General features: G+C 54.7%; 58 protein-coding genes, 1 riboswitch and 1 other annotated feature (2 of these 60 only partly in view). Of the genes, 40 read left to right on the plus strand and 18 right to left on the minus strand.

Annotation, left to right across the window (positions count from 1 at the left end; all coding sequences use genetic code 11):
• On the minus strand, positions 1–385 hold the 5' portion of the coding sequence (locus GSF01_RS17030) for a DoxX family membrane protein (protein WP_159886101.1). The gene continues 182 nt to the left of window position 1, outside the view; the window shows 385 of its 567 coding nt (coding positions 1–385); it begins with the start codon at positions 383–385; its stop codon lies off the left edge, out of view.
• A 316-nt stretch (positions 386–701) separates the two neighbouring features.
• Positions 702–846, plus strand: a riboswitch (FMN riboswitch).
• A 156-nt stretch (positions 847–1,002) separates the two neighbouring features.
• On the opposite strand from GSF01_RS17030, the gene GSF01_RS17035 reads away from it, so the two are divergent.
• The 6 genes from GSF01_RS17035 to thrC all read left to right on the plus strand — a co-directional run bounded on the left by GSF01_RS17035 (position 1,003) and on the right by thrC (position 6,629).
• Positions 1,003–1,947 carry a DMT family transporter gene (locus GSF01_RS17035; RefSeq protein ID WP_159886247.1) on the plus strand — a complete coding sequence of 315 codons (945 nt, stop codon included), beginning with the start codon at positions 1,003–1,005 and terminating at the stop codon, positions 1,945–1,947.
• Positions 1,948–2,060: 113 nt separating this feature from the next.
• The gene (locus GSF01_RS17040) at positions 2,061–2,438 is read left to right on the plus strand and encodes a GNAT family N-acetyltransferase (RefSeq protein WP_159886103.1); all 378 of its coding nucleotides are present in this window, start codon (positions 2,061–2,063) and stop codon (positions 2,436–2,438) included.
• A 360-nt stretch (positions 2,439–2,798) separates the two neighbouring features.
• Positions 2,799–3,029, plus strand: coding sequence for a cold-shock protein (locus GSF01_RS17045; RefSeq protein ID WP_159886105.1), 231 nt, complete (start codon positions 2,799–2,801; stop codon positions 3,027–3,029).
• A 166-nt stretch (positions 3,030–3,195) separates the two neighbouring features.
• Complete coding sequence (locus GSF01_RS17050; RefSeq protein WP_159886107.1) at positions 3,196–4,413, plus strand: hypothetical protein; 1,218 nt, start codon at positions 3,196–3,198, stop codon at positions 4,411–4,413.
• Positions 4,414–4,645: 232 nt separating this feature from the next.
• The gene (locus GSF01_RS17055) at positions 4,646–5,182 is read left to right on the plus strand and encodes an HPP family protein (protein ID WP_159886109.1); all 537 of its coding nucleotides are present in this window, start codon (positions 4,646–4,648) and stop codon (positions 5,180–5,182) included.
• Between the two features lie 58 nt (positions 5,183–5,240).
• Complete coding sequence (gene thrC / locus GSF01_RS17060) at positions 5,241–6,629, plus strand: threonine synthase (protein ID WP_159886111.1); 1,389 nt, start codon at positions 5,241–5,243, stop codon at positions 6,627–6,629.
• 271 nt (positions 6,630–6,900) lie between these two features.
• Here thrC and GSF01_RS17065 read toward each other — a convergent pair whose 3' ends face one another.
• Together GSF01_RS17065 and GSF01_RS30200 are read right to left on the minus strand one after the other, a co-directional pair.
• Positions 6,901–7,917 carry a DUF1835 domain-containing protein gene (locus GSF01_RS17065; RefSeq protein WP_159886113.1) on the minus strand — a complete coding sequence of 339 codons (1,017 nt, stop codon included), beginning with the start codon at positions 7,915–7,917 and terminating at the stop codon, positions 6,901–6,903.
• 56 nt (positions 7,918–7,973) lie between these two features.
• Positions 7,974–9,242 (minus strand): NUDIX hydrolase N-terminal domain-containing protein, encoded by a 1,269-nt coding sequence (locus GSF01_RS30200; protein WP_328803692.1) that lies wholly within the window; start codon positions 9,240–9,242, stop codon positions 7,974–7,976.
• 140 nt (positions 9,243–9,382) lie between these two features.
• Here GSF01_RS30200 and GSF01_RS17075 point away from each other — a divergent pair, with 140 nt between their 5' ends.
• Positions 9,383–9,865 carry a hypothetical protein gene (locus GSF01_RS17075; RefSeq protein ID WP_159886117.1) on the plus strand — a complete coding sequence of 161 codons (483 nt, stop codon included), beginning with the start codon at positions 9,383–9,385 and terminating at the stop codon, positions 9,863–9,865.
• A gap of 65 nt (positions 9,866–9,930) precedes the next feature.
• Positions 9,931–10,190 (plus strand) — a binding site (T-box leader).
• Between the two features lie 58 nt (positions 10,191–10,248).
• Entirely contained in the window at positions 10,249–13,329 is a 3,081-nt protein-coding gene (gene ileS / locus GSF01_RS17080; protein ID WP_159886119.1) for an isoleucine--tRNA ligase, read from the plus strand.
• Positions 13,330–13,414: 85 nt separating this feature from the next.
• On the opposite strand, the gene GSF01_RS17085 is transcribed toward ileS, so the two are convergent.
• Positions 13,415–14,221: a helix-turn-helix domain-containing protein gene (locus tag GSF01_RS17085; protein WP_159886121.1), complete on the minus strand. Its 807-nt coding sequence runs from the start codon at positions 14,219–14,221 to the stop codon at positions 13,415–13,417.
• Positions 14,222–14,340: 119 nt separating this feature from the next.
• Here GSF01_RS17085 and GSF01_RS17090 point away from each other — a divergent pair, with 119 nt between their 5' ends.
• From GSF01_RS17090 to GSF01_RS17110, 5 genes are all read left to right on the plus strand, one after another.
• Complete coding sequence (locus tag GSF01_RS17090; protein WP_159886123.1) at positions 14,341–14,790, plus strand: SRPBCC family protein; 450 nt, start codon at positions 14,341–14,343, stop codon at positions 14,788–14,790.
• A 55-nt stretch (positions 14,791–14,845) separates the two neighbouring features.
• The gene (locus tag GSF01_RS17095) at positions 14,846–15,154 is read left to right on the plus strand and encodes an ABC transporter substrate-binding protein (protein ID WP_159886125.1); all 309 of its coding nucleotides are present in this window, start codon (positions 14,846–14,848) and stop codon (positions 15,152–15,154) included.
• Positions 15,155–15,358: 204 nt separating this feature from the next.
• A complete protein-coding gene (locus tag GSF01_RS17100) occupies positions 15,359–16,540 on the plus strand; it encodes an SPFH domain-containing protein (RefSeq protein ID WP_159886127.1) in 1,182 nt (393 codons plus the stop codon).
• Between the two features lie 17 nt (positions 16,541–16,557).
• Positions 16,558–17,292, plus strand: coding sequence for a hypothetical protein (locus tag GSF01_RS17105; RefSeq protein ID WP_159886129.1), 735 nt, complete (start codon positions 16,558–16,560; stop codon positions 17,290–17,292).
• A gap of 71 nt (positions 17,293–17,363) precedes the next feature.
• Positions 17,364–18,113, plus strand: a complete 750-nt coding sequence (locus tag GSF01_RS17110; RefSeq protein ID WP_159886131.1) for a hypothetical protein — start codon at positions 17,364–17,366, stop codon at positions 18,111–18,113.
• Positions 18,114–18,257: 144 nt separating this feature from the next.
• Here the strand turns inward: GSF01_RS17110 and hflX are convergent, their stop codons facing one another.
• Both hflX and GSF01_RS17120 read right to left on the minus strand, forming a co-directional pair.
• Positions 18,258–19,529: a GTPase HflX gene (gene hflX, locus GSF01_RS17115; RefSeq protein ID WP_159886133.1), complete on the minus strand. Its 1,272-nt coding sequence runs from the start codon at positions 19,527–19,529 to the stop codon at positions 18,258–18,260.
• Between the two features lie 551 nt (positions 19,530–20,080).
• Positions 20,081–20,386, minus strand: coding sequence for a hypothetical protein (locus tag GSF01_RS17120; protein ID WP_159886135.1), 306 nt, complete (start codon positions 20,384–20,386; stop codon positions 20,081–20,083).
• 235 nt (positions 20,387–20,621) lie between these two features.
• Between GSF01_RS17120 and GSF01_RS17125 the strand changes: the two genes are divergently transcribed.
• From GSF01_RS17125 to GSF01_RS17140, 4 genes are all read left to right on the plus strand, one after another.
• A complete protein-coding gene (locus tag GSF01_RS17125; protein ID WP_159886137.1) occupies positions 20,622–21,764 on the plus strand; it encodes a PdaC/SigV domain-containing protein in 1,143 nt (380 codons plus the stop codon).
• Positions 21,765–21,991: 227 nt separating this feature from the next.
• Positions 21,992–22,996 (plus strand): AI-2E family transporter, encoded by a 1,005-nt coding sequence (locus GSF01_RS17130; protein WP_159886139.1) that lies wholly within the window; start codon positions 21,992–21,994, stop codon positions 22,994–22,996.
• Between the two features lie 104 nt (positions 22,997–23,100).
• Entirely contained in the window at positions 23,101–23,850 is a 750-nt protein-coding gene (locus tag GSF01_RS17135) for a GTP pyrophosphokinase (RefSeq protein WP_235941563.1), read from the plus strand.
• A 41-nt stretch (positions 23,851–23,891) separates the two neighbouring features.
• Positions 23,892–24,308 (plus strand): YkvA family protein, encoded by a 417-nt coding sequence (locus tag GSF01_RS17140; protein WP_159886143.1) that lies wholly within the window; start codon positions 23,892–23,894, stop codon positions 24,306–24,308.
• 89 nt (positions 24,309–24,397) lie between these two features.
• Here the strand turns inward: GSF01_RS17140 and GSF01_RS17145 are convergent, their stop codons facing one another.
• Together GSF01_RS17145 and GSF01_RS17150 are read right to left on the minus strand one after the other, a co-directional pair.
• Positions 24,398–24,979, minus strand: a complete 582-nt coding sequence (locus tag GSF01_RS17145) for a beta-class carbonic anhydrase (protein WP_159886145.1) — start codon at positions 24,977–24,979, stop codon at positions 24,398–24,400.
• Between the two features lie 73 nt (positions 24,980–25,052).
• The gene (locus tag GSF01_RS17150) at positions 25,053–25,208 is read right to left on the minus strand and encodes a hypothetical protein (RefSeq protein WP_159886147.1); all 156 of its coding nucleotides are present in this window, start codon (positions 25,206–25,208) and stop codon (positions 25,053–25,055) included.
• 176 nt (positions 25,209–25,384) lie between these two features.
• Between GSF01_RS17150 and GSF01_RS17155 the strand changes: the two genes are divergently transcribed.
• From GSF01_RS17155 to GSF01_RS17165, 3 genes are all read left to right on the plus strand, one after another.
• Positions 25,385–26,026 carry a TVP38/TMEM64 family protein gene (locus GSF01_RS17155; RefSeq protein ID WP_159886149.1) on the plus strand — a complete coding sequence of 214 codons (642 nt, stop codon included), beginning with the start codon at positions 25,385–25,387 and terminating at the stop codon, positions 26,024–26,026.
• Positions 26,023–27,210 (plus strand): DUF418 domain-containing protein, encoded by a 1,188-nt coding sequence (locus tag GSF01_RS17160; protein WP_159886151.1) that lies wholly within the window; start codon positions 26,023–26,025, stop codon positions 27,208–27,210. Before GSF01_RS17155 ends, GSF01_RS17160 begins: the two co-directional genes overlap by 4 nt.
• 74 nt (positions 27,211–27,284) lie before the next feature.
• Positions 27,285–28,421: a GIY-YIG nuclease family protein gene (locus GSF01_RS17165; RefSeq protein WP_159886153.1), complete on the plus strand. Its 1,137-nt coding sequence runs from the start codon at positions 27,285–27,287 to the stop codon at positions 28,419–28,421.
• 122 nt (positions 28,422–28,543) lie between these two features.
• Here the strand turns inward: GSF01_RS17165 and GSF01_RS17170 are convergent, their stop codons facing one another.
• Positions 28,544–29,233, minus strand: a complete 690-nt coding sequence (locus GSF01_RS17170; RefSeq protein WP_159886156.1) for a general stress protein — start codon at positions 29,231–29,233, stop codon at positions 28,544–28,546.
• A gap of 305 nt (positions 29,234–29,538) precedes the next feature.
• On the opposite strand from GSF01_RS17170, the gene GSF01_RS17175 reads away from it, so the two are divergent.
• On the plus strand, positions 29,539–30,504 hold the full coding sequence (locus tag GSF01_RS17175) for a DUF4097 family beta strand repeat-containing protein (RefSeq protein ID WP_159886158.1): 966 nt from the start codon (positions 29,539–29,541) through the stop codon (positions 30,502–30,504).
• Positions 30,505–30,652: 148 nt separating this feature from the next.
• Here the strand turns inward: GSF01_RS17175 and GSF01_RS17180 are convergent, their stop codons facing one another.
• Together GSF01_RS17180 and GSF01_RS17185 are read right to left on the minus strand one after the other, a co-directional pair.
• Positions 30,653–30,841, minus strand: a complete 189-nt coding sequence (locus GSF01_RS17180) for a cold-shock protein (protein ID WP_159886160.1) — start codon at positions 30,839–30,841, stop codon at positions 30,653–30,655.
• A gap of 98 nt (positions 30,842–30,939) precedes the next feature.
• Positions 30,940–31,140, minus strand: a complete 201-nt coding sequence (locus GSF01_RS17185) for a cold-shock protein (protein ID WP_072332883.1) — start codon at positions 31,138–31,140, stop codon at positions 30,940–30,942.
• Between the two features lie 503 nt (positions 31,141–31,643).
• On the opposite strand from GSF01_RS17185, the gene GSF01_RS17190 reads away from it, so the two are divergent.
• On the plus strand, positions 31,644–32,288 hold the full coding sequence (locus GSF01_RS17190) for a phosphatase PAP2 family protein (RefSeq protein WP_159886161.1): 645 nt from the start codon (positions 31,644–31,646) through the stop codon (positions 32,286–32,288).
• Positions 32,289–32,357: 69 nt separating this feature from the next.
• Here GSF01_RS17190 and GSF01_RS17195 read toward each other — a convergent pair whose 3' ends face one another.
• Positions 32,358–34,034 carry a hypothetical protein gene (locus GSF01_RS17195; RefSeq protein WP_159886162.1) on the minus strand — a complete coding sequence of 559 codons (1,677 nt, stop codon included), beginning with the start codon at positions 34,032–34,034 and terminating at the stop codon, positions 32,358–32,360.
• Positions 34,035–34,234: 200 nt separating this feature from the next.
• Here GSF01_RS17195 and GSF01_RS17200 point away from each other — a divergent pair, with 200 nt between their 5' ends.
• From GSF01_RS17200 to speD, 4 genes are all read left to right on the plus strand, one after another.
• A complete protein-coding gene (locus tag GSF01_RS17200) occupies positions 34,235–36,352 on the plus strand; it encodes an EAL domain-containing protein (protein WP_159886163.1) in 2,118 nt (705 codons plus the stop codon).
• Positions 36,353–36,569: 217 nt separating this feature from the next.
• Positions 36,570–38,108, plus strand: a complete 1,539-nt coding sequence (locus GSF01_RS17205) for a bifunctional GNAT family N-acetyltransferase/carbon-nitrogen hydrolase family protein (RefSeq protein ID WP_159886164.1) — start codon at positions 36,570–36,572, stop codon at positions 38,106–38,108.
• A 17-nt stretch (positions 38,109–38,125) separates the two neighbouring features.
• The gene (locus GSF01_RS17210) at positions 38,126–39,010 is read left to right on the plus strand and encodes a carbon-nitrogen hydrolase family protein (RefSeq protein ID WP_159886165.1); all 885 of its coding nucleotides are present in this window, start codon (positions 38,126–38,128) and stop codon (positions 39,008–39,010) included.
• Between the two features lie 2 nt (positions 39,011–39,012).
• A complete protein-coding gene (speD, locus tag GSF01_RS17215) occupies positions 39,013–39,417 on the plus strand; it encodes an adenosylmethionine decarboxylase (protein WP_159886166.1) in 405 nt (134 codons plus the stop codon).
• A 75-nt stretch (positions 39,418–39,492) separates the two neighbouring features.
• Here speD and GSF01_RS17220 read toward each other — a convergent pair whose 3' ends face one another.
• Entirely contained in the window at positions 39,493–39,903 is a 411-nt protein-coding gene (locus tag GSF01_RS17220; RefSeq protein WP_159886167.1) for an ImmA/IrrE family metallo-endopeptidase, read from the minus strand.
• A gap of 37 nt (positions 39,904–39,940) precedes the next feature.
• Positions 39,941–40,366, minus strand: a complete 426-nt coding sequence (locus GSF01_RS17225; protein ID WP_159886169.1) for a helix-turn-helix domain-containing protein — start codon at positions 40,364–40,366, stop codon at positions 39,941–39,943.
• A 242-nt stretch (positions 40,367–40,608) separates the two neighbouring features.
• Here GSF01_RS17225 and GSF01_RS17230 point away from each other — a divergent pair, with 242 nt between their 5' ends.
• Positions 40,609–41,271, plus strand: a complete 663-nt coding sequence (locus GSF01_RS17230; protein ID WP_159886171.1) for an ECF-type sigma factor — start codon at positions 40,609–40,611, stop codon at positions 41,269–41,271.
• 74 nt (positions 41,272–41,345) lie between these two features.
• On the opposite strand, the gene GSF01_RS17235 is transcribed toward GSF01_RS17230, so the two are convergent.
• Positions 41,346–43,199: a sensor histidine kinase gene (locus tag GSF01_RS17235; RefSeq protein WP_159886173.1), complete on the minus strand. Its 1,854-nt coding sequence runs from the start codon at positions 43,197–43,199 to the stop codon at positions 41,346–41,348.
• The gene (locus GSF01_RS17240) at positions 43,123–43,863 is read right to left on the minus strand and encodes a response regulator transcription factor (protein WP_159886175.1); all 741 of its coding nucleotides are present in this window, start codon (positions 43,861–43,863) and stop codon (positions 43,123–43,125) included. The genes GSF01_RS17235 and GSF01_RS17240 overlap by 77 nt, the downstream gene beginning before the upstream one ends.
• Before the next feature lie 224 nt (positions 43,864–44,087).
• Between GSF01_RS17240 and GSF01_RS17245 the strand changes: the two genes are divergently transcribed.
• The 4 genes from GSF01_RS17245 (at position 44,088) to GSF01_RS17260 (ending at position 48,826) form a co-directional block, all read left to right on the plus strand.
• Positions 44,088–45,428: an ABC transporter substrate-binding protein gene (locus tag GSF01_RS17245; RefSeq protein WP_159886177.1), complete on the plus strand. Its 1,341-nt coding sequence runs from the start codon at positions 44,088–44,090 to the stop codon at positions 45,426–45,428.
• 93 nt (positions 45,429–45,521) lie between these two features.
• Complete coding sequence (locus GSF01_RS17250; protein ID WP_235941564.1) at positions 45,522–46,415, plus strand: carbohydrate ABC transporter permease; 894 nt, start codon at positions 45,522–45,524, stop codon at positions 46,413–46,415.
• Positions 46,415–47,272, plus strand: a complete 858-nt coding sequence (locus GSF01_RS17255; protein WP_159886181.1) for a carbohydrate ABC transporter permease — start codon at positions 46,415–46,417, stop codon at positions 47,270–47,272. Before GSF01_RS17250 ends, GSF01_RS17255 begins: the two co-directional genes overlap by 1 nt.
• A gap of 183 nt (positions 47,273–47,455) precedes the next feature.
• Positions 47,456–48,826: a sulfatase-like hydrolase/transferase gene (locus GSF01_RS17260; RefSeq protein WP_159886183.1), complete on the plus strand. Its 1,371-nt coding sequence runs from the start codon at positions 47,456–47,458 to the stop codon at positions 48,824–48,826.
• A 304-nt stretch (positions 48,827–49,130) separates the two neighbouring features.
• Here the strand turns inward: GSF01_RS17260 and GSF01_RS17265 are convergent, their stop codons facing one another.
• Positions 49,131–49,367: a helix-turn-helix domain-containing protein gene (locus GSF01_RS17265; RefSeq protein ID WP_235941565.1), complete on the minus strand. Its 237-nt coding sequence runs from the start codon at positions 49,365–49,367 to the stop codon at positions 49,131–49,133.
• 233 nt (positions 49,368–49,600) lie between these two features.
• On the opposite strand from GSF01_RS17265, the gene GSF01_RS17270 reads away from it, so the two are divergent.
• From GSF01_RS17270 to GSF01_RS30395, 3 genes are all read left to right on the plus strand, one after another.
• The gene (locus tag GSF01_RS17270; RefSeq protein WP_159886185.1) at positions 49,601–49,927 is read left to right on the plus strand and encodes a hypothetical protein; all 327 of its coding nucleotides are present in this window, start codon (positions 49,601–49,603) and stop codon (positions 49,925–49,927) included.
• Between the two features lie 124 nt (positions 49,928–50,051).
• The gene (locus GSF01_RS17275) at positions 50,052–50,240 is read left to right on the plus strand and encodes an aspartyl-phosphate phosphatase Spo0E family protein (protein ID WP_159886187.1); all 189 of its coding nucleotides are present in this window, start codon (positions 50,052–50,054) and stop codon (positions 50,238–50,240) included.
• Between the two features lie 52 nt (positions 50,241–50,292).
• A complete protein-coding gene (locus GSF01_RS30395) occupies positions 50,293–50,433 on the plus strand; it encodes a DUF6075 family protein (RefSeq protein WP_407945773.1) in 141 nt (46 codons plus the stop codon).
• Between the two features lie 635 nt (positions 50,434–51,068).
• Here GSF01_RS30395 and GSF01_RS17280 read toward each other — a convergent pair.
• Positions 51,069–51,803: a cupin domain-containing protein gene (locus GSF01_RS17280; RefSeq protein WP_159886189.1), complete on the minus strand. Its 735-nt coding sequence runs from the start codon at positions 51,801–51,803 to the stop codon at positions 51,069–51,071.
• A 393-nt stretch (positions 51,804–52,196) separates the two neighbouring features.
• Here GSF01_RS17280 and GSF01_RS17285 point away from each other — a divergent pair, with 393 nt between their 5' ends.
• The 6 genes from GSF01_RS17285 to GSF01_RS17305 all read left to right on the plus strand — a co-directional run.
• Positions 52,197–52,439, plus strand: a complete 243-nt coding sequence (locus tag GSF01_RS17285) for a hypothetical protein (protein WP_159886191.1) — start codon at positions 52,197–52,199, stop codon at positions 52,437–52,439.
• Entirely contained in the window at positions 52,440–53,756 is a 1,317-nt protein-coding gene (locus GSF01_RS17290; RefSeq protein WP_159886193.1) for a phage tail sheath family protein, read from the plus strand.
• A gap of 1 nt (position 53,757) precedes the next feature.
• Positions 53,758–54,225, plus strand: a complete 468-nt coding sequence (locus GSF01_RS17295) for a phage tail tube protein (RefSeq protein WP_159886195.1) — start codon at positions 53,758–53,760, stop codon at positions 54,223–54,225.
• Positions 54,226–54,287: 62 nt separating this feature from the next.
• Entirely contained in the window at positions 54,288–54,710 is a 423-nt protein-coding gene (locus GSF01_RS17300) for a phage tail assembly chaperone (RefSeq protein ID WP_159886197.1), read from the plus strand.
• Positions 54,711–54,727: 17 nt separating this feature from the next.
• Positions 54,728–54,877, plus strand: a complete 150-nt coding sequence (locus tag GSF01_RS29365) for a hypothetical protein (RefSeq protein ID WP_201305422.1) — start codon at positions 54,728–54,730, stop codon at positions 54,875–54,877.
• 78 nt (positions 54,878–54,955) lie between these two features.
• Positions 54,956–55,753: the start of a hypothetical protein gene (locus GSF01_RS17305; protein ID WP_159886199.1), read on the plus strand. Its footprint extends 1,365 nt past the window's final position; 798 of the gene's 2,163 nt are visible here — the first part of the coding sequence; the start codon lies at positions 54,956–54,958; its stop codon lies off the right edge, out of view.

Consider the following 55,753-nt stretch of genomic DNA (forward strand, 5'->3'; position numbering starts at 1 on the left):
CGTTCATGACGCCCCCGAAGAAGGCAGCTATGCCGGTCAGGAGTCCGAGGATCAAGCCCAGACCTACCAGTACTTCGCCGAAAGCGACGAGGTATCCGAACACCTTCGCATTCGGAAGCACGAAGTTCTCCAGGAAGCCGGCGTACCAGCCGGTGACATCCTTGCCGGCCTCGGCCTTGGCCAAGGCGCCTTTCACGAAGCCTTGCAGGGCAGAGCCTGCTTGATCCCCCGTCCAGGCCGGGCTTGTGACCTTCTTCCAGCCTGCGGTAAGCCAGGCGTAGCCGACATAGAGCCGGATCACGAGCCAGATAAGTCCTGCTTTCGTGCTGCTGAACAGAAAATTCGATACGGGGTTTTCCGGGATAATGATTTCATTTTTTGCCATGCGAGTAACCTCCCTGAAGGAATGTGATAAGCGTTCCTTGCTGTTTTCATTTTATTAAGGTCATTGTAACCTGAGAATCTAATTGTTGTTGTGATACTTATCACAGGGGCCGAGAACTTGCTTCGACTTGTCATGTACGTATCATTACCCCCAATTCGCCGCTCCCGCCGCAGACCGAACGACTGCTTATTTCATAGTATCGGAAAAAGGGGCAGGAAGCTGAATAGGCAGGGGTTTTCAGAAAATTTTCAGAAACTTTCTGAAAATGTATATTGTCACTTTATACGTGGTCGTGATAAAATTCACTTACAAGAATATGAACCTTCGGGGCAGGGTGCAATTCCCTACCGGCGGTGAAGATACGTACGTGTATCGCAGCCCGCGACTCCCGGCCTTTCGGCTGGGACTGACTTGGTGGAACTCCAAGGCCGACGGTATAGTCCGGATGAGAGAAGGTAAAAGAACAGCTGTTAAAAAGTCCTTTTTGACAGGTTTGTTTGACGATGCCCCCGCCTGAGCGATCAGCGGGGGCATTGTCTCTTTCAGGAGGTTCAATTCAAAACATTCCTCAGGAGGTTTTTGAATTGGAGAACGTATTCGATCTTCGCACCAAAACGATGAAGCTTAAGTCGACCATGAGCCGCGAGATTCACGGCATCTGGTATGTCGCCCTCGGCGCGACGCTGTGGGGGCTTGATCCGCTTTTCCGCATTTTGCTGCTGAAAAGCTTCACATCGGCCCAAATCGTGTTTATCGAGCATCTGCTGCTGGCCTGCTATGCGCTGCCTGTATTTCTGATGTACCGGCGCACGCTGCTCGGCAAGCTGACCCTCGGCGTGATCGGGGCACTGCTGTTCATCTCGTGGGGAGGCTCTGCGGTCGCTACGATGCTCTTCACCTCGGCCTTTGCCCATGGCAATGCCAATGCGGTGCTGCTGCTGCAGAAGCTGCAGCCGCTCTTCGCCATTATCCTGGCGCGCGCGCTGCTGAAGGAGGCTCTGCCCTCCCGCTTCTTCACTTATATCGTGCTGGCACTTATGGGGACGTACCTGCTGACCTTCGGCTTCTCCGCTCCGTCGCTCGGCCTTCATGATCTGGCGACGCAAAGCTGCTTGTTCTCGATATTGGCAGCTTTATTGTGGGGCGGCTCAACGGTGATGGGCAAATATTTGCTTCAGAAGGATCTGAGCTTTCATCTGGTCACTTCGCTTCGCTTCCTGTTCGCTATCCCGCTGCTCGCCGTGGTGCTTTTCGCCGGAGGAGATACGTGGCAGGTTCAAGGAAGCGGGGCAGCCTTGACGCTTATGGCGGTCAACCTGCTCTTCCAGGCCTTCTTTCCCGGGCTGCTCAGCATGCTTCTGTACTATAAAGGCTTATCCTCCACCAAGGCGGTATATGCGACGCTGGCGGAGTTATCATTCCCCGCCGTCGGCGTACTGATCAACTGGCTTGCCTTCGATCAGGCGTTGACGCTCGGGCAGCTGGCGGGCTTCCTGCTGATCTGGTCCACGCTGCTCCTTATGAGCCGTCCCGGTCAGGCGAAGACTGCGGCCGCCCAGTAAGCCGCAAAGGCCCTTCGCTTCATCGTCTAGGGCATCGGGTAATGAGGAGGAAGGCAGCTGCTCTCTTAGGAAGCGAAGCAGGCCACCTTTATACCAGGAGGTGTCGGGAGTAAATGAACGATATAAGAGCCACAGCGGCCAAGTCCAATGAGCGGCTTACGGCCGATAAGCAGGGCAACAGCTATGTTTTGCAAGGAATAAACGGCAAGGTCGGGGAAGTGACTTACCGGCTTGTCGATGCAGACACCTGGGTTATCGACCATACGCAAGTCGATCCCGCTTATCAGGGGCGCGGCCTGGGCAGGCAGCTGCTGGATCTGGTCGTCGATGAGGCAAGGGAGAAGGGAAGGAAGATCATCCCTTCCTGCTCGTACGCCCTCTCGGTATTCCAGGAGCATCCGGAGTATGCCGACGTCTGGGAGAAGGAGAGGTCGGGAGCGGAGTACTCCGATCCGTACAGCTCCGGAAGCGCCACCTCCTCCGGCCAGTAGCCGGGGGGAGGCCGTCTATCGGCCTTCCGATGCAAGCGGTCCGGGGCCCGGTCCCGGCGGCGGGTAGCCTGTCTGCCTTGCCTTGCGTTATCCGGTAGGTTATGTTACAGTGAGTCTAACCATTATAGAACACCTAATTCACATACTTGTACGAGGTTATCATTTGTTGGATGGAACCTTGCACGGTATGTGATTTTTTTTCGCCGGAGCTCCGGCCGGGAGCTTGGTTTTAGGAGGCGCATAGTTGAATGCGATCCAGGCCCAAGCCAGCTGCGAGTCTACGAAGGCAAGCTGCCCTGAACCAATGTTTGGGGCAGCTTTCATTTATTTAGAGACGATAAACCTAAGGGGGAATGGATCATGAATTTTAGAAAGCGATCGCTTGAGGATATTCCGGAAGAAACGACGGCAATCTGGGCCTGCAGCCGTGAGGGCTGCAAGGGGTGGATGCGGGATAACTTCGCTTTTGCCGTAGCGCCGACATGTGTGCTTTGCGGAGATTTGCTGGTAGGCCAAATGAAAATGCTGCCCATTATCGTGAACACCAATCGTAATCTCAAGTCACTCAAAAAAGGCGTGCAAATTTCTTAACTACTTGCTTATGTTTGATAAGGGATCGGTAGATCAATCCATAGACATTATTTTGCCGCTCGGCTTGAACGTTAATATCGGGAGTTGATACAGGAAAGAGTACCGGAAGTGATACAAGTAACATTACCAGCGGGTTATACGTTTAAGGAGTAAGGAGTGTGATATAGTGTACAAAAGATTACTTACCCTGCTGTCCGCGGTGCTTCTGCTGCCATCGTTGGCGGTGCAGGCGGAGCCCGCGCCCACATTAAGCGAAGAGGTCAATCAGCCGTTCGTTACCCTGCTCAGTGATTTTACTCTATATCCCAGTGCCGACACCAAACCGACCGAAGCGATCGGCGCTATCAGTTCTATGCAATCGGTGCGACTTGCTTTAAACGAGGAGCAAAGGACATGGCTCGGTATCTCCAGCAGGCAAAAAATTGCCGTAGAAACCTGGCTCGGGCCAGCTTGGATCAACTTAAAGGAGGGCTCCTATAAGTTCGGTAAGCTGACGGTTCTGGAACAACCACTCACCCTGCTTCAGGAACAAACCGAACTATATCAAAGCCCAGGCGCTCTCCCCACCTCTTACACTTTGGCTCCACAGCAAGTTCAAGCGATTGCCTCGATTCCGGTATGTGACCCGTACAACGCCTGTTTCGGTAACGAAAAATGGTATCTCATCAACACCTCCTGGCTTGGAGAGCAGTGGATTTGCCCCTATCATTTTGTTGAGAAATATATCGGTACTCCAGTTGAGGGCATGATTGTGCTGGACGGCTCCATGGAGGTATATGCGTACCCGTATGATAAACCGCTGAGAGACGAACCTAGACCGGAGCCTCAGGTCGTCAAGCCGAAGGTCAAGTACACTCAGCAGGCTAGGATGGCCCCTCCCAGCATCTGGTATCAGGTGGAGACACCGAAGGGTCTCCGGTGGGTTCATCAGCATCAAGCTTATGGACTCGGAATTGAACAGGTAGAACCGGTGAAGCAAAGTATCGTCATGACGACGCCTTTTCATTTTTACCAAGTTCCTTTTACGGACTACAGGGCGGATGAAGAGCAACCCCCGCAAACGCTGCAGGTTCTTGGCAAGCAGGGAAGCTGGTATTTCGTGTCGATAGATGGTGCGGGCAAGTGGGTAAATCCATCGATGGAAGCGGCTCTTCGAATGACGGGTGAGTGGGAAGATGATGCGAAGCTAGGCGTGAAGCAAGAGCTCATAGAGGTTGCTCTGACCGAATCGTCCATCGTACTGAGCAGACCATACTTCGACGGCACGTATGAGATGATGCTGGGCCCGCAATCGGTGACTGCCTCTCGTATATGGGTTTCTCCGAATGGAGAGACATGGTACTATATCCATACGTGGCAGGGTCCCAAATGGGTGCGTCCTTAGCTTGAACCAAACAAGAAGATGACTGTTCAGAGCCGGGACCCCTTGTACATCAAGGAGTCCCGGTCATCTTAGCGTGGAGTGCCGCTTTAGGGATTGCCGGGCAACGAAAGTTATCCATTATTTGATGGATGGGAAGTTGTAGAAGGCTGCCCGCGGGCTGCTTGCGGACGTGCTTCAGCGGAGTGCGGGGCGCTTTGTCCAAGTATTGACGGTATGGAGCCAGGGGGATAAAATGAAAGAGTTGTACATACATACCGGGGCAATCGGCCCCATGCTGAAAGAAGGCTTCTTGTTGATGAATACGAAGACCGTAGCGATAGGCTTGTATATCATGCTGGTCTATTGGCTATCCTTGCATGTACCAAGCTTGCATCTGCTATTCTTTCCTACGCTCGGGGCGTTCAGCCTCCTCTTTATTTCCCGCCCTTTGCATCCGAAGGAAGTAGGCAGAGTGGCATTGGGGGCCATTATTTCCTCCCTGATCGGAGCTATATCGTTTTATATCCATCCGGGTGTGGTTTCTTTATTCATCAATACGCTGATCACGATCTGGCTGATTAAGAGATTCCATTGGAATGCGCCTCCGATCCTGGCGGTGTCCTTCATCCCATTCTTCGCACAATCGCCTGTCTGGTGGGTGGTCCCTGTCTCAGTAGCCGGTTCAATTCTGGGATTGCTGGCCACTCTGTATATCGTCCATGTCGTGGAACGCTTGCTTACTCCGGTCATGCTGCCGTTTGTTTCCGCCAAAAAGCAAAGCATGGATTAACACAAGCGCCCGGATAAGCTACAATAGAAACTAATTCAAGAGCATGAGGGGAGCGCTTATGAAATATATCAGTACACGGGGACAAGTTTCCCCTATAGGATTTGTCGACGCGATTCTGATGGGACTGGCCGACGATGGCGGCCTGCTGGTTCCTGAGCATATTCCGCAAGTACCGGAGGCTGTTTTGAAGCAATGGCAGAAGCTTTCGTACCCTGAGCTTGCCCTGGAGGTCTTCTCCTTGTATGTGAACGAGGAGATTCCACGCGAAGACCTGAAGAAGCTGGTCGATGACAGCTACTCGACGTTCCGGCATGAGGAAGTGACGCCCGTACGCGAGCTGGGAGACGGCCGGTATGTGCTGGAGCTGTTCCATGGTCCGACCTTTGCCTTCAAGGACGTGGCGCTGCAGTTCCTGGGCAATCTGTATTCGTATGTGTCCCGCAAGACGAACTCCATCATTCATATCCTTGGAGCAACGTCGGGCGACACGGGAGCCTCGGCGATCGAGGGTGTGCGCGGCAAGGAAGGAATCCGTATTTGTATCCTGCATCCTCATCAGAAGGTAAGCAAGGTGCAGGAGCTTCAGATGACGACGGTCGATGACGCCAACGTCTTGAATCTGGCGGTGGAAGGCACCTTCGATGATTGCCAGCGCATCATTAAGGAGCTGTTCGCCGATGTCGGATTTAAGCACCAGTATCATCTGCGTGCGATCAACTCCATTAATATAGCGCGGATTCTCGCGCAGACGGTTTATTATTTCTATGCCTACTTCCGCCTGGCGGACAAAGGGCAGACGGACAAGGCCAGCTTCAGCGTACCGACCGGGAACTTCGGCGATATTTTTGCCGGATACCTCGCCCAGAAGATGGGGCTTCCCATCCACAGACTGATCCTGGCCACCAACGAGAACAACATCCTGGCCCGCTTCGTGAACGAGGGCGTCTATCAGCCGGGGGAATTCCGGGGGACATACAGCCCTTCGATGGACATTCAGGTAGCGAGCAATTTCGAGCGGTACTTGTATTATTTGCACGGAGAGAACGCGGAGAAGGTTACTTCGCTTATGGCCCAGTTCAAAGCCGAGGGGCAGCTTGTCATCGAGGGAGACGTCCTGAAGCAAGTGCAAGCCGATTTCGCGGCGTACAGCGTAGAGAACGAGGAATGCCTGAACGCCATCAGCGGTTACTACGAGCGGCATAACTACCTGCTGGACCCTCACACGGCCTGCGGCGCGGCAGCTGCGGACCAGCTGGCGGAAGAAGGAGAAGCTGCGGTGGTGCTGTCCACCGCCCACCCAGCCAAGTTCGATGAGGCGATTCGGCTGCGGCAGATCGCGCAGACTTATCCGGAGCCTATCCAGGCGCTGTTCGACAAGCCGCAGATCCAAACGGTAGTCGGCGGGACCAATGAAGAGATTAAGGCGCAGCTGGAAGCCTTCTTTTAATTAAAGCGAGATGCGGCCCAAGCGGCAGCCTGAATAAGCCATCCGGCGGGATGGCTTATTTTGCATGGTGCGATAGCGGGCAGAGGGGGCCGGGTCCTGAAGGAAGCATCGGCGCGGCTTTGCTTAGGCGGGTTCGGGGGCAAGGTGTGCCGTCGCAAGGGCGCTCTTCGGCTCACTTCCCCAGCAGCAGGTTCGACAGAAGTTGCCAGAATAAGTGAGGAAACGTTGGAGCCTAGCGGAAATTGTTCCACATGGAACTTTTTTGTCGAGTTTAGGAGGCAGGCGTATGTCGATCCACTTCCACTATGCACTGGGATGAGGCATCCCAGCGCCAGCGGGGGCGGACTCCCTGCAGATGAACCCCGCCATACCATTCGTCGATCCCCTGCAGGTCGATCCAATCCATCTCCCCCTCCAAAACCCTTCTGCCAAGGTCGGTTATCTCAATCTCATTGCCGCGCAGGGGTAACGGAGATTCCTTATAGGAAGGAAAGTCCTGCGGGACTTTGAGCTGCAGCAGAGGATAGGGAGCTTGCGACATTTTCTTCAGCACATACCCGTACTGCAGGTCCCCCATGCCAAGCAGATGAAGCTTGCCTCCCACTTGATCGAACAAGTCATGCGAGGAGCGGATACCGGCGTGAAGCATCTCCAGCGTGGTCTGCTCTACGATGCCTAGGCCATTATGCGTTGAGGGGAACCGCGACAGATGAGATTGGAAGGCAGCCCGAGCAAACGGCAGGGAAGACGTATCTGTGCTTGGACTTGGCTGCAGCGATGAGGGATCCGCCGAGGTATAGGCTTGCCACCATGCGCTGCCCGATTCCAGCTCTTGCGCACCGATGGGGACCCATGCGCCGGATAAGGTTTTCATTTGCTCCAGAGACAGCTGTCCGAGTCCCCGAAAAAGCTCGATGCCGGGAAACTCCCCTATGCTCAGCAGACTCAGCTTCGTGTGCTTCAAGGACTGGCCGGAGAACCAGTGAAGCAGGTAGCATAGCATCGTCTGATCGAATAAATCATGCTCGAACCAGCATACGATCTCCTCATGGTGATGGAAGTCCGCCAAGACCTTCTCCTGAGCTTCGCTGATCTGCATATACTCCTGCGGGGGAATGCCCAGCGTTTGCTCTAAATAACTGGCCCGTACGGTACGGTGGTCCCTAGCAGCAGGATCCGCAGCAACGGGTCCGTGGGGATATACCTCTCTCCATACGAGTATATCGCCTTGTACAATGCCTTGCCGCAGCTTCTCCGCCACCGAATCTCCATTGACAATATGGAGCATTTGTCATTCCTCCTTTGGACTGCTTATGGATTAGGGAGCCTTAGCCGCAACATCATTTAGTCTATGATGACATTTTTATTAGGATTTCTTAGATATTCAAACATCAATTTAACTTGTTTCTCCGTATTACGTTCAGCTGATAACTCAGGTAATGAGTTCTCTTCGAAAAATCGCACCTCACTCGTTTCAAGACCACATAGCGCTTGTCCCCCAACGATTTTACAAAGAATAAAAAATTTATAAACATGATAGGGCTCTGGTGGGTGGTCATGGAACTTTTTATCTAAGACAGCCAGTAATCGTTCAGCGACTACATCAAATCCAGACTCCTCCTTAATTTCTTTCACCGCTGTTTCTGATGGAGAATATCCTATATCTGCCCACCCGCCAGGCAGCGCCCATGCACCATCAATCTTTTCTTTTATCAAAAGAATTTTACTATCTTGAAATACGACGCCGCGTACATCGACCTTAGGGGTAGCGTATCCTGTTTCATTTGCAAAGCTTAAGCTAATCTTCTCTTTCCCAACAAACGTATAATTTTCGAGAATATCCATACTAATTTGTCTTAAATGCTCATACCGTTCAAGATCATACACATCTTTGGTATAGGTTAATCCAATCTGCGCAATGGACTGAATTTGCTTTGCCCAATCTAACCATCGATGCTTCGCTTCCAGTTCGTTTTCTAATAAATGAAGAAACTGGTCCACTTTTGTGAAAACCAAATCAGGCTGCACTTCAAAAGATACACTTTGAAAAATAGATAACCATTGCACGGCAAAAGTACGTAAACCAGCAGATTTTCCCGCCATAATATCAGCATTGCTATCTCCAATAAAAACAGCTTCATCGCTGTCCAAACCAAGAATTTTCAAAGCTGTCCTAATACCTTCCGGACGGGGTTTTGGCTTTTGAACATCATCACCTGAAATAACAACATCAAAGAAATGGGACAAATTCAACGATTCCGATGAGATTTGAAAGGCTGTTCTACTTTTTCCTGTAATGACTCCGATTTTCAGGTTGTGTGACTTAATGTACTTTAGCATCATTAAAATGTCCGCAGACTGTTGTATTTGGTTCGTATGACCTTCTTTATAAAGCTGATAGTAGTCCTTAATCGCTTGATCTATTCTCTCTTTATTGACTAAGTTTTGTGTTATGATTTCATCTTCTGTCGGTCCGAACATAGAGACCAATTCGTCTGTTGATAGTTCCCTGTTGTCGTACTTCTTAAAAACAGATTTAAAGGCATAGAAGGAAAGAGATAAAGTATCGGCCAGTGTTCCATCAAAATCAAATAAAACAGCCTTTATAGCCACATATCCAGCTCCTAACGGATAACAATTTATTGGCATTGATTATATCACATAATTTCCATAGTATGGATGAAGGGCTTGTGAATTGGTTTAAGTGGAAAGAGTGTTCAAATTAAAGTCATGTAAAGTTTGGAGGAAGAATTTTGAATAAAAAATTAACGCTATTAGCAGCTGCCATATGCGTCGTCAGCATTTTGGGTACTTCAGCAGCGTTTGCAAAAATAGATCCGACAGGAAAGTTAGCGCAACTTGAATCCCAATTGTCAGCTAGCATAAAAAAGTTTAACGAGATGCCGAATCAGACTAAAGAAGAACAGGATGCTGTCGTTGCTGAAGGAAAAAAGATCAAGCAACTTGATATCGAAAAAGAAAAGCAGAGAAGAGAATTAGATCCGGATGACGAGGCTCATTTCGAAAATCAGCTGGACTCTTACATCCTCGGGTCAAAAGCAGGAATTGTGGAGCTGAAAGAGCGAGCAGAAAGAGAGCAAAATCCGGAGTTTTTGAAACAAGCAGAAAAAATCCAACAAAAAATAGCTAGACTTGAAAAAGAAAAAGAAGCTTATTTGAAAAAAGAAAAGACAGTTGGACAATTGCGCAAAGAACTCAAGCTACCAGCAGCCTGACATTTCACGCGAAGGTTGACTTTCCTGCTCAATCGGTGTAAAACTAACTTATCTAAATCATCTGAACACATTCGATGACGAGAACGAGTACGCTAAACCCCTTGTCCCCCAGAGAGTTGGCCACGTGCTGAAAGCCAACGTTCAAGACTTAGCCGAACATCCTCTCCGAGAAGGAAGGCTGAAGCAATCCAAGTAAGCTGACCCGGGATCCCGCCGTTACAAGGGACGCGTATGATGGTACGCAGTACGAGTGTCGCAGCAGTCACGCAGGTGGTGTCGGCTGGGGAACAAGGGTGGTAGCGCGAGAGTCAATCTCGTCCCTTATGGGGCGGGATTTTTTTGTTTTTCATAGCGAATGAATGGAAAAGGAAGGGTGATCCCTGATGAGAAAAGTGGATGTGAAGGAGAAAGCAAGGGTCCGCGAGCTGCGCGTATTGGGGCAGTGGAGGGAGCAGAATACATTCCGTCAATCGATCGATAACCGGGCGAACAAGCCAAATTTCGTATTCTACGAGGGGCCTCCAACGGCCAATGGCAAGCCTCACATCGGGCATGTGCTGGGACGTGTCATCAAGGACTTTATCGGCCGATACAAGACGATGTCCGGCTACCGGGTCGTTCGCAAGGCGGGCTGGGATACGCACGGGCTTCCGGTCGAGCTCGGGGTCGAGAAGCAGCTCGGGATTTCCGGCAAGCAGGACATTGAGAAGTACGGCGTAGCGGAATTCGTGAACGCATGCCGCGGCAGCGTATTCGAATATGAGAGGCAGTGGCGCGAATTGACGGAAGCGATCGGCTACTGGACCGATATGGAGCATCCGTATGTCACCTTGACCAACGACTATATCGAGAGCGTCTGGCATATTCTGTCGACGATACACGGGAAAGGACTGCTGTACAAGGGCCATCGCGTCAGCCCTTACTGTCCGGACTGCCAGACGACGCTCAGCTCGCATGAGGTGGCGCAGGGCTACGAGGATGTGAAGGACTTGAGCGCCACGGTCAAGTTCAGGAGCAAGGCCGGCCGCGAAGTGTTTCTCGCTTGGACGACTACGCCCTGGACGCTTCCGGCCAATGTGGCGCTTGCTGTCCACCGCGATCTGGAGTATGCCAAGGTCGAGCAGCAGGGCGAGGTATATATTGTAGCGCGTAACCTGGTAGAGCAGGTGATGAAGCAGGACTACACGATCCTGTCCACGCATAAGGGAGCGGAATTTGTCGGTGTTCCTTACGAGCCGCCGTTCGGCTATGTGAGCGTGAAGCTGGGGCATGTCGTCGTGGACGCAGACTACGTGAGCGATACGAGCGGCACGGGGATCGTCCATCTTGCACCGGCGCATGGGGAGGATGACTACCGGACGGTGCGCAGCCATGGGATCGACTTTTTGAATGTCGTGAACACGGCCGGGCGCTATACCGACGAGGTTACCGATTTTGCCGGCCGATTCGTGAAGGATTGCGACGTGGATATCGTGAAGGAGCTATCCGCCCGGGGGCTGCTTTATGCCAAGGAGCGCTACGAGCACAGCTACCCGTTCTGCTGGCGGTGCAAATCCCCGCTGCTCTATTATGCGACGGAGAGCTGGTTTATCCGGACGACGGCCGTGAAGGACCAACTGATCGAGAATAACCGCAAGATCGACTGGTACCCCGCATACCTGCAGGAAGGACGCTTCGGGAAGTTCCTGGAGGAGCTGGTTGACTGGAATATCAGCCGGAACCGATACTGGGGGACCCCGCTGAATGTGTGGCTGTGTCAGGACTGCGGAAGCGAGTATGCGCCCGGCAGCTATCGGGAGCTGAAGGAACGGGCGCTGCAGCCGATCGGCGACGATCTGGAGCTGCATAAGCCTTACGTGGATGAGATTCAGCTGCGCTGCTCCTGCGGCGGGACGATGGAGCGGACGCCGGAGGTGATCGACGTCTGGTTCGACAGCGGCTCTATGCCATTCGCACAGTATCATTATCCATTCGGGGATAAGCAGCTGTTCCGGGAGCAATATCCGGCCGATATGATTTGCGAAGGCATCGATCAGACGCGGGGCTGGTTTTTCAGTTTGCTCGCCGTTTCGACGCTGTACAACGGTCAGGTGCCGTTTAAGGCCGTCATCTCGACTGGGCATATTCTTGATGAGGCCGGACAGAAGATGTCCAAGAGCAAGGGCAATGTGATCGACCCCTGGGAGATCATCGAGGAATTCGGCAGCGATGCCTTCCGCTGGGCGCTGCTTTCCGGAAGCCCGCCCTGGAACAGCAAGCGGTTCGCCAAGACGATGGTGGCGGAAGCAAAGTCCAAGGTCGTCGACACCCTGAATAACACGCATGCCTTCTATGCGCTGTACGCGGCGATCGATGGCTATAGCCCCGCCGAGCATCCCGAGAAGGCTTCGCAAAACGAGCTGGACCGCTGGATCGTATCGAGGCTGAACAATACATTGAGGGTCGTCCGACAAGGACTGGAGGCCAATGATTTCCTAGGTCCTGCCAAGCAGCTGGAGCGGCTGGTCGATGATCTGAGCAACTGGTATATCCGCCGGTCCCGCGACCGGTTCTGGGGCAGCGGGCTGACAGCCGATAAAGTGGCGGCCTACCAGACGCTGCGCGGCGTCCTGCTGACCGTGGCGAGGATCGTCGCTCCATATATGCCATTCATCGCCGAGGACTTGTGGGAGAATCTTGGCGGAGCGGGCAGCGTGCATCTGACGGACTATCCGGACGTGCAGGAAACGGCAGTCGATGAGCGGCTGGAGGCGGACATGGGCACGGCGCGGCAGATTGTCGAGCTGGCCCGCACGATCCGGTCCGAATCCGGCGTAAAGACCCGCCAGCCGCTGTCCGAGCTCATCGTTTCGTTCGATGAGGACTTCGATCTGAACCGGTTCGCGGACATCATCCGCGAGGAAATCAATGTGAAGATGCTGCGAGCAGAGCGCAGCAGCAGCAGCTTTGTGGAGTTCAGCCTCAAGCTGAACCTGAAAGCCGCCGGCAAGAAGTACGGTAAGCTTGTCGCACCGGTGCAAAGCTTCCTGCGCGAGCTCTCTCCCGATGAAGCGAGGCAAGCGGTCGAGCGCGGCGAGCTCAAGCTTGAAGCGGAAGGGCAGACCCTGGTGCTTCCGCTGGAGGAGCTGCTCGTCGAGAAGCAGGCGAAGGCCGGCTTTGCTTCGGCCTCGGGCGGCGGGATCACCGTTACCCTGAATACGGCGATTACGCCGGAGCTGGAGCAGGAGGGCTGGGTGCGGGAGGTTATCCGCATCGTGCAGGACTACCGCAAGCAGCTGGAACTCCCGATCGAGAAGCGCATCCGTCTGGTACTGGATGTCGATGCCGGACTCCGGGAGGCGCTGGTCCGCTTTGACGGCGTCCTGCAGGAGCATGTGCTGCTGGAAAATGTCCGGTACGGGCAGGAGGAAGGGATGGCCTCGTTCCCGCTGGGAGAACGCCAGATTCGGCTGCTGATCGAATAGCATAGGGGTAAGCAGAAATCGTGTGAACGCAGGGCTTGGACCCGTTCACATGCAGAGCCGCGGTGAAAGGAAGCCGCGGCGGCGTTTATCTGCTGCCCTTGGCGTATTCGTCAGGCGTCTTACCGACCATGGACTTGAAGTCCTTGATGAAATGCGCCTGATCGTGATACCCCAGATCCATCGATAACTGGAGCAGATCGTGATGATGCTGTCCCGAATCCATCGCCTCAGCCGCATTCTGAATTCTCGACAGCCGGATCACCCACTTGGGACTGACGCCCACATATTGATCGAAGAGGCGCTGCAAGGTTCGCTTATGCACCTGGAAGTGCTCGCAGAGGGTATCTACCTTGGTGATCTCGCGATCCTTGGCGATAAGGTCCACGACCTGCTGCACGAATAGGGTCTGTGCGTCTCTGTCCGGCAGCTTGGGCAGCAGGTAACGCTCCATCTGCTCGGCCATGCGGGCCTCGTCCTCTTGTTTCAGGATAGCTTTCTCCAGCTCGCTTCCTGAAGCATCCAGCACCTGGTTCACCCCAAGGGGCCTTCCGGTCAGCTCCGAAATCGGCTGCTTGATGAACGGATAGAAGCCCCCGGGTTTGAATTTAACCCCGAATACGCAGCCCTGGCCATGTAGAAGGTAAGCATAAGTCGTCTTGCCAGGCGCGTAAAAGGCTGTTTTGCCGGGCTCCACGACCAGGTTCACGCAGGGATTCGGTACGACGAGCTGGGAATAAGCCTCCTGTCCGGTCAAGTTCCATTTGACGATCCAATAATGCTTTACGAATGAGGCAAGCTCGCGGGAGGGAGCATGTCGAGTGAGATGGAACCTTTTGGCGCTTTCCTGTACATGCAATAGGCCCATATGGGGCTTTGGGATTTGGATAGTCAAGTCGCTTCACTCCCGGCTGATACAGTTTAGAGGGACGCTGCTGTCGCGTTTTTACAAGACTTGTCCCGCTGGATGTCTTACCCTTATAGTATCTCAACGGATGATAGGAGTGAACCCTTTTGAAGCTGAACTACGAGTTTTACATCAATGCTACCCCCGAAGCAATATGGAACATCCTGGTGACCCCCGAGGGCACGCGCCAGATTTTTTATGGCTGCGTGCTTCGGTCTACTTTCGAACCGGGTGCGGACTACGCCTATGTGGGCCCTGGAAGCGAAGGGGATGAAACGGTCCATGTGTATGGAAAATGGCTGGAATTCGAGCCTTGCCGGAAGATGAGCTGTACCGAGCACCCGGGCCCTTCCTATGCGCCGAATCATGCGGAACTGGAATCCCGGATGACGTTCACCCTGGAGCCGGTAGGGACATGCACCAAGCTCACGCTCGTCAATGATGAATTTTCTCCCGGACATCCGTCCGTTCAGAAGGCGGCAGATACCTGGTGGATGCTTCTGAGCAATATTAAGACGTTGGCGGAGACGGGCAAAACGTTGGATTTCGGCTGGTAAGCTGGTAGGACTAGGACATTAGGGAAGTAAAAATTAAGCGTACAACCTGCTGAAGATGTTCGGGCTGCAGCCTCAGGCTAAGATCAAGGCCGACATCATCGCGACTGGTCAGGCCAAGGATATTTCCTTGGAGGTACTGCCGGAGTATGCGGCCGATCACTTGTTTATTACGGTGTACGAGCCTGCCGGAGGCAGCGAGCGGGCGAAGGAAGTGATGGAGGGGCCAGTCTGGAAAAACCTCCCCGCTGTTGCCAAGAAGCATGTTTATGTGCTGAATTACAAGGAATTCTGGATGACGGATGGGTTGAATCTGGAGAAACAGCTGGATATTCTGGTCAAGACCGTCGGGGCAGCGGATAAATAGGCAAAGCCGTAGACACTCTTGCGTGTTAGAAACACATGCGAGGGTGTCTTTTTGTCGGGTATTACTTGGGAATGAGATTTAGTGTTCGCGCTCCCAATTGTTGTCATTTTCCGGTAAAAATAAGTCCCCAAAATCGGACTTTCGTAGTATAGTTAGACCATCAGATAGTCAGGGAAATTTCGACAGAAGAGGAAGGGACTTAGCATGGCAATCATCAAGGTATTGAAGTTTGACGGCCCGCCGGACAGGCTGGTCTGGAAGTATCCGAGCGACGAGCTTGCCACCTGGAGCGAGCTGATCGTCCATGAATCCCAGGAAGCGCTGCTGTTTAAGGGAGGCCAGGCGCTTGACCTGTTTGGGCCCGGCCGGCACACTCTTTCGACACAGAATATACCGGTACTGTCGGCTATGATGAACCTTCCCTATGGGGGCAAGTCACCATTTACGGCAGAGGTATGGTTCGTCAACAAGGTTCGCCGCATGGATATGAAGTGGGGAACGGCGAATCCCATTCAACTGCAGGAGCCTCGTTACCATGTCATTGTCTCGGTGCGTGCATTTGGGCAGTTCGGCGTGCAGATTGAAGACTCCCGCAAGCTTTTGCTGAAATTGGTAGGTACGCTCCCTTCGTTGGATCAGGCTGCGCTTAGCACTTATTTCCGAGGCATTCTGCTGATGAACATGAAGGAGATTATCTCTTCCTATCTCATTCATAAGAAAATAAGCGTACTTGAGCTCCATGCCTACGCATCGGAGATCTCTAGGCATATGGAGGAGCGCGTTGCCCCCGTGTTTGAAGAGTACGGCTTGCGTCTGTTTAATTTTACGATCGACTCGATTAACTTTCCTGACGATCCGGCCATTAACCGGTTGCGGGAGGCGCTTGCCAAGAAGGCGGAGATGGACATTATCGGGTATACCTATCAGCAGGAGAGAACGTTCAATACGCTGGAGAATGCGGCTAAGAACGAGGGTCATCCGCCCACCTTCCGGGATGCGGGCTTCGACTTGGGCTTGGGGCAAGGGCTTGGCGCAAAGGTAGGCCAAACGATCTCCCAGATGGCTGGCCGGCCCGGAGCCTCTCCGTCGGTTACCTGCGATGAGTGCAAGCAGCCGATGCCGGTCGGCTCGAAATTTTGTCCGAGCTGCGGGGATGCCTACCGTCCTTGTCCGTCCTGCCAGGCGGATAATCCGAAGGATGCGACCGAGTGCAGATCATGCCGCGCGCCGCTCGGCCTGGCTTGTCCACAATGCGGAGTCGTCACGGAGAAGGGGAAGTTCTGCCACGAATGCGGAACAAGCCTGATTCTGACCTGCAAGCAGTGCCAGCACACCGTACAGCCGGGACAAAAGTTTTGTCTGGAATGCGGCAACAAGCTGACGTGAGAGGGAGCGAATAGTTAATGAGCAACCATCGTTTTTACGTGAAGCTGGCTTCCGGCTTGTTCGCAGTGCTTCTGATCATGACGCTCGGCATCTTTCTGAGCTATCGGCCGTGGACACAGCCTACAGGTCACTGGTGGGTATCGCTTACGGCGATCGTGCTGGCCGAGGCGGCCGCATTCTATGCCGTGCTTGGGATGACCCGAAGCAGAAAGGGCCATCCGGTCCTCTGGTCGCACCTGACTTGCACGGTATTGTATGGAGCGGCCGTTATCGGATACGTCTTTATAGGCTGGCTGCTGCTCGGTATGTCCTTTTTTAACTATGCCCTCCTTCATTTTGTAACCTTATGCCTATGGGTGATCGGACTGCTGTTGGCTACTTACTACACGCATCAGGTCAAGAGCGAGGAGGAGAACCAGGCGGTTCAGACCGCGCTGATGAAGCAGATGCTCCGGGGCATGCTCGTCATCGAGCAGCTGCTGGAGGGACGGGGGCGGCCCGAGGAGGCGTCGCTGAGGAAGAAGGCACAAGAGTTGGCGGAACGTGTTCGTTATAGCGATCCGATCTCTCATCCTTCGATGACCGTGCTTGAGGAAAGCCTGCTTTGGCAGATTAACGAGCTGGAGCGCTGCGTGAGGCAGCTGGGCAGAGATACGGTTTCGGAAGATGCGCTCGGCCTTTCCCTTCAGCTGATTAACGACATCGCGGCCGATCTGGCAAAAAGGAACAGTGAGCTGCTCGCTCTTAAGTAAAGCGGTCCTGCCCGAAAAACGCCCATTCCATCTGTAAAGAAATAAGAAACAACCTATTGGAGGGATTCTATTTGTACCAAAACGATAACCCCGTCATCAAGAACGGGGTGATTAGCTTGTTTCTGCTGTTGTTTTTTCCGATATCCTTCTTGATGGTTCTGATCCGGATCGTGAGTCATCGGAATCTGAGCTATCATAAGCACCTGGATGCAAAATACTTCGGCAAGGTGCTGCTGGTTCTCTTCCTCATTATGGGCTTTGCTTATACGGTACAACTTGCGGGCGACAACAAGCCGTTATTTTCCGTATTCTTTGTCTGTATTCTTATTCTGCTTGTGCCGGGAATCGCGCTCCGCGTGAGGGCCGCTACTCTGCTGAAGCGGCTTAATGAGATGTATGCCCGCTACCGCAATCTGATCTTCGTAGAAGGGGTTACTGCGATCGACAGCCTAGCTCAAATAACGAGCCAACGGCCGTCCGTCGTCACGAATGACCTTCTTCGGATGATTCAGTTGGGAGTGCTGAAGGATTGCTTCGTCGATCCGCATTCCCGGTCGCTCGTATTCGAGAACACGGTCTGGTCTGCCCCCCAGATGACCGGCTCGACTGCAGAATTCTCAACCCGAGTGGAGTATAACTTTGGTTTCGCGACGGATGGACCGGTGAATGTGACGATCGGCGATCCGGTCAGCGGCAGCTATGCTGAAAAATCGGCGCCCCCTGCGCCCAAGACGGTGGAATGCCACGGCTGCGGGGCCAAGACCGTGCTCCAGCCGGGCGAAGCGGCTTCCTGCGGCTATTGCGGCTCCGACCTCGCCTAGCCGAGCGATTGGCTTTAGTGGAAAATTCAAATAGACCTGGTCCAGGGGACAGGTCTATTTGATTCGATGCGGATGAACCCAAGCGACTGCCCAAACGCCTATTTATGCGCTGAGCGGGTTCATTCACTCATTCCCGGCTTATCGCTACAGCCGGATAAGCGCGTCCTTGTATTTCTCCAGATCGGCAGCCCTGCATTCCAACTCAAGGCGGGTTCCATTCTCCTCGTAGCTGGTAGACTTCACATGGCCGTGTTCGTTGAAGTAGGCGACCAGACGCCCCTGATCGTAGGGGATGATGACCTCGCACTGCACATAATCTTGGAAAATTCTCTCGCGGATCATCGCGGACAGCTCATCGATGCCCTGACCCAGTATGGCTGACAGGTAGACGCGATCCTCCTCGATCTGCGGGAATTCATGATCCGTCAGGTCGGCCTTGTTGTAGGCATAGACGACCGGGATATGATCGGCTCCGAGCTGCCGGAGCGTGTCCTCGGTTACGGCGATCTGCTGCTTCAGCTCGGGGTTAGAGGCATCCACCACATGGACGAGCAGATCGGCTTCGGCGACCTCCTCCAGTGTGGAACGGAACGCCTTCACCAGATGATGGGGAAGCTGGCTGACGAAGCCTACCGTATCGGTCAGGAGGAAGGACTTGTGATCGGGCAGCTCGATGCTGCGGACGGACGTTTCGAGCGTGGCGAACAGCATATCCTTGGCCAGCACCTGCTTGCCCGACCCGGGGTGGAACGCTTCGATCATCGCGTTCATCAGGCTGGATTTGCCTGCATTCGTGTAGCCGACGAGACAGACGACGGGCACTTCGTTCTTGTGCCGCTGCTTTCGCTGCGTCTGGCGGCGGGCAACCAGCTTCTCCAGCTCCGCTTGAAGGATGGTGATCCGCTCTTCTATTTTACGGCGGTCCAGTTCCAGCTTGGTTTCCCCGGAGCCGCGGTTCTTGAAGCCGGCTCCGCCACTGCCGCCCTGGCGTCCTAGAGATGCGCGCAGCCCGACCAGACGAGGCAGCATATACTGCAGCTGAGCGACCTCGACTTGCAGCTGAGCCTCTCTCGTTTGAGCCCGTTCCGCAAATATATCCAGGATCAGGATCGTACGGTCGATGACCTTGCACTCCAGAGCCGCCTCCAGATTGCGGATCTGGGAAGGAGACAGCTCGTCGTTGCAGATCACGACGGATGCGTCGCTGGCCTCCAGCAAGGACTTCAATTCCTCGATCTTGCCGCTTCCGATGTAATGGGAAGGATTGATCCGCTCCAGTTTCTGGATGAGCTCTCCGACAACCTCTACCTGGCAGGCGGCTGCCAGATTACGCAGCTCCTCCATGGAATAGGCGAAGTCGGTCTGATGTTGAAGCTGAATTCCGACGATTACAGCGTTGGACTGCTGTTGTTCCATATATAAATCATCCTCTCGTGTTTGGAGTAAAGCCAAAACAAAAACGCACAGGCGGTCTGCCTGTGCGTTCAGCACTTGAAGAGGAGCTCAGTGAACCCGACCAAGCCTACGGACGGCTTAGCGAGTCAAGCATGGTCTTCATAAGGGTGACGAAAAAAGGGTACCAGAGAGCGAACGTGGATACAGAGCTCCGCGTTCCTCACCGATGCCAGCCGGAAAGCCACCTTATTATGAACAAATAGGTTCCATTCTAAAGGCAAAACACGAAGCAGGTAGAGCAAGGCCGCCTCTTCGTATGAAGTCTGAGTTGGGGTTACCTTTACATGGACAGACCAATCCTGAGTCCTCTGTACACAGACAGAGACTTTGGCGCTATTCAATTAGCCGCGCAAAGAACGAACCCGGATAAAATCTATCACACGTAACCCCTCCGTTTCCTAAAAGTAGGTCCATCATAACATGAAGCCTTTGCTGACTGCAACCCGCATAGGCAAGAAGCCAAGACCTCTTCGCACAAGTGATAAGGCTTGGCTCTTGCGTTCATCCCTAAATTAAAGCAGAGGGTCCTGCTTGATGAAGCTTCTGGCCAGCATCTCGGCATGACGATCCCGGTGCCTCAGCCTCTCGTAATCCTCGAGCACGTCGATCAAGTATTCTCCGCCCGACTGGTCCTTGGCCCGGAAAATGAATTGCTCGTAGTTCTCGACACCCTGTATATCGTGACCGCATTCTTTCAGACAACGTTCAAAGTCATGCAGGGTAGGCTGCTGACCGTCCTCCAGATAAATAAGACCGCGCAGCACCTTGGCTTCCTGCTGACGGATCACCTTGAAATGGATGATATGTTCTCGGCTCATGTCCACACCCCTTTTCCAGACTAGAATAGCAGTTTCCTTCTACATAGTCCAATAAAGAGAGGCGGTTGTCTGTGACATTTGTTACAGCAGGCTGTCAGGCGAAAGACGGAGCGCGAGGGCATGCCAAAAACGATCTGTAACTTGTCCGGCTTGCGGCTCGTCTATTCAAGTAGTTCCAACAGCGGGCCCGCCTCTTCAGGCAGGCTACATCCGAACCGGAGAAGGAGAGACTCTCATGATGGCTAAGCAACGAACCCGCGGAAGCGGCGGATGGAAGAGGAGCATAAATCCTTGGGGGCAAGGGAAAAAGGGTATACTGGCGCTCATGACGGCACTTACGGTAACGGCGGCAGCTCCTATAGCCGTCCTGGTGCCCGCGAATCAGGTCCATGCGGCTGAAGAGGTTCGATTGAGCGTGACCGACTGGCCGATGATGATCGACGGGGTGGCCGCCTTGGTGCCTGCGGCCAATGTGGAGGGGAACACCTACATCGGGCTGCGGGCATTGAATGAGCGCCTGGGCCTCGGTACGGGCTGGGACCCCGAGAAGCGCGCCGTAACGGTTAGCGGAAAGGGACGCACATTGACTTTCAAGCTTGATGATCCGTATACCTACTCGCTGTACGGCCAGGAGATCCACGGATTGCCCGCTATCGTGCAGGACGGTTCCACGTACCTGCCGCTGAGATTTTTGCTGGAGCGTATGGGCTACGATATCTCTTACGACGCTCCGACCCGTACGATTCATATCTCGACGATCGAGGAAAATCGGTTGTCTATACAGACAGAGACGATCTCCGAGGAGGGAGAGAGACAGTCCCTGCTCGTGAACTACCCGCAGATTACCGGCTTTGCCGACAAGGTTATCCAAGATAAGATCAATGCGTTCCTGAAAATGGAGGCTGAGTCCCAAGCAGCGGGAGGCCGGCTTATGCTTGCCTCTGCCGTAGGCTATCTCGATGAGATGGAGGCGGATATCGAGACGCCGCCTGTCAGCTTCGATGGTCGCTATACCATCACGTATAACGAGCAGGGCAGACTAAGTCTGTTTGTCGATTATTACAGTTATACGGGCGGGGCGCACGGTCTGACTTCCCGGGTCCCGTACACCTTCGATCTCACGACGGGACGTGTACTGAGCCTGCAGGAAGCAGCTGAAGGCCATGCTCAGTATGTATCGATCATCAACGAAGCCATTCACAAGCAGATTAAGGAAAGGGAGCTTTTCCTGCTGCAGCCGTTCGAAACGATCGAGCCGGACCGGGCGTTCTTCTTAACGCATAACGGCATCGTCGTGTTCTTCAGCCAGTACGAGTACACGGCCTACGCGGAAGGCATGCCGCAATTCGAAATCCCATTCGGCGCATTCCGTTCTTGACCCCAAAGCGTGGGGCGCTCAGACCGCAATTATCCCTTCGTAAATCCAACCTGATCGAAGCATGGGGCCTCGATGGGCTCCATGTTTTTTTCTAATTTCCCATCCATCAGCAGGATTCAGCGGAACTTGTCGTTTTTTCTTCATGTAAGATTGCTATTCCTATTTTGCTTGCGGTAGACTAAGCTATAGGACAAATTCTAGCGGACTGCCCGAGTGGAGATGATGGGATGGACAATTTGAAACATTTTTTTGCGAATTTAACCGTAAGGCGTTTTTTCATTCTCTTGCTGATCTGCGTGATCCTGTTCAGTATTCGGGATATGATGAACCTGGTGCTGCTTACGTTTCTGATCGCGTATATTATGAACAGTCTTCAGAGGGTGATTACGAGCAGGATCAGCAAGTTTATCACCATCAACAGCAAGATTATTATTGTGCTGCTGTACGCGGCTCTTATTACCGGCTTCGTTCTGGCTATAATCAACTATTTGCCGAAGGTATTTCATCAGGTCAAGCAGCTCACGGATAATTTGATCGGGTTAACCAATATGCCTGCGCCGCAGGATGAGTTCTCCCGCTTCATATACAAGAGCATCAAGGATCTGAACCTCCAATCTTACGTCAAGCAAGGCTTCGAATATATTCTCCGCATCAGCAATTGGGGAACGACCTTTGTACTCGCGGTCATTCTCAGCTTGGTTTTTATACTGGAAAAATCCCGGATCGTAGCCTTCACGTCCCGACTGAAGGAAAGCAAGCTGTCCTGGTTTTATGAAGAGCTCGAATATTTCGGTAAGAAATTCATCTTGTCTTTCGGAAAGGTCATCGAGGCGCAGGTTTTGATCGCGCTGTTCAACACCTTGTTCACCATCATCGGCCTATGGATCCTGGGATTCCCGTACCTGTTCGCCTTGGCCATCATGATTTTCCTGTTAAGCTTGATCCCCGTGGCGGGCTTCGTCATTTCACTTATCCCGCTGTGCTTCATCGCCTACAATATCGGCGGGCATATGCTCGTTATCTATGTAGTGGCCATGATCGCCGTTCTTCACTTTCTGGAAGGCTACTTGCTGAATCCGAAGCTGATGTCCTCCAAAATGAATCTGCCCATGTTCTATACGTTTATCGTGCTGCTTTTCTCAGAGCATTATCTCGGAATATGGGGACTGATTCTGGGTATTCCTATCTTCGTCTTCCTGCTCGATGTTATTGATGTCGATACGTCAAAGTAACGGAATTTGCATCGTGCAGCACTCGTGTTTTAAACTAATGTGGAGGGCTCCCCAGCCCATCTAAGAGCCGGATGGCAAATGGGAACAGGGAAGGAATTATGGGAATGAATCAGCTTGCTATGAATGAATTGAAACGGTTTAGAGACGAAATTACCCGATTCATGATGATGTATAAATTTGCTCTCGATGTGATGGAAACCCGAATCGGGGTGTTGGTGGAGGAATTTCAATTTCTGCATGAGTATAATCCGATCGAACATACCAAGTCGCGTCTGAAATCGCCGGAAAGCATCTTGAATAAGCTGTACCGCAAGGGCGGAGACATCTCTTTCCCCGGTATTCGCGAGCATATCAAGGATATCGCCGGGCTTCGCATCACGTGCTCGTTCCTGTCGGACATCTATGTAATCAGCGACATGCTGAAGAACCAGGTGGACCTCACCGTGCTGGAGGAAAAGGATTATATCCGCAATCCGAAGCCCAATGGCTATCAAAGCCTGCACCTGCTGATCGAGGTGCCGGTGAATATGTCCGACCGTCAGGAGCGCGTATGCGTCGAAGTGCAGATCCGGACGATCGCGATGGACTTCTGGGCCAGCTTGGAGCACAAGATCTACTACAAGTACAAGCAGGGGAACGAGACGGTACCGGCGAGGCTGCTGGAGGAGCTGAAGGAGGCTGCCCAGGCGGCATCGGCTCTGGACCGGCAGATGGAGCGTCTGCACAAGGAAGTGGAAGGTATCGAGGAAGAACGGTCCTTATCGGCAGAGGGCAAGGAAAACCGGATTGTGATCAGCAACCAGCAGTATGCTTTGCCTCAGGCGTTTCTCGATCTGATGAACCCGGGTAAGTAAGTCTACCGGAAGGCAAAACGATCGGAAGGAGGTGCGCGAAGATGGAAAATTCCAAGTATCAGAAGCACTATTCGGCAGACGGGTTCTGGTCCAAGATGGCGCGCCATGCCCGGGATGCCGGACTGAAGGTAGTCTACTGCGGATTGCTGCTGTTCTATGCGCTGGAGAGCCCCAAGACGCCGCTCAAAGCCAAGATTCAGATCTACGGCGCGCTCGGGTACTTGATTCTCCCGCTGGATATCGTACCTGATCTGCTGCCGGCAGTCGGCTATGTCGATGATCTGGGAGCGTTGATGCTCGCGCTTGGCGCCGTATCGAAAAGTATAGACAGCAGCGTGAAGCAGAAGGCCTCTCTGAAGCTTCAGGAATTTTTCGGAGAGTCCGCGGCGGCAAGTCCCGATATCATCGAAGTCGAGGCGCATCTTCAGGCCGAGGATGAGCAGGCGAGGCCGGTTTAGGTCTGGCCAAAGCCATCGCAGGAAATGCGCAGAATGACGAAGAAGCGTGTCTGCAAGCAGACACGCTTCTTCGTCATCCGGGACGGTTCTCACGATCCGAACGCCGGGTCCTCCTTGTAACCCTCGACGAGGAGCTCCAGCGTACCGGTGTCCGGATGCATGATGAAGCCATGGACGGGAACGGTCGGCGGAACCAGCGGGTGGTTGCGGATAATTTCAACGCTGTGCAGCACACCCTCCTCGGGGCTTTCAAACCCCCGCAAAAAACGCTCCATACGGATACCGGAGTGCTCCAGCGTAGACAACACCTGCTCGCTAATCCCCTGTTCCTTGAACTTGGACACCATAGCTTTCGCATCCAGCTTGGTCATCCCGCAGCCATAATGCCCGATGACGAGCACCTCGCGAGCGCCCATCTCGTAGATGGCGATCAGGATGCTCCGCATGGCGCTGCCGAAGGGCTGGGTAAGAATCGCCCCAGCGTTTTTGATGATCTTGGCATCGCCGTTGCGCAGGTTAAGCGCCTTGGGCAGAAGCTCGACCAGCCGGGTATCCATACAGGTGAGAATCGCGATCTTCTTATCCGGATATTTATCGGTCAGATAAGCTTCATATTCCTTCTGATCTACAAATTGCTTATTATATTCCATGAGCTGTGAAACCAATGACATGCGCAGAACTCCCTCTCGAATACCTTTATTTCTATTATTTCATGCCTATTCGTAGGGAGTCAACCCGTTTTATTTAGGTTTCGCTTGTATCGTCGGTCGATTCCGGCTCGGTATATTGGCTCTGATCCCCACCGTAAATATAGTCCTTGGTATAGTCCATGCCCGATCCGTCGCCGACCTCAATAGCATGCTCGGCTTTAAAGCTATCATTCGCTTGCTGCTGATCCATGAGTAACACCTCCTGAGCATAGCTTGCGGAAAGAAAGACGGTATTATGCGCTAGCAGCCCGCTCGCTCTCCGAACCGGGTTCCGTGAAGAACAAAATGACCGTATGAGCTCGTTCATGCTAGAATACATGCAGAAGCCCTTTTCTAAAAGGGATAGAAACGGATGCGAGTGAAAAAATGATGATCTCCGACTTGTTGGACCAAATTACAGAGGATAACGTCAGGAGGCTGCTGGAGCAATACAGGTCGCTCGGGCCGCTGCCTGGACTTGTGCTGCCCTTTCTCAAATCATTTGTGCCTCCTCTTCCTACGCTGGTTATTGTAGGCGTTAATGCGGCCGTATACGGGCTATGGCTCGGCTTCCTTTACTCCTGGCTGGGGATTGTGGCAGGCTGCGTGACGACGTTCTGGATTTTGCGCGGTATAGCCGGACATCGAATCGCCCAGCGCTGGGCGCGCAAGCCCAAGGTAGCGAAAGCGATGGCCTGGATCCGTCGCAATGCGTTCAGCTATGTATTTTTGCTCAGCATATCGCCGGTAGGCCCTTTCGTCGTAATTAATGTGGCGGCGGCTGTCGCCCGGATGCCGCTCCGCTCTTTTATCCTGGCGATAGCGCTTGGCAAAGCGGTCATGGTATTCGCCGTCTCTTATATCGGCCACGATCCCGAGAGATATTTCGAGAACCCGCTCCAGCTGCTGTATATAGCGGGGTTCATCGTAGTCTCGCTGCTGATCAGCCGCAGGATAGAGGCTCGGTTTGCCCGAGCGGAGGAGGCATCGGGCCAAGCCGAAGACAGGGAAGGAGGAATAGGCCGATGACCGAGCTGCAGCATGGACAAACCCGGGAACGGCTCAATGAGGTGGATGTAATCCGGGGCTTTGCGGTCATCGGTATTTTTCTGGTCAATGTGCCGGAGATGATCGGGAACGGTATCTCTTTCCAGCCCGTATACGCAGCGGGGGATTCCTGGCTGAGGCTGCTCTACGACATGTTTGTGCAGACCAAGTTTTATTCGCTGTTTGCCTTCTTGTTCGGACTTGGTTTTTACTTGTTCATGGAAGGTGCCGAGCGGCGCGGCCGAAAGCCCAAGCGGTTGTTTGCCAGGAGGCTGACCGTGCTGCTCGCGCTCGGATTGGCGCATGCGGTGCTGCTTTGGTATGGCGATGTTCTCTATACGTACGCGCTGGTAGGTTTCATGCTCCTGTTGTTCTACCGGCGAAAGCCGCGGACGGTCCTGGTGTGGGGCATCCTCCTATGCAGCTTATTCGCCCTGCTCCTCGCGCTGCTCATGGGGCTCATCCACGTCCTCGGATTAGGAGACGAGCTGAGCAGGCCGGAATTCGCTGCTGTTCCAGATATGGCAGGACGCATCCGTTTTCTGCTCGGCAGCGGCATAGGCAATGTATTCTTGATGGGCATGGATATCCTCGGATTGTTTCTGCTCGGGCTGTATGCGGGCAAGAAGCGCTGGTTCGAAGCAGGCGGACATCAGGAAGGCCGGCGCATTCGGACTGTGCAGGCGGCGGCTCTCGCTCTTTCCCTACTCCTGTTTATCCCGATGATCCGCTATTATATGGGGCATAGCGACGCGTACAACTCGCAGGACATCTATGTGTACATCCATCTGACCGGTAAAACGATGGCGGTGTTCTACGTATGTACTTGGCTGTGTCTTATGCGTTCCGAAACAGGGACGGTTCGCTTCAGCGGCCTGGCGGCGCTCGGACGTATGGCCTTGACGAGTTACCTGGTGCAGTCTGCTCTTACGATGCTTCTTGTATCTTTGCTCGGGTCACGTGCCGCCGGGCTGCCCCTCTGGACTGGGGCGTTGTATGCCGTGCTTGTATCGGTCCTGCAGGTAGGGGCGAGTCTGCTGTGGCTGCGCCGTTACCGGATGGGGCCGGTGGAATGGATATGGCGGGCGGCCGTGTATGGGAGCTGGCCGAGTTTCCGGCTTTCTCCACGGGACGGATATGGGAACGAGAAGGGGAATGCTGTATAATAGACAAAGTGGGAACATCTATTCGTCCGTTTTCGTTCGCTACCCTAATCTAAACTGGTGGAGGAGGGTCATTCATGCCGTTTACGTTTCAGGCTCATGAATATCCGCTTAGCCCTGGTTGTTACTTGATGAAGAACGACTCGGGTCACATTCTCTATGTCGGCAAGTCCAAGTGCCTGCGCAACCGTCTTCGCTCCTACTTCGGACAAACCCATGCCAGCAAACGAATCCGGCAGCTCGTCTCCGAGATCGCCTCGATCGAGGTCGTACTCGTCAATAATGAGTCCGAGAGCTTGCTGCTGGAGAATAATCTGATCAAAATCCACAAGCCCCCTTATAACCGGGCCTTGAAGAGAGATAATAGCGGCTACGCCTATCTTCAGCTGACGGCGGAGCGGCTGCCCCGCCTGGAGGTGTATTACCGCAACCGCGGCCGGCGGCTGCCGCCGGTCACGGGAGCGTCCGCCGGTTCGACGCGCAAGCGGAACGTGGCGGATGACGGGGGGCAGCGCCTAGGCCCCTTCCAAAGCAGCCGGTTCCGCGATGCGCTGCTCGAATTCGTCACCGATCATTACGGGCTTCGCACCTGCTCGGCGCTGCCCAAGAAGGTATGTCTGCTGTATCATATCGGCAAATGCAGCGGCGTATGCGAAGGGATGATCTCCGAGGAGGAGTACCGGGAGAGAGCCCGGCAGGCTGCGGGGCTGCTGGCCCATCAGGGCGAAGCGCTGATCGGAGCGATGAGCGAACGGATGGCCTGGTACGCGGAGCGGCTTGAGTTCGAGAAGGCGCAGAACATGCTGAACCATATCCGCAATCTGCAGAAAGCTCCGGACAAGCAGATCGTCGACCGCGAAGGCGTTCTCGATCAGGACGTGCTGTATTTCGGAGAGAACGGCGTGATGGTCGCCAAGGTGCAGCAAGGCATGCTGCGGGATTTCCAGCTGCACGAACTGGAGGCAGGAGGGAAAGAGACGGCCTGCGATCGTTTCCTGGTGGACCGCTATGCGGATAATCCGCCTCATGAGCTGATCGTGAACCGGATCGTCGATCCAGCCTTCGTACGCTCTTGTCTGCGCCGGCGCGGGAGAAAGGCTCCGGTCATTACCCGGCCCAAGCGAGGTTTGAAGTATGACCTGCTGCAGCTGTGCAAGCATAACTACGAGTACCGGATGGGCAGGACGTTTCCTCCCGAAGAGGAGCAGGCCTAGCCGGGCGACGGTCACATCAAAAAGGATTTGCCCACAGGGCAAATCCTTTTTGAACGTTACAAAGTGTTTAAGCCGGCTAGAGTGCTCTAGCGCTGGAAACCCTCTGTACCCCAGAGAACCGTTTAGTGCCGGCGGGTTACCCCGTCCTCTTCCAAGGTCCGATCGCGATTACGATCGATCTTACCGTCGAGACGGTCAATCGCGTCGCGGGTGGAGTCAACGGCATGATGAGCCGTGTCTTTTGTCCGTTCCCAAGCGCGCTCGATGGGGCCATCCGTATGGTGGGCTGCGCCCACATCAGCCTCCGGGTATCGGGAATACCACTTTTCATTCAGTGTACGGTTATTGCGGAAGGTGTCGATCGCTTTGCGATCTCTCGTGGCATCGGATTCGACCAATACCAGAATTTTACCTTCCTTCACATATTCTTCATAAGCGCGGGCCTCATCCTCGGGGATACCCAGGCCGATCAGACCGCCGACGATTCCCCCGGCTCCGGCTCCGACTGCGGCTCCGGCGAGCGTTGCTGCGATAGGACCCGCGGCCAGTATCGGTCCGATAGCCGGAATGGCGAGCGCGCCGATCCCCGCGAGAAGTCCGGTAACGCCTCCGACTACACCGCCGGTGGCGGCCCCGGTAACGGCGCCTGTTTCTACGTTAGTCCCGGTATCCTTGGAGATGGAGTCGAGATCGCCGCGATTTTTCCCGATGAGGGAAATATCCTCGGAGCGATAGCCATCTCTTTTCAATTGCTCGATAACCCGGATCGCTTCTTCCTCGTTATTGAATACACCGACAATTTGTTTGCTCATTCGAATAACCTCCCATTTGGTAGTGGGTGCTTTATCCTCAGCAGCCCTGTCGTGCTCACGATTATTTAACCTTGTCACTCCTCGTTTAAACAAGCAGAGTTGAGCTTATCCGATCAAAGTTGTACACAATCGCATGCAGGCTGTCGAACGTTATACAGGTGTGCTCCGAAAGTATCCGGCCTTTCTGGCGAGGTAAAAAGGTGTATACTGGACCAAAGGCGGGTCAGGATTCCGTTCCGAAGTCCAACGCTGGAAGCTGCGGGGCTTGTTATACTGGGAATACAAAGATGGAATGGAGAGATAGCATGAAAAAAAGCTTTGGCTATATTTTAATTGCGGTCGGTGTGCTAATAGCCATAAATGCCGCCAACCCCATGCGTTTTATTTCAGGAGAAGGATGGATATTTCGCTCGCAGAAAGTCCATGAGGAGCAATCGCTGGAGATCGGAGGAATCCGCAGCATACAGATCGAGTCGGGGAGTACCGATGTGGAGATCGCGCCCGGCAGCTCGGATCGGATACAGGTATGGCTGAGCGGCAAGGCAAGCGGGAAATATGCCGATAAGCTGCAGCTTAGCGTGGAGCCGCAGGGAGATATGGCCAGGATCGTAGTCGATATTCCCAATCAAACCGGCTTTGGCTTTCAGAAGCGCAGCCTGAATCTGCATGTCGAGGTACCGGAGGCCCAGTGGAAATCCCTGGCGGTGGAAAGCTCCAGCGGCGATATCCGGCTTGAGCAAGTGAAGGCGGATCAGCTGCGAGTGAAAGCGAGCAGCGGGGACCTTCATCTGGAGCAGCTGAAGGGAGAGAGGATTACGGCCATTGCTTCGAGCGGCGATATACGAGCGGTTGAGCTCGAGGCGACGACGGTCGATCTGCATACGAGCTCGGGCAATATTACAGCGGACCGTTATACGGCCGGCGAATTGAAGTTCGAGGCAACCAGCGGCGATGTGACGCTGATGGATGGGCAGGGGATCGTTTCGGGGCATACCACATCCGGAGGGATTCGGCTGGAGGCCGATGAATTGACCCGCCACACGGAGCTGAAGGGAACAAGCGGGGACGTCGTCGTGGCGCTTTCCAACAAACCGAAGTCCTTGAAGCTGGAGTACGGCAGCGGCTCCGGCGAAGGAAAGGTAGAATGGGAAGGCTTGTCTTACACCGTCAGACAGGAGGAAGGCAGGCGTATCGAGGGGACCTACGGTACAGGCGAGGTCAAGCTAAGTGTCCGTACCAGCTCGGGAGATTTCAAGCTGGAGAAGCGCTGACCGGACGGTCAACGCTTTTCTTCGGATTAGGCCCCCGAACGAGCGGCAGGACATATCCCGGAATAGAAAGCGGCATGAAAAAAGCACAAACCGGATCGGTTTGTGCCCGCGTCTTTTTGGCCGTGGCAAGGCGCAGCATTCAGCTAAGCTAGTGCTTCTTCAAAACCGGAAGCAGCTTCGAGCCTTGAACCATGGCCGAGCTGCATAACGGACAAAGCGGATCCTGCTCAAACGAAAAGCTGTCTCTCATCCAGCAGGAACAGCCCGCTTGACTGCATGTCCAAATGGCGGTCTCTTCCTGTGGAGTCGGTTCTGCGGATTTTTTGGAAAAATACATCGCACATTCCTCCTTGTCTTCTCATCCGGCTAAAAGTGAGCTTAAAAAGCGAAAAAGAACCGTCCCGTCTGGCACGGTTCTTCCTACGTTGGCGACAATTACAGCTTGATGACGTTCTCGGCTTGCGGGCCGCGGTTACCTTGTACAATGTTGAATTGTACGCGTTGGCCTTCATCAAGAGACTTGAAGCCGTCGCCTTGGATGGCGCTGAAATGTACGAATACATCCTTGCCGCCTTCTACTTCGATAAAGCCAAAGCCTTTCTCTGCGTTAAACCATTTCACTGTTCCTGTTTCCACTAGTAATTCCTCCTAAAGGTTAATGCCGTATGTAGAAAAAAAGTCACATCCGGTTCAGGTATTCCTTCTTGAAGTGAACACCCTATTTAAGATGTGAACTTATGGCTTCATCTATACGAATTAATTTATTATACCATGTAAGATGGTTCATAGCAATGCCAAGCTGTTCCAGCTTAGGGATAATCCGACTGGAGGAGCCAAGGGATCTCGATAGGGAGGGTCTCCTTTGCAACAAGATGTAGCAGCCCCAGGAGGAACGGTGTATACTTGAAGGGACAGCAGGAACTTGACATCTGCGAGCGGTAACCTGATGAAGCGGAATATGCAGAGGCGCGGATGACGGAGCATGAGAACCGTTCCCGCGTTTTTTGAGCCGTATCCGTTACCGGAGATGGCGGACGCCAAGGGCGAGCAAGTGATGCGTCGCGTGCCGCGTATGGAGATGAGCTTCGGAGGGTTAAACGCTATAGTAAAGCTGATGCTGAAGAGAGGTTGGAGAAGATATGAAGGCATGGGGAACAGCTCTGGTCTGCGCGCTGTTGTTCACGGGCATCGCATGGTGGATGCGGATGGAGAAGACGACGGCGCTGGATCAGGCGGTGAAGGAAGCGCTCGGCGGACAGGCTGGAGAGGAGCCAGGGGCCTTCCTGCTGGCGTTGAACGGCCTCGGCTCGACAGCCGTGTTCGGCGGAGTGACGCTTGTCGTTACGCTCCTTGCATGGCTGCTGCGGCTTCGGAAGGAAGCGGTGGCGATTATCGGCAGCGTACTGGCAGCCTGGCTGCTTAATACCGGCTTGAAGGTGTTGTTTGAGCGGGAGAGGCCCGTGCACGAGAGCTGGATAGCCGTGGACGGGTACAGCTTCCCTAGCGGTAATGCGATGATCGGTATGGCGCTTTATGGGATGTTAATTGTTGTGGTCTGGAACGTCGCCTACTCGGGCTGGGTCCGCTGGACAGCTGCCGGGGTCGGAACGCTGTTAATCGCTCTGATCGGGTATAGCCGGATCTACTTTGGCGTGCATTATGCCACCGATATCGCGGCGGGCTATGCAGCCGGATTATGCTGCGTGGCGGTCTTCACCGGCGCGCTGAATCTCTCAAGAGGCGTGAGCAGCCGTCGCCGACGCTCCTATCCGTCCTTTCCTTGAAAGCTGCCGATTCATAAAAGCGCGAAAGGACCGGGCGAGCAAGCGTACGCCGGGTCCTTTTCGTCATGGCTACTGGGGCTTATAGTGACCGAAGTCGACGGGGTTTCCGTTAATTTTGCGCAGCAGAGCGCCCGCGGGATCGATATGCAGGGAAAGCTCGCGGCCGGTCAGCCCGGCGTACTCGACACCGAGCGTATCTCCGGCGGCAAAGGCAGGCCGCTTGGCACTCCGCTCAGCGATAAACGCTTCGAAGCTGTCCAAGCCTAGGCCGCTCGCCTCGGCGGCATCGACCGCCTCGACGACGACGCCATTCGGCCTTCCCTCGCTGACGACGTTTACGCGGTCATCTGCTTCGCAGAGCCTGTACGGCTGAAGGAGATGGATCGCAAAGTAGACATTTGCGCAACGGCCGAATAAGGACTTCCCGTCCTGGCGCCATTCTCCCTTGGGCAGCACGCCGAGGATCCGGTTCGGCTCGCTGGCCGGGATAGGATACAGCGCGCATACGACGCTGCGGTCGAACAGCACTTCGGCATAGCCGGTTTGATGGCGCGGGTCGGTTGCCTGACCATCGTCCCCGTCCCGGGCCGAGTCATCGGCGGGGTGGTAGAAGTAGGCCTGGTTCACGCTATGCGCCGGTTCAGCCGAATCGAGCGGCAGCGTCACATCCCAGCGATGCTGCTCGTTATCGAACTCCTGCACGCGCTCCCAGATGCCTCCCACCGCATAGTGCTCAGTCAAGTAGGCATAGCTGTGCAGCTTACGGTCCGGGTCTGCGGCTGACCGCGGCACGGACTTGGCTACCTCAGCCGGCCGGGAGCGATCCAGCGCCAAGGCGAGAGCCGTCTCGGGAGCCGGGTAGAACAGAAAGCCCGCGTATTCGGTACGCGGCATCGCTTCAGGCAGCTTGAAGTCGCCGAATTGGACATAATCGAACAGGACGTTGCTGTCCTTGGGAATATCATGCGGCCAGCCGCGGGATTGGGCCCCGACCCACGTCCCCTTCAAATAAAAAAGAGCACGTTCGCACCAGAGATGATCCAGCATCTCGGCGAGCGTCTTTTTAATGGAAGGCTCCGCGATCAGCTCCCATGCGCAGGTGAACGCTTGGATCCAGTGCCAGAACCAGGGCAGAGCGCCGTACTCCACCATGCCATACCGGCGTACGAAGGAAAGGGTGGCTTCCAGGGAACGGATGCCGTCTTCCAGCAGCTCTTGGTCCTGATACCTGCTGCCCATAATCAGCTTGGTTGCCGTATACTTGGCTTCATGATGATTGAAGTTCTGCATCGGCACCCGGTAAAACCCGCTGCGGTACACATGCTCGAGCGCGTTCTCGAAGGCTGTGCGAAGCTCCGGCTCGAGCTCGGAGCTATAGCGTTCGAGGAAATATACCATAAGACTGCCCATCAGCTCGACGGGGAGCACATGGGGTCTCGCCTCCTGCGGAGAGGGGCGCAATCCCAGTGGCCAATGCCCGTACATGCCGCTGGCCGGGTCCTGATCCTGGAGGCGCAGCACAGCGAGCAGCACGGAGGAAGCTCTGGCCTTGGCTTCCTGGCGGCCTAGAGGGAGCTCCAGGCCGGGGTCGGCAGCGGCGGCGAACAGATAGGAGGCATAGTAGAAGTTATTGCGGATATCATCGTGAAACCATAGGCCCTCCCCTGCGTCGGGCAGCTTGGCTGCCTTCATGGCGACTTGGCGAATAATAGCAAGCTGCCGGCTTTTATAGGAAGCTGTCGTCATATGATCCTCCTTTAAACGTTTCAACTGTCGTGATCATTATACCTGATTTTGCCGGGCTTGGTCACGAACAAGAAGCGCCGAAGGCCGTCAGGAGGAAGAGGAGGAACACAAAATGCAGGATAAAATTGACAATGAAAATCGCTGTACTTTACAATCAAATTACAGATACCGGTACCACAGACTGATGTCTTTGGTCCCAGATGGTGGTGGAGGAACTGAACGCGAAACCGCTCTTCTCGGAGCATGAGCTGCACGAGCCGTTTATGAAGGCGATTGTCAACCATATGGATGAAGGTATTGTTGTGTACAACACAGCGGGCAAGCCGCTTTTTTATAACTATGCGGTACAGAGGCTGGGACTTGTAGAGGGGGAGCATGACGCCTGCGTCTATTACCATTCGGATGGCCAGACGCTGCTGGGCGAGGAAGAAAAACCGTTCCGGCGGGTGTTGGCAGGGCAGAGGGTTCAGGGGGAGGAGATTTGGGCTGTGCGCAAGGGCCGGCCTGTTGTCATTTTGCAGATTCGAGGATTTCCCGTGTATGGGGAAAGGGGGGAGTTACTGGGAGCGCTAATGCTCTTCGAGGATATTTCCAACCGGAAATGGGCGGAACAGCGCATGGAGGTTAGCGAGCAGCGGTACAAATCGCTGTTCGAGCATCATCCCGATATTGTGTGCTGGGTCGATTTGCAGGGCGTGCTCATCCAGACCAATGATGCGGCCCGGCACATATCGGGGTACGACCCCGAGCAGCTGCAGCGGAGAAGATTGTCTTCCTTGATTGCGGTGGAGGACCGGACAAGGGCCAGGGACCATTTCCATGCGGCCAGACAGGGGAAATCGCAAAGCTACGAGATTCGGGCGCTGCATCGGGACGGCAGGCGTCTGGATCTGCACGTGACCAATATCCCGATGTATGTGGGCGGGCAGATCGTCGGCATCTACATGGTGGCGAAGGACGTTAGCCAGGAGAAAAGAACGGAGTCGACGGCGCATTTTCTCGCCTTTCATGATCCGCTGACGGCGCTTCCTAACCGGCGCTCGTTCCACGAGCATCTGACCGAGCTGCTGGACAAGGCCAGAGTATGCGGTGACGAGGTGGCCGTCATGTTCCTGGATCTGGACCGGTTCAAGCTGATTAACGATACGCTCGGGCATGCGGCCGGAGACAGGCTGCTGCAGCTGATCTCTATGCGTCTTAAGCAGGGTCTGCACCGGAAGTATGAGCTGTTCCGTCTGGGAGGGGATGAGTTCACGGTGGTGCTTCCGTCCACCACCTGCGAGCAGGCGGCCGAGGTGGCCGGCCAGATCGTGCGGCTGCTGTCGGCGTCCTTCCCGATGGAGGACCATGAGCTCCATATTACGGCAAGTATAGGCATCAGTATGTTCCCTTGCGATGGGGACGATGTGGATGCGATGATCCGGCATGCCGATATGGCGATGTACCGGGCCAAGGAATATGGCAAGAACACCTACCAGTTCTACACATCCGATCTGAACGAGATTTCGCAGAAAAAGATGAGGCTGGAGAAGGAGCTGTTCCGTGCGCTGGAGCATGACGAGCTGACCTTGCATTACCAGCCTCAGTGTCAAGCGGGCGAGCTTGCGCTGACGGGCGTGGAGGCGCTTGTGCGCTGGCAGCATCCGGTAGAGGGCTTTATCCCGCCGTCGGAGTTCATTCCCTTCGCGGAAGAGACGGGATTGATCGTGCCTCTGGGCCGATGGGTGCTGCGTACGGTATGCGCCCGGCACATGCAGTGGCGGCAAGAAGGCTGCATCCCTGTAAAGATAGCCGTCAATCTATCGGTCCGGCAATTTCAGGACGAGGGACTGGTGGAGCTGGTGAAGGAGGCTCTGCATGAATCCGGGATGGAACCCGCTTATCTGGAGCTGGAGATCACGGAAAGCATCGCGATGATCAACTTCGATTATGTGAATACGAAGCTGACCCAGCTCAAGGAGCTCGGGGTGAGTATCGCCATCGATGATTTTGGGACAGGTTACAGCTCGCTAAGCTATTTGAAAAAATTCAGTATCGACAAGCTGAAGATCGATCAGTCATTCGTACGCGACCTGACCACCAATGAAGTGAATTACTCGATCGTCAAAGCGATCATTGCGATGGGCAAGAGCTTGAATGTCAGCCTGATCGCCGAAGGGGTCGAGACGGAAGTACAGATGCATAGGCTCAGAGAGTTGGGCTGCGAGCATATTCAGGGCTATTGGTACAGCAGGCCGCTGACGGCGGAGCAATTGCAGGAGCGTTTCCTGCAGAGGCGTGCTTCCTCGGGACAGCGCGAGCGAGAGCGATTGGACTGACGCCCCAGATGAGGGATCAGGCTGGTGGGAGGGGATGGCCGGGGGACACCCAGAGCCGTTGCTCACCTCAATTACGATAAACACAGGCGCGATGCGTCTGTGTTTATTTAACGTTAATTGGCTGGACTCAATATTTACATCCGGTTTACGGTCCGCTAATACAGGCATAAAACTTTTCCTTCATAGTAGAGAGTAAACAAACGAATGGAGAGTTTCCATGACCAAGGATCAGGTCTCGCAATTCGAAAAGAAAATGGTTATCCGTCCCATCGAAGCCAGGGATATTGATCCGATTATTGAGCTTCAGCATCTTTGTTTTCCTAATATGCATCCGTGGACCCGAGAGCAGATGGAGAGTCATATCCGGATTTTCCCCGAGGGACAAATCTGTGTGGAGCTGGATGGGGAGATTATCGGCTCGTGCTCGAGCCTGATCGTTCATTTCGAGGATTATCTGGAGCAGCATACGTATTCGGAGATTACCGATAAGGGCTACATCCGCAACCATAATCCGCGTGGCGAAAGCTTGTACGGCATGGAGGTGATGGTTCATCCGGCATACCGGCGCATGAAAATCGGAAGAAGGCTGTACGAGGCGCGCAAGCGGCTCGCGGAACGGCTCAATCTGAAGAGCATTCTCGTCGGCGGGCGCATTCCCGGCTACCATGCTTACAGCGGCAAGCTAACGCCCCGGGAGTATGCCGAGGAAGTGCTGCAGCAAAATATATACGATCCGGTGCTTACCTTTCAGATGATGAACGGGTTCACCCTGAAGCGGATCATTACCAATTACTTGTCCGACGACCAGGATTCGATGAACTATGCGGCGCTGCTGGAGTGGAACAATATCGATTACAAGCCCAGCAGCAGCAAGGTTCACTACAAGCTGTCCTTTCCGGTGCGGATCTGCGTGATTCAATACATGATGAAGAAGATCGATTCCTTCGAGGAGTTCGCGACCCAGTGCGAGCACTATGTCGATGTGGCGGCGGATTACAAATCGGACTTCGCCGTATTTCCCGAAAATGTGACGATGCAGCTGCTGTCGTTTCTGGAGGAGCGTTCCCCGAGCTCGGCCGTCCGCAAGCTTAGCACGTTCACTTCTCAATATGTCGAGTTGTTTACGGAGCTGGCGGTCAAGTACAACGTTAATATTATCGGGGGCTCGCACTTCGTCGAGCAGAACAACCGAATTTACAATGTGGGGCATTTATTCCGGAGGGACGGCACGATCGCACGGCAGTACAAGCTGCATATCTCGCCCAACGAGCGCAGATGGTGGGGCATCAACGGAGGCTCCAGGCTGGAGGTGTTCGATACCGATTGCGGCAAAATATCGATTCAGCTCAGCAGCGATATCGAATATCCGGAGATTTCGCGGATCGTGGCCGAGGAAGGGGCACAGCTGATCTTTGTACCTTTCTGCGCGGAGGACCGTCAAACCTTCCTTCGTGTCAAATACTGCGCGCAGGCGCGGGCGATCGAGAACCAGGTGTTTACGGTAACGTCGGGTACCGTGGGCAATCTGACGCATGTCGATAATGTGGATGTCCAATATGCGCAATCCGGCATCTATACGCCGGCGGATTTTTCCTTCCCGCGGGACGGGATAGCCGGCGAGTGCAGCGAGAACACGGAGACGGTCATCATGGCCGAGGTGGACATGGAAATTTTGCAGCGTCACCGCAAGTCCAAGGATGTCCTGACGTTCCGGGACCGGCGGACGGATATTTATTCCCTGCATATTCATTCCTAGACGAGGAGGCGGCCCGGATGACTCAACTAAGGGTAGCGGCGATGCAATACAGCCTGGAAGACCTCGGATCGGAGGGGCAGTTCTGGAACAGGCTGTCCCTCAGCATCCGGGAGGAGGCCGGGAAAGGGGCGGACCTGGTCGTATTTCCTGAGTATATGACCGCGCATTTGCTAAGCCTGCACCCGGCCATGACGCATGAAGAGGCGTGCTTGTATCTGGACGGCCGTACGGCTGAATATGTCCGTTTTTTCCGACAATGCAGCCGGGAGTATCAAGTGGGGATTCTCGGTGGGACGCATATCTGCAAGGATGCCGCAGGTTATGTCAACCGGGCATTCCTGTTCTTCCCGGACGGCCGGGTAGAGACGCAGGATAAGCTGCATGTGACGCCGGAGGAACGGAGCCTATGGTCCCTGGTTGAGGGAGACCGACTGAATATTATCGAGACGGAGTGGGGGAAGCTGGCGATTCTGACCTGCTACGACATCGAATTCCCCGAGCTGGGAAGGATGGCGGCTGACTCCGGAGCGGAACTGATCCTGTGTCCCTCTTATACGGATACCGCGTTCGGTTATCATCGCGTACGGCATTGCGCGCAGGCGAGGGCTGTGGAGAATCAGTTGTTCGTTGTGCTGAGCGGGATCGTAGGGGAACTGGAGGACCCGCGGCCCCAGATCGATCAGGGCTATGGTCTGGCAGGGGTCTTCACCCCTTGCGACTTTCCGTTCTATGAGCATGGGGTGCAGCAGGCCGGAGAGCTGAATCGGGGGATGGCGGTGCTGGCCGACATGGACTTCTCCGCGCTCTCGCGCAACCGCAAGCAGGGAGCCGTAGCGCCCTTCTTCGACCGCAGGCCGGGACTGTACGCCAGACATGGTCAAGCTATGGTGAGGGAGTGGTAACGATGGAATACGACACCTATGGGCGTCATGTGGCGGTCGATGCCTGGGGCATCGACTATGATAAGCTCAATGAGACCAACAGGCTTTCCCATCATATGGTGCAGGCAGCCGAGGCAGGCGGGGCTACGGTGCTTTCCTTTCAGGCCAAACAGTTCAAGCCGCAGGGAGCTACCGTGCTCGTGCTGCTGTCGGAAAGCCATATGTCCATCCATACGTATCCGGAGAAAGGATTCGCGGCGCTTGACTGCTACACCTGCGGTCAGGAGGTGGATCCGCAGGCCGCGATCGAGGCGATGCTGAGGTATCTGGAGCCGCAGGTGACCTCGCAGGTCAAGGTCGTCCGAGGCACAGGTCCGCTGGATGTGACGGTATCGCAGACGGCCAGCCTGGAAGGGCTCCCGACTTAGAGCCGAATCGCGAAGACAGAGGAATCAGGCAGGGCCCCAGCGCGAGCGGAATGCGCGGGGGCCCTTTCTGGGACTTCAGGCGTAATAGTGACGCATTTCCTCGGGAATACCGTTGCGGGCACACAGCTGCTCAATCGTCTCGCCGGGCTCCGGACGATCTCCGGCCGTAAGCAGTCTGACTGCGAAAACATTGGCTTGGCGCTCGAATTTGCCGGGATGGAAGAAGGTGTGCTCCTCCAAGAAGAAGCGGCTGATTCCCTTATGCAGCCGGTCATGTCCAAGCTCATGGGCACAGACGAACCGCTTCCACTCGTCGGTCAGCTTGTCGTGAATGACGATAAACCGGCGGCGCAGCTTCCGGTAGTAGATGCCCCGCGTCTGATCGCCCAGATCGTGAAACCTGATATGAATGCCAAGCTCCTGCGCGAGCCGGAACGGACAGTTGGTATGGTGCCGCTTGATCAGCCGCTGAATGATATCCTCCATGAACCCACGCTCCAATGCGTTGATAAGTCGCCCCCATTTAACGGGTTGAGTCGTTTTTGGGGTCGGCAACCTTCTTGCGCTTATTCATTTGCTTCGCTTCCCAGAACAGGCCGGTCAGCACGTCGAGCACGCGCTGGCGATCCCTCTCATTCATCGGAATCCCATCGAACATGACCTCGCCATCCTCTTCCAGCATCCGTTTAAAGTCACGCTTGTCCTTGGAAGTCGCCCACGCTGGCGCGGAATAGCCCGGCATCGGCTCGGTCAGGCCTCGTCCGAGCAAATAGTCGGTAGTCGTATGCAAAATATCAGCAATGCGCTGAAGGTCTTCGCTGGAAGGAATGACGCGGTCGTTCTCGATATGGCCAAAGTTGGAACGTCCCATGCCGATTTGCTCGGCTATGTCATGCTGTGTAAGGTCGTACTGCTTCCGCAGGTCGCGGATCCGGCTGCCCAGTGACATGGCTTGCCCTCCTGTACTAGAAGAATGGTATTTAAAATACTTGACGTTATTATAGATACCCCCTATAATGGGGAAACAAATACTGGAAAAGGGAAAACCTTCGCTGAAATGAGGGAAACGAGGGTAGAATGAATCTCCTTTGAGTATAGTGGGTAGCGATATTACTGTCAATGTGCAGATGAAAAAGGAATTATTCCGTTTATAATGGTATTTAAAATACCCATCAAGAGGAGGTAACAGAAATGAGTCCAGTCCTGGATAAGGAAAGCAAGACGACAGGGAAAGCTGCTTCTTCCCATTGGGTAGTCTTGAAGCTGAAGGATTATAAGCGTCTGGTCGGTCGCATGAGGTTTTTGGAGAAGCATCCGGTCGGCAACGGCTACTCCCTCCGCTCTATCCAGCAGGATGATAAGCTTCAAGACCTGCACCGCCAGCTGCGGGGGATGCCGTCCTCCCTGTACTTGACGGAGCGGGAGCAGAGGCTCGAAGCAACTGCTCATGCGTACCTGGAGCGATATCCCCTGGGAACCAAGAGCCAGCTACGCGAGGTTCAAGGACTTCAAGGCTCATCTGCAGGGGATGAGAGGCTGCTCCGGGAGCTGGAGGGTAAGATCCACAAGGTGCTGGAGGCCCGGATCGGCTATACGGCGGATGCGGGCGGTATTCAAGGCGTAATTGACCGCGTGAGCGAGCTGCAGGATCTGCAGAGGGAGGTCGAACTGATCGACCGCTCGCTCGACACGTTAGCCGAGTACAGGCCGGAATACAGCCGGCTGCTGCGTCTGCGTTACATCGAAGGACGTTCGGTCGATGAAGTGGCGGGCGAATTCTGTATCGCGCGCAAGACCTTCGACCGGTGGAGAGCGAAGGCGGTGGAGGAATATGCCAGGCTGGCTGGGGAATGAGCGGGCAGTTGTAGCCCTCTTCTCAAGTAAAGGACAGGCGGGGAAGAAAGGTGAAGGCCAGGCAAGCCTGGCCTTCACTGAGGGTACTGGAGGGTGACGGCGACGCCCCGGCCCGGCTTGTTTAACAGGCGGATGCGGGCGGCACTGCCGTATTGCAGCAGCAGCCGTTTGTTCGTATTTGTAAGCCCGACATGTCCGGGAAGCTCGGTCTCCTCCTGCAGAGCGGAGCGAAGCTGAAACAATCGCTGGGGTTCGATCCCCGGGCCGTCGTCGATGATCGTTACCTTCAGCAGCTGGCCTTCAAGTCGAGCCTTCACCTTGAGACGGAGGAACGGTCTGCTTTCCATTCCATATTGGATGCTGTTCTCGATGGACGGCTGAATGCTTAGCTTCAGCACCTGGCAAGCGTAAGCTTCCTCGGGAATATCCCAGATCACCTCAAACCGATCCTTGTACCGGAGCTGCTGGATGTCGAGATAGCTGCGGATATGGGCGATTTCTTCCTTCAGAGGGACCGACTTGACCGAGCTGTCGAGCGCGTATTGTAGAATGTCCGAGAGCAGAGCGATCATCTGGCAGCCCACATTATCCGACTTGGTCAGCTGAAATGTTTTCCAGTAGATGGAGTTCAGCGTGTTATAGAGAAAGTGCGGGTTAATCTGCGATTGCAGCGCTTTGAATTCGAAGGCCTGCATTTTGTAAAGGCGTTCCGACAGCTGAACCTGCAAATAATTTTGCTCCACGAACGTTTCGACGATGTTCATCATGATGAATTCATAAATATCCCGGACGCCTCCGGGCATTTGATGCGCCGGAGCCATCGAATCGGCCGACTCCAGAATCTGGATGATGCTGCCGAGCTGTCGGTAATTTTTGCGTGTGAGCAGCCAAGCGAGTGCCGCGCAGAGCAGGAGGCTTGCGACAGCCAGGATGCAGGTCGCCACGATCAGCGTCACGGGCAGCTTGTACATCGCCGAGCGCGGGACGATCGAGATGAGGTTCCAACCGAGCCGCGGCGTTTTTTTGACGGTCAAGTGGAAGCTGTCCTTATCCAGCTGGAGTATGCGTTCATCCTCGGGAAGCGGGATAGCGGCGAGCAGCTCCTCAGAGACGGCTCTGCCCGATTGCATGATCAGTTGGTCGCGGGCATCGGTAATGACGAATGAGCTTTGGGGCATTTCATTAAGTGCCTCATAGGTTTTCTCGAAGTAGCTCGGGATCATATTGACGACAATAACGCCGCCTTGACGAACCGCGCTTCGTGGCGATAGCCGCTTGTACAGGCTCACGACGCGGGTCGGTTGCTTCTCGAAGGCATACTGGCGAATATCCCGCACCTCGGTGGCAATCTCGACCGAGCCGGTTAACGCTTTATAACCCGCAAACCAGGCCTGGTCATAGAAATTATCCAGCCTGACGAGTCCTTCTCTGGAGCTGAGGAAGCGCTGCTTGTCGTTCTCGGAATAAATATAAATCGAGTGGATGTACGGTTTGGAGTATGCCGGAACATCGATAATATTTTTTAAATAAAACAGGGCTTCCAGGTTCTCATAAGATTGAGTGTCCGTGGAGAGCAGGCTGTCCAGCCGCATGGATATTTTCGCATCCCTGTCGAAGGACAAGCTGAGCGAGTCGACCTCGGCGGCCATAATCTGGATCAGCTCGTTGTACTGGTTCAGCATCGTTTCGTGCCTGCGCTCGGCGTCCAGTCGGATGTACCAGACCGAAATGAAAATCGCCATGGAGCCGAGCAGCAGCAGCGGGATGAGACAGGGAAGCAGCATGCTGAACAGATTGCGGATAAAGAACTTGCGCTTTAACGACGGGATGCGGATGTGCTTTTTATAATCGCTATTCATGTTTGAATTGGCCCGGCGTTTTTCCGTAATATTGCTTGAAGGAACGGATAAAGTTTTTCGGATTGACATAGCCGACCCGCTCGCTGATCTCGTACGCCTTCAGCTGGGTTTGCTTCAAGAGGCGGGCCGCGTTCTGCATGCGGGCTTCGAGCACCAGCTCGGAGAAGTTGCGACCGGTCTTCTTCTTATAGTAGGAGCTGATATAGCTGGCATTCATATGGACGAGCTCGGCGGCTTCCTGCAGCGTGGCCGTCCGGTAGTGCTCGCTTACATATTCGCTGATGCGGGCAATAACAGGATCCTCCGCTTCCGCCGTAATCTCGTGCGGTTGCGGCGGGGGGGGAGAGGATTCGGAGGCCGCCTCCAGCTCCTGACGAAGCTCTGTGAAGACGTCGACGATATCTTTATAGGTGGCGGGCTTGACCATATATTGGCGCACGCCGTACTGCATGGCCTGCCGGGCATATTCGAATTCGCGGTAGGCGCTGAGCAGAATAACGCGTGCCGGTAGTTGGCGTTCCACAAGGGTTTGGCAAAGCTCCAGCCCCGTCATTCCGGGCATTCGGATATCGCAGAGCACGGCATCGACCGGATGCTCCAGCATATATTGAAGCGCTTCCAGGCCGTCCCCCGCTTGATGAACGATGGTGAACCCGACCGATTCCCAAGGGAAGCAGTGGCATAAGGTATCCCGTGTATCATGCTCGTCATCGACAACAAGAAGCTTAAACATAGGCACCCTCCTTTCCCCGTCAGTATAGCAAATAATAGGGGGGAAGCCTACAGGATACCGCGCCCAAACGGACATAAATCCAAAATAATGATACCTTTTCGGGGAAATGCCAATATAATGAAACCGCTTTCTAAAATGGCGGTTCTTTTTAGCGTCGTCGATCTAGTGCTATGATTGAAAGCGTAGCCGGCAATAAGGCCGAATAGAAAAAGGGGGACAGATCCATGAACCACATGAAGAAAAAAGCTAAGCTCCTGGCCGCTGTACTGGCCGCCACAACTGCGCTCACCGCTTGCGGCGGGAATGGGAATAACGAAAGCCAGCCGTCGGGATCGACTGGAACGGGCAACAATGAATCCGCCTCCAAAGAGGTTACGCTCCGTTTCAGCTGGTGGGGCAACGATGCCCGGCACCAAGCGACGCTGAAGGCGATAGACGCTTATACCAAGCTCAATCCTAACGTCAAGATTGAAGCGGAGTATATGGGCTTTGACGGCTTCTACAAAAAGCTGCTGACCCAGTTTGCCGGAGGGACGGCACCGGACATTCTCCAGTATTCGTACGAATGGCATAACGATATGAACGATTTCCTGATGAATCTCAAGTCGGCTAAAGGACTGGATACGTCGGGGCTTGCACCGGATGTCATCCAAAACTTCGCCACCTATAAGGACAAGATGGTCATGATGCCGTCGGGCGCTTTCGCCGCCACGACCTTCTATAATCCAGCCTTCCTGGAGAAATTCGGCATACCGGCGGATACGGTATGGACCTGGGATAAGCTGCTGGAGGAGGGCAAGAAGGTTCACGCTCAGGACCCGAAGGCGTACTTGCTGACGGCGGATATCGACGTGTTGAATAAATTGATCCTGCAGCCGTATGTGGCCCAGCTTACCGGCAAGCGGTGGATTGAGGACAGCTTTGAGCCCGGGTTCGACGCAGCTCAGCTGCAGAAGGGTCTGGCTTACGTCGCAGAGCTGTACAAATCCGGGGTCATCGAGCCGTTCGGAGACAGCTCCGCATTCGTTGGAAAAATGGAGCAGAACCCCAAGTGGATCAAAGGCGAGATCGGCCTGCTGATCGATTATGTGCAAAGCTACGATAAATATAGACAGGCGGTGCCAGGCGGCAAGCTGGGCGTGAGCGCCTTCCCGATGACGCCTGGTGCGCCGATCTCGGGGAATCCCGTGGTAGCGGGTACCGGCTTCGCCGTCAATAAGAAGTCCGCTCAGGCTGACGAAGCGGTCAAGTTCATCAACTGGCTGACGAATGACAAAGAGGCTGCCCTGCTGCTCGAAACCCAGCGCGGTATACCGGCCGTCGCCACGGCTCGCAAGGCGCTCGAGGATGGGGGCAAGCTTGACCCGAACATTACGAAGGGTCTGGATTATGCGAACAAGGTCAAGGCGATCGCCCCGAATATCATCAGTACCAATACGGAGCTGGCCCAAGCCGTCAAGGATACGCTGCAGAAGCTGATCTACCAGAAGGTAACTCCGGAGCAAGGCGCCGAGGAGATCATGAAGGAGCTCGGCGGCAAGCTTAAGGAATTGAAAGCGAAATAATGTCCCCGTCTGTCTGAGGAGCGCGGTCCTGCCGGCCGCGCTCTTATCGGCTAATGGTCCCTTGTCAGGATGCGGGAGAAAGGAAGGATCCTCTTGAAGCGCATAACGATTCGCCCCGCCGTGTGGGGGCTGCTGTTTATTTCTCCCTGGTTGATCGGCTTTGCCTGGTTCCAGCTGTATCCGCTGATTTTATCCTTATACTATTCGTTTACCGATTATTCGATCGTGAAGGAACCCAAGTTTGTCGGGCTGAAAAACTATGTGACGATGTTCACCAACGATAAAGACTTTTTCCCATCGTTACGCGCAACCTTCGTCTATGCGGTGATCGCCGTTCCAGCCAAGCTGGCTTTTGCTCTGCTGGTGGCGCTCATTTTGAATATGAAAGGGAAGTTTATCAATCTGTACCGGACAGTCTACTATCTGCCCTCGATCCTGGGCGGTAGTGTAGCGATCTCGATTCTGTGGCGCTTCCTGTTCATGAGGGAGGGCATCGTCAATCAGGCGCTGTCGTACCTGCATATTCCTGCTGTCGATTGGCTGGGCAGCCCTTCCGTCGCCCTGTGGACGATCAGCTTTCTCGTCGTCTGGCAATTTGGCTCCTCGATGGTGCTCTTTCTGGCGGGGCTAAAGCAGATTCCGATGGATCTGTACGAAGCCGCCATGGTCGACGGAGGCGGGAAGCTTCGGATGTTCATCTCGATTACGATTCCGATGCTGACTCCTATTATCTTGTTCAATCTGGTCATGCAGACGATCGGGGCGCTGCAGGAATTTACGGCCGCCTTCGTCGTGACCAATGGCGGGCCGATGAAGTCCACGTATCTGATCGGCTTGAAAATTTACGACGATGCGTTCCAATCGCTCAAGATGGGCTATGCGTCGGCGCTGTCCTGGGTGCTGTTCGCCATCATCCTGGTGCTGACCTTGATCATCTTCCGCTCGTCCAAGTCGTGGGTCCATTATGAAGACGGGGGGAGAAGCTAATGCCGGCATATGGAAAAGAACCGACCCTGGCCTGGCGGCTGGTCAAAAACGGCCTGCTTGCTCTCTTCGGCCTGCTGATGATTTACCCGCTGATCTGGCTGTTCTTCAGCTCGTTCAAGACGAACGCTGACTTATTCGGCTCGCTGGGGCTGCTGCCCAAGACCTTCGTCTGGGATGCTTACGGCAAAGGCTGGGCGGGCACCGGCCAGTATTCCTACGCGGTATTCTTCACGAATACGCTGTTGATGGTCGTGCCGACCGTCGTGTTTACCGTCATCTCCAGCGCCGTCGTGGCCTACGGCTTCGCCCGGTTCCGTTTCCCGCTGCAGGGGCCGCTGTTCGCGCTGATGATCTCGACGCTGATGCTGCCGCATGCCGTCATTATTATCCCGCGGTACCTAATCTTCCGGGACATGGGCTGGCTGGACAGCTACTTGCCGTTCATCGTGCCTGCCGTGTTCGCCTGCTATCCGTTTTTCATCTTCATGATGGTGCAATTTTTCCGGGGCCTGCCGCGTGAGCTGGACGAATCGGCCGTGGTGGACGGGTGCAACCCGCTGACGATCCTGACGCGAATCTTGCTGCCTCTGTGCAAGCCTGCACTTTTCTCTGCAGCTATCTTCCAGTTCATCTGGACCTGGAATGATTTCTTCAACTCTTTAATCTTCATTAATAGCGTGAAGAAGTACACCGTGTCGCTGGCTCTTCGGATGACTATCGATTCCACGGGAGGCACGGTGGAGTGGAATCAGATTATGGCGATGTCGGTGCTGGCCGTCCTGCCGCCGGTGCTTATCTTTTTCTTCTTCCAGCGATACTTTGTCGAGGGGATTGCAACGACCGGGATCAAGGGATAAGGTCAATTGAAAGAGGGAGCCGGGGACGCTATGGGCCCGCGGCTCCTTCGCGCATGCCGGGGCATCCGGCGACGTGCTGCATCTAGGGATCATGGGGCGAACAGTATGGCCGGAAAGCGGATGGAGCTCGGACTACTGGAATCGAGGATCAGGCACCTAGTTTGTGAAAGGAGAGAGGGAAGTATGAAACAACCGCAAACACGCAGGCCCAATGTGATCGTATTCTTCACCGACCAGCAGCGCTGGGATACGACCGGCCTGCATGGCAATCCGCTCGGGCTTACACCGAATTTCGACAGATGGGCGCTGGAGGGCACCCACCTGTACAACACGTTCACCTGCCAGCCGGTCTGCGGACCGGCAAGGGCCAGCCTGCAGACCGGACGCTATGCCACGGACATCGGCTGCTACCGCAACGGCATCCCGCTGCCACAGGGGAGCCGCACGCTGGCGCATGAGTTTAACGACATGGACTACGCGACCGCCTACATCGGCAAGTGGCATCTTGCGGCGACCCGAACAGAGCCGGTGCCGGAGTCTCTGCGCGGAGGCTACAAGTACTGGCTGGCCGCCGACTCGCTGGAGCATACGTCGGATGCGTACGATACCGTACTGTTCGACGGAGCGAATCGCCGGGTCAAGCTGCCCGGCTACCGGGTCGATGCGCTGACCGATGCAGCCATCCGGTATATCGATGAGCAGCGGGAGCAGGAGGAGCCGTTCTTCCTGTTCTTGTCCTATCTGGAGCCGCATCATCAGAACCGGAGGGACGATTACCCGGCGCCGCTAGGCCAGGAGGATCGTTACGTCTCAAGATGGACGCCCCCGGATCTGGCGGAGCTGGGAGGAACGTCCCAGCGGCATCTGCCCGGCTACTATGCGATGGTCAAGCGGCTGGACGAAGCGCTGGGCCGGGTGATGGACGCGCTAGTCAGCCTGGACCTGGCCGAGGATACGATCGTGCTGTTCACCACGGATCACGGCTGCCACTTCAAGACGCGCAACGGCGAATACAAGCGCTCCTGCCACGAGAGCTCCATCCGCATCCCGGCCGCCGTCTGGGGTCCGGGGTTTAACGGGGGCGGCCGGATCACGGAGCTGGTCAGCCTGCTCGATCTGCCGCCGACGCTGATCGAGGCAGCGGGTGGCACCGCGCCTGCCGCGATGCAGGGCCGCTCGCTGCTGCCGCTTGTCCGGCGGGAGCCGGTGGACTGGCCGCAGGAGCGGCTGGTGCAGATCAGCGAAGCCCAGGTCGGCCGCGCGATCCGCACGAAGCGCTGGAAGTACAGCGTCTCCGCGCCGCATCGGGATGCGATCGCCGACAGCGGAAGCGACCGGTACTTAGAGGAGTTCCTGTACGATCTGCAAGCCGACCCGTGGGAGCTGAACAATCTCATCGGCAGCGCAGCGCACCGCGAGGTGAAGCAGTCGCTGCGCGAGCGGTTGATTCGCAGGATGACGGAGGCGGGGGAGCCGGCGCCGGTCATCGAGCCTGCGGCTGAGCAGCCGATGGGGCAGCTTGAGCTGACGCCACGTGATAGGGTGAAAGGGTAAGTGGGGGTACAGCTTAACAAGATAACTTTCTATATCCTTCGGGTTATTGAAGTATAGAACCAATTGAAAGCAGCTGTATGGAACGCTCTCCTGATTCTGAGGGGACGTTTTTTTTGATTGCAGATTCAGAAGGCCATAACTAAACCGGAGAGAAGGACTGAGCAGTAGACCGCTCTACCGAGCATCGTAAATCGGAAGGAGCGAGAATTCACGGTCTTGCCCTTCTTGAACTTTGTCAATGGATTATACAGGCGATGTACCGTCAAGCATTGGCGCCATTTCAAAGGAAACTGGCTGGAGGCGTTCAAGAGCGTTTTTTGGCGTGGGGTGGGTAAGGCATTTTTTGATCCGTGCGGCCAAGCAAATAATCGATGCTCGTTTGATGGAAATCGGCCAATGCAATTAAAAGCGCTGTCGGAATATCCAACTTCCCTCGCTCGTAATCGCTGTAGGTTCGCTGCTTGCAATTCAGATACTCGCACAGTTTCTCTTGTGATAAATCCTTATCTTCACGCATGTTTCGTATTCGTTCATAGACCACAGGAACTCACCTCAAGATGAGTATAATTCAGTGGATAATCCACTATTTACTTTCAGTGTGTTATACACTAGAATTTCTTGTATGCGCCCTGTTTATTACAGGAAAATCCTTTTGGAGTAGGTGTGAATTGGGGCGAAACGCCCGCTTGCGAGAATCTGAAGACATCTGCTGTCCCAATCGGTAGGATTAAAGACTCTTCCAAAGCGACGGTTTTTTGGAATCGGACAAAGGAGATGGTTGCAACGCATTCTATCAAAATGGCAGCTCTGATTGTCCTTTATCTGAAACGAGAACGGTTGGGGCTGACCTATGAAGATATCCCTACCTTGGCGGATGAATTTGCGCGATACATTTCGAATTTCCAGCGAATCGAAGCGGAGGTCATTCTGGAAGCCAACACAACGCTGTGGAACAAGGGTGGACACAGAGCGCTCGGACAGTTATCGGTGCAGCAATTGCTGGACATTATGGAGGCCGCACAGCATGCGAGCGTAGACCAGCCTTTTGTGGATGAGCTATACAAGGAGCTGAGGCGCAAGCTAAGGCCAGAACAGGGTTGAATAGCAGGGGAGTCGGTAAATAACCCTGTACGGCTGCTTGTTCGGCCGGCCATCAACCGTCTGCAAAAGGGGCTACTAACAAGGCGGTATGACCCGTAATCCGAAGGAGGACACCTATAGCATCATGAAAGGAGCAAATGAACTTCTAAAACATATTGAATGCGTCCGCAGAGAACTGAATGAGCAAGCGCTACGCTATGGCCTTCAAAGCCATATGGTGCTTGAAAAATCAAGGGAATTGGATCAACTGCTAAATGCCTATCAATCCGCAGAATCCGGGGCACACATGGATTCAAGCCGGAGATCACTATAATTTTTAGGGGGATTGCCGCAGAGATGCCCGATTTTGAGAGAAGAGCGAGAACATGAGGCCACTCATTTTCCACAACTCCGAGTGTGAAGCTTTCTATTACCAAATGTTAGCGGAGTGTCGCTGTACCAACAGCTATCACCGAGCATTGTTTTACACACTGGGCCTATCGAAGGATACCAGCACCCATATTTAAGAATTGTTCGACTTTTCCGATGGTTGAATCAAGTCGTAAGGGCTGTCTGCTTCCTGGAAAACTGGAGGTTCCATCCGCATCTGTCGAACTCCAGTCACTAATTCTCATGCCGAGCGGACCCGGTGATTCAAGTCAGTGGGATACATGAAAGAAACGGATCGCCATGATCGGGGGAGGAGCAGATATGAAGGAGAAGCAGCCGCAGCCGGGTTACTCCGGCGGTGGGAAACCAACAGGACTGGATGGCGGCAATAACTCAACAGAAAACCACCCCACACGCGAGATGTAGATGGAAAGAAGCCTGTATATCGTGCAATGTCGCTATATCGGCACTGAAACGCTCGACGATAAGATCGAACTTCTTGTTTTACGAAGGTGGGAGGTCGAAGCTTTCAGGAGCCGATGAAACAGGAAGGGAATCTGCGTAGGTTCCCTTTTCTCATGGACGTGTGACACCATGCTTGCTGCTTCAGAAATTCGGTATAGAATGGAGTAAGTTCTTGAAGGGTCAACCGACAATAGGCTGACTGAAGAAGACATAATCTCTGACTGGATACCGAATCCTTTATTGGGGAATTGGAAAAAATAACCAGTATGATGTCTGGTTTAGTGTTGACAATCCACGCTTGTTTTAATTATAAATGCCCGAATCTGGAATACCGGTACCCGGCTGATGGAGCGTAAGGCTGCTGCTGAGGATGATGAGCATAAGGCTGGTACGCATTGGTTTGAGGCTGCACGCAGTTCTGCCGGTGATAAGCAGAAGGGTGGTGCGTCTGGCCAGCCGAGGGGTTGGCGTGATGGGGCATATTCGTCTTGCTGCCCTGGACCTGGCTGGATGGGCAGCCGCTGGGCGGTCCGATGACGATCGTTTCCCGGATCGGGGCGAGTGCCTCGGCCACCTTGGTCTCATCCAGGCAGTACGAGCGGGCAAGTACCGACGGTGGCGTCAGCCTCAGAATATCCGAGCCGAAGATGGCCTCCGGCGTAGGGGCATCAAAGACCGCAAGCAGGTGCGTATGGTCCACCGACGCGATTTCATAGTGCCACCAGCCCTGCGGAACATTGGCCACCTGGCCCGGCTTGATCGGAATGTTCAGCAGCTCGTTCGTAAACGGATTGATCAGCGACACGACAGCAGCGCCTGCGATGCAGTACACCAGCTCGGAGGCGTTCTGATGGATATGCGGCTCTACAATATTACCGGCGCTGAGGTAAATATCCAGCAGCGAGTTGTTGCCCAAGGTGTTCAGCTGCTGGATGCCGAGCTGATGAATATAGTTTCGGTCGTCCTTTTTGTAAAACACTTTGTTGCTCAGATCGAAAAAGAACTGTGTGGCTGGCGACGTGTAATCCATGTAGGAAATCATGCTTCATCTTCCTGCCCTTCTGTACGGCTTGCCGGATGTCCTTGCTCACAGGACTATACTATGCGGATGCCCAGAAGTGGGTGAATCGCGTCTATGCTGCGCTTGGCCGCAAGCGATGGCAAGAGGGTGACGCGCGCATGACGCATCTCTGTCCCAGGGATGGCCCTGGGAAGTCGCAAAACGCCGGAAAAGCCGTGTTATTATGATAACGTGGGAAAGATGGATAAGAGATGAATGAAGACGACGGTTCCGGATCGGGGGCCGTCGTTTTCGTTTGTCCGGGCGATGACGGCGTGCTGATGACCGGAGGGAAACGAGAGGAAGCCGCCGGACATCGCCCTAGCCGATAGACCGGCTTTCCCTCACACCGAGATGAAGGGAGCAGGGGATACGATGACCAAACGCAAAAATTCCGATGCGGAAACGACCGCAGCGGGGGAAGCAGAGAGGGCGGCGGCTCATAGAGTGCCGGTCTCTGCGGCTGTACGCTACTCCAAGGGGCAGCTGCTGGACTCGCGGCAATACTCGCGGCTGGATAAGGATGTGCTGACGGCGCTGCTGGAGGAAGAGGGTTTGTACACGCAAGAAGACGCGCGGGCGTTGATCGAACAATTTATGAAGAGGGCGGTGCTGTAAATGGCAGGTGGAACATGGACAACGCAAAACAAGGTGCGACCGGGTGTATACATTAATTTCGCGGGGGAAGGCAAGGCGGCAGGGGCCGTGAGCGAGCGGGGAATTGTGACGCTGGCGCTCCCCCTTAGCTGGGGCCCGTCCCGCAAGGTGACGGCTATCGCAGCCGGGGACAACGTGCGTGAGCTGCTCGGCTATGACCTCACGGCTCCCCAGCTGGTGCTGGTGAAGGAGGCGCTCAAGCGTGCGAAGACGCTGCTGCTGTACCGGCTGAACGATGGCGTGAAGGCATCCGCCACTGTCGCGGCACTGACCGTTACGGCTGCATACAGCGGACTGCGCGGCAACGATCTGTCCGTCGTCATCCAGCCGAATGTAGACGATACAGCTCAATTTGACGTCCGCACCTTGGTGGCGGGACAGGTAGTGGATAGCCAGACGGTGGCGGATATCGCCGGTCTTCAGCCTAACGGCTGGGTAGCCTTCAGCGGTACGGGCGCCCTGACGGCGACAGCCGGTACGCCGCTCGCCGGCGGCACTGACGGAGTGGTCACGAACCAGGATCACGCGGATTACCTCGGCGCCGTGGAGGTGCATGACTTCCATACGCTGGCTCTCGTATCAAGCGATGCGTCGCTCAAATCCGTATACGCCGCTTTCATCAAGCGGCTGCGCGATGCGGAGGGACGCAAGGTCAAGGGCGTACTGGAGAATTATCCGGCGGCCGATCATGAAGGCATCATCAGCGTGAAGAACGGGGTCGTCCTTGCCGATGGAACTGTGCTGAATGCCCAGAAGGCGACCGTGTGGGTAGCTGCGGCGACGGCGGGCGCTCTGATGAACCAATCGCTGACGTACCAGGCGTACGAGGATGCGGCCGATGTGGACACTCGTTATACGAATGCGCAGATCGAAGCGGCGCTGCAAAACGGTGAATTCGTCTTCGTACCGGGCAGCGGCACCGCGATCGTCGAGCAGGATATCAATACGTTCAAGAGCTTCACGCCGACGAAGGGCCGCGCCTTTGCCAAAAACCGCGTCATGCGGGTGCTGGATGGCATCGCGGACGATTTCAAGCGGATCTTCGAGTCCTATTATATCGGCAAGGTGGACAATCATGCGGATGGCCGCAATTTGTTCCGCAAGGAGTGCATCGCCTACCTCGACACGCTGCAGAGCATCGGGGCGATCCAGCAGTTTGACGCGCAGACGGATATTGTGGTGCTGCAGGGCGAGGAATCGGACGGCGTCTATGTCGAGCTGAACGTGCAGCCGGTTGATTCCATCGAAAAAATCTACATGAAAGTGACGGTGAAGTAACATGGCATTTTTGGAGGCGAGAAATACGATCAGCGGGCAAGAAGGCCGCGCTTATGCGACGATCGGCGGGCAAGTATTCGAGATGTTCTATGTGAAGAAGCTCGAAGCCAAGGTGGAGAAGGAGAAGGCGGAGATCAAGACGCTAGGCCGCCGGGGCACGCAGCATAAGGCCAAGGGCTGGAAAGGCTCAGGCAGCATGACCATCTACTACGTGACCTCCAAATTCCGGGAGCTGATGCTCGGCTACATCAAGACCGGCGTGGACACGTACTTCGACATTATGGTCGTCAACGAATCCCCTGCCTCGACGATCGGCAATCAGACGGTTGTCGTGAAGGGCGTCAATCTGGACAGCGTCATTATGGCATCCCTGGATACGGAGGCGGAGGTGCTCGAAGAGGAAATCGCATTCACCTTCGAGGATGTCGAGGTGCTGAATGCGTTCACGGCTCCGCAGCTGCAGAGCTAATCGGACGGCTCGCTTGATGAGAGAGTTCATGAGGTCAGGAAGAAGAAGGGGAGGCGGCAAGAATGAGTGATTTAACCGTGTTTTTTGCGCAAAATGTAATCGGCGAGGTGACGGAGGACTACGTCGTTTCCGAGCGCTTCAAGGACAAGGACGGCCAGCCTATCGCTTGGAGGCTGCGCAGCATGACCGAGGCGGAGAATGAGGATTGCCGCAAGGCGGCCACCCGCCGCATCAAGGGCAAGAACGGCTCGTACTCGACAGAAACGAGTCCCGAGGAATATATGGCCCGGCTGGCGGTAGCAAGCGTCGTCTTCCCCAGTCTCCGCGATGCGGAGCTGCAGAAGTCATACGGCGTTATGGGCGCCGAAACGCTGCTGCGCAAAATGCTGCTGCCGGGCGAGTACACCTCGTTGATCCAGCGGGTGCAGGAGCTAAACGGCTTCGATCAGGATATGAGCGAGCTGGTGGACGAAGTAAAAAACTAATCAACGAGGGCGACGGTATGGCGAACTATGCGTACTACGCCCTCCATGAGCTTCATATCCTGCCTCATGTGCTGGTCGCCATGTCCAGACGCGAGCAAGCGGCCATCTATGCGATGATCGATATCCGCGTAGAGACCGAAAAGCGGGAGCGCACGAGGAGAAAGTAACGCCATTCGGCCGTCTGAGGCTGCGGAGCGGTCCTTCAGGCGGCTGTGGATGGCGGGGAAGGGAGGAAAGAAGAAGTCATGGCTACCATATCCGCAAGTATGCGCATGTTTCAATATACGAGAACGGCTGTCAGTTTGTCGGGGAAAGCGGGCAGCGGCCTTGTGGCAATGGCTGCACAGTTTCAGTTGGTGCTTCAAGCCCATGTCAACGTTCAAGTTTATATGCCGGAATCCACTCAGAAAATAATCATGATCATGGGACAGTTCGATCCCTTTGAGCAGCGTTCCCGGAAGCCAATAGATATAACTCCGGAGCCGATCGCGCTTCCGGCCGGTCCTGAGCAGTCGGCGCTTCCGGCTGGCCCTAAGCAGTTGGCGCTCACGGCTGGTCCGCCGGGGGTGGCCCTTCCATCAGCATTCATTAAGCGGGAGAATTTGTTGAGACAGCAAATGGCCGTATGGGGCCGGCACTTACTCACTCAGCTGGGCAGCACGATGAAAAAAGTAACGGAAACCGTCAAAGCATCACTGGCAAAAATGAAACAGGATGCACGCCAAGCGTTCGCATTTATTTCCTCTCAGCTTTCAGCGCTGGGCTCAAAATTCGCGGCAAAGGCATCTACGATGAATTTTCAGCCTTTTTTAGAGCTTGGTCAAAGGGCGTTGACTGGCGCAATGGAGCAAGATCAGCTCAAGCAACAATTTATCGCGCGTACGGGGGATCAGCAGACAGGTACGGATCTGTTTCACAAATTTAAGGCTGATGCAGCCAGTAGCGGGCAGGACGTAGCGGACTATCTGAAGGGCACCCTGTCCAATTTCGATAGAACCCGGAATACGGCCGAGATGAAGCAATTGAATGATTTCGCTTCCCAG

This window comes from Paenibacillus puerhi (assembly GCF_009846885.1).
GTDB lineage: Bacteria > Bacillota > Bacilli > Paenibacillales > NBRC-103111 > Paenibacillus_G > Paenibacillus_G puerhi.

Excerpts from the sequence above, each read along its gene's own strand:
- GSF01_RS17035 (WP_159886247.1), top strand. The coding sequence starts at position 1,003 with ATGAAGCTTAAGTCGACCATGAGCCGCGAGATTCACGGCATCTGGTAT.
- GSF01_RS17040 (WP_159886103.1), top strand. The coding sequence starts at position 2,061 with ATGAACGATATAAGAGCCACAGCGGCCAAGTCCAATGAGCGGCTTACG.
- GSF01_RS17045 (WP_159886105.1), top strand. The coding sequence starts at position 2,799 with ATGAATTTTAGAAAGCGATCGCTTGAGGATATTCCGGAAGAAACGACG.
- GSF01_RS17055 (WP_159886109.1), top strand. The coding sequence starts at position 4,646 with ATGAAAGAGTTGTACATACATACCGGGGCAATCGGCCCCATGCTGAAA.
- thrC (WP_159886111.1), top strand. The coding sequence starts at position 5,241 with ATGAAATATATCAGTACACGGGGACAAGTTTCCCCTATAGGATTTGTC.
- GSF01_RS17065 (WP_159886113.1), bottom strand. The coding sequence starts at position 7,917 with ATGCTCCATATTGTCAATGGAGATTCGGTGGCGGAGAAGCTGCGGCAA.
- ileS (WP_159886119.1), top strand. The coding sequence starts at position 10,249 with ATGAGAAAAGTGGATGTGAAGGAGAAAGCAAGGGTCCGCGAGCTGCGC.
- GSF01_RS17095 (WP_159886125.1), top strand. The coding sequence starts at position 14,846 with ATGTTCGGGCTGCAGCCTCAGGCTAAGATCAAGGCCGACATCATCGCG.
- GSF01_RS17100 (WP_159886127.1), top strand. The coding sequence starts at position 15,359 with ATGGCAATCATCAAGGTATTGAAGTTTGACGGCCCGCCGGACAGGCTG.
- GSF01_RS17105 (WP_159886129.1), top strand. The coding sequence starts at position 16,558 with ATGAGCAACCATCGTTTTTACGTGAAGCTGGCTTCCGGCTTGTTCGCA.
- hflX (WP_159886133.1), bottom strand. The coding sequence starts at position 19,529 with ATGGAACAACAGCAGTCCAACGCTGTAATCGTCGGAATTCAGCTTCAA.
- GSF01_RS17120 (WP_159886135.1), bottom strand. The coding sequence starts at position 20,386 with ATGAGCCGAGAACATATCATCCATTTCAAGGTGATCCGTCAGCAGGAA.
- GSF01_RS17125 (WP_159886137.1), top strand. The coding sequence starts at position 20,622 with ATGATGGCTAAGCAACGAACCCGCGGAAGCGGCGGATGGAAGAGGAGC.
- GSF01_RS17130 (WP_159886139.1), top strand. The coding sequence starts at position 21,992 with ATGGACAATTTGAAACATTTTTTTGCGAATTTAACCGTAAGGCGTTTT.
- GSF01_RS17135 (WP_235941563.1), top strand. The coding sequence starts at position 23,101 with ATGAATCAGCTTGCTATGAATGAATTGAAACGGTTTAGAGACGAAATT.
- GSF01_RS17140 (WP_159886143.1), top strand. The coding sequence starts at position 23,892 with ATGGAAAATTCCAAGTATCAGAAGCACTATTCGGCAGACGGGTTCTGG.
- GSF01_RS17145 (WP_159886145.1), bottom strand. The coding sequence starts at position 24,979 with ATGTCATTGGTTTCACAGCTCATGGAATATAATAAGCAATTTGTAGAT.
- GSF01_RS17150 (WP_159886147.1), bottom strand. The coding sequence starts at position 25,208 with ATGGATCAGCAGCAAGCGAATGATAGCTTTAAAGCCGAGCATGCTATT.
- GSF01_RS17155 (WP_159886149.1), top strand. The coding sequence starts at position 25,385 with ATGATGATCTCCGACTTGTTGGACCAAATTACAGAGGATAACGTCAGG.
- GSF01_RS17160 (WP_159886151.1), top strand. The coding sequence starts at position 26,023 with ATGACCGAGCTGCAGCATGGACAAACCCGGGAACGGCTCAATGAGGTG.
- GSF01_RS17165 (WP_159886153.1), top strand. The coding sequence starts at position 27,285 with ATGCCGTTTACGTTTCAGGCTCATGAATATCCGCTTAGCCCTGGTTGT.
- GSF01_RS17170 (WP_159886156.1), bottom strand. The coding sequence starts at position 29,233 with ATGAGCAAACAAATTGTCGGTGTATTCAATAACGAGGAAGAAGCGATC.
- GSF01_RS17175 (WP_159886158.1), top strand. The coding sequence starts at position 29,539 with ATGAAAAAAAGCTTTGGCTATATTTTAATTGCGGTCGGTGTGCTAATA.
- GSF01_RS17180 (WP_159886160.1), bottom strand. The coding sequence starts at position 30,841 with ATGTATTTTTCCAAAAAATCCGCAGAACCGACTCCACAGGAAGAGACC.
- GSF01_RS17190 (WP_159886161.1), top strand. The coding sequence starts at position 31,644 with ATGAAGGCATGGGGAACAGCTCTGGTCTGCGCGCTGTTGTTCACGGGC.
- GSF01_RS17195 (WP_159886162.1), bottom strand. The coding sequence starts at position 34,034 with ATGACGACAGCTTCCTATAAAAGCCGGCAGCTTGCTATTATTCGCCAA.
- GSF01_RS17200 (WP_159886163.1), top strand. The coding sequence starts at position 34,235 with ATGGTGGTGGAGGAACTGAACGCGAAACCGCTCTTCTCGGAGCATGAG.
- GSF01_RS17205 (WP_159886164.1), top strand. The coding sequence starts at position 36,570 with ATGACCAAGGATCAGGTCTCGCAATTCGAAAAGAAAATGGTTATCCGT.
- GSF01_RS17210 (WP_159886165.1), top strand. The coding sequence starts at position 38,126 with ATGACTCAACTAAGGGTAGCGGCGATGCAATACAGCCTGGAAGACCTC.
- speD (WP_159886166.1), top strand. The coding sequence starts at position 39,013 with ATGGAATACGACACCTATGGGCGTCATGTGGCGGTCGATGCCTGGGGC.
- GSF01_RS17220 (WP_159886167.1), bottom strand. The coding sequence starts at position 39,903 with ATGGAGGATATCATTCAGCGGCTGATCAAGCGGCACCATACCAACTGT.
- GSF01_RS17225 (WP_159886169.1), bottom strand. The coding sequence starts at position 40,366 with ATGTCACTGGGCAGCCGGATCCGCGACCTGCGGAAGCAGTACGACCTT.
- GSF01_RS17230 (WP_159886171.1), top strand. The coding sequence starts at position 40,609 with ATGAGTCCAGTCCTGGATAAGGAAAGCAAGACGACAGGGAAAGCTGCT.
- GSF01_RS17235 (WP_159886173.1), bottom strand. The coding sequence starts at position 43,199 with ATGTCAATCCGAAAAACTTTATCCGTTCCTTCAAGCAATATTACGGAA.
- GSF01_RS17240 (WP_159886175.1), bottom strand. The coding sequence starts at position 43,863 with ATGTTTAAGCTTCTTGTTGTCGATGACGAGCATGATACACGGGATACC.
- GSF01_RS17245 (WP_159886177.1), top strand. The coding sequence starts at position 44,088 with ATGAACCACATGAAGAAAAAAGCTAAGCTCCTGGCCGCTGTACTGGCC.
- GSF01_RS17255 (WP_159886181.1), top strand. The coding sequence starts at position 46,415 with ATGCCGGCATATGGAAAAGAACCGACCCTGGCCTGGCGGCTGGTCAAA.
- GSF01_RS17260 (WP_159886183.1), top strand. The coding sequence starts at position 47,456 with ATGAAACAACCGCAAACACGCAGGCCCAATGTGATCGTATTCTTCACC.
- GSF01_RS17270 (WP_159886185.1), top strand. The coding sequence starts at position 49,601 with ATGGTTGCAACGCATTCTATCAAAATGGCAGCTCTGATTGTCCTTTAT.
- GSF01_RS17275 (WP_159886187.1), top strand. The coding sequence starts at position 50,052 with ATGAAAGGAGCAAATGAACTTCTAAAACATATTGAATGCGTCCGCAGA.
- GSF01_RS30395 (WP_407945773.1), top strand. The coding sequence starts at position 50,293 with ATGAGGCCACTCATTTTCCACAACTCCGAGTGTGAAGCTTTCTATTAC.
- GSF01_RS17280 (WP_159886189.1), bottom strand. The coding sequence starts at position 51,803 with ATGATTTCCTACATGGATTACACGTCGCCAGCCACACAGTTCTTTTTC.
- GSF01_RS17285 (WP_159886191.1), top strand. The coding sequence starts at position 52,197 with ATGACCAAACGCAAAAATTCCGATGCGGAAACGACCGCAGCGGGGGAA.
- GSF01_RS17290 (WP_159886193.1), top strand. The coding sequence starts at position 52,440 with ATGGCAGGTGGAACATGGACAACGCAAAACAAGGTGCGACCGGGTGTA.
- GSF01_RS17295 (WP_159886195.1), top strand. The coding sequence starts at position 53,758 with ATGGCATTTTTGGAGGCGAGAAATACGATCAGCGGGCAAGAAGGCCGC.
- GSF01_RS17300 (WP_159886197.1), top strand. The coding sequence starts at position 54,288 with ATGAGTGATTTAACCGTGTTTTTTGCGCAAAATGTAATCGGCGAGGTG.
- GSF01_RS29365 (WP_201305422.1), top strand. The coding sequence starts at position 54,728 with ATGGCGAACTATGCGTACTACGCCCTCCATGAGCTTCATATCCTGCCT.